At 66.9% G+C, this 54269-nt stretch carries 51 protein-coding genes and 2 pseudogenes; 19 read left to right on the top strand and 34 right to left on the bottom strand.

Annotated elements, in window-relative coordinates:
* The 7 genes and pseudogenes from AC1DKQ_RS19695 to AC1DKQ_RS19665 form a co-directional block, all read right to left on the bottom strand.
* Window positions 1–305: pseudogene (locus AC1DKQ_RS19695) on the bottom strand (bifunctional D-altronate/D-mannonate dehydratase); the annotation flags it as partial.
* 116 nt (window positions 306–421) lie between these two features.
* Entirely contained in the window at window positions 422–1444 is a 1023-nt protein-coding gene (locus AC1DKQ_RS19690; RefSeq protein ID WP_476885363.1) for a sugar kinase, read from the bottom strand.
* Window positions 1444–2115 carry a bifunctional 4-hydroxy-2-oxoglutarate aldolase/2-dehydro-3-deoxy-phosphogluconate aldolase gene (locus tag AC1DKQ_RS19685; protein WP_476885362.1) on the bottom strand — a complete coding sequence of 224 codons (672 nt, stop codon included), beginning with the start codon at window positions 2113–2115 and terminating at the stop codon, window positions 1444–1446. Before AC1DKQ_RS19685 ends, AC1DKQ_RS19690 begins: the two co-directional genes overlap by 1 nt.
* A gap of 53 nt (window positions 2116–2168) precedes the next feature.
* Window positions 2169–3317, bottom strand: a complete 1149-nt coding sequence (gene dgoD / locus AC1DKQ_RS19680; protein WP_476885361.1) for a galactonate dehydratase — start codon at window positions 3315–3317, stop codon at window positions 2169–2171.
* A 7-nt stretch (window positions 3318–3324) separates the two neighbouring features.
* Complete coding sequence (locus AC1DKQ_RS19675) at window positions 3325–4233, bottom strand: carbohydrate ABC transporter permease (protein ID WP_476885360.1); 909 nt, start codon at window positions 4231–4233, stop codon at window positions 3325–3327.
* Window positions 4230–5183 carry a carbohydrate ABC transporter permease gene (locus AC1DKQ_RS19670; RefSeq protein WP_476885359.1) on the bottom strand — a complete coding sequence of 318 codons (954 nt, stop codon included), beginning with the start codon at window positions 5181–5183 and terminating at the stop codon, window positions 4230–4232. Before AC1DKQ_RS19670 ends, AC1DKQ_RS19675 begins: the two co-directional genes overlap by 4 nt.
* 126 nt (window positions 5184–5309) lie before the next feature.
* Window positions 5310–6605 (bottom strand): ABC transporter substrate-binding protein, encoded by a 1296-nt coding sequence (locus AC1DKQ_RS19665; protein WP_476885358.1) that lies wholly within the window; start codon window positions 6603–6605, stop codon window positions 5310–5312.
* Window positions 6606–6744: 139 nt separating this feature from the next.
* Here AC1DKQ_RS19665 and AC1DKQ_RS19660 point away from each other — a divergent pair, with 139 nt between their 5' ends.
* A complete protein-coding gene (locus tag AC1DKQ_RS19660; protein ID WP_476885357.1) occupies window positions 6745–7509 on the top strand; it encodes a FadR/GntR family transcriptional regulator in 765 nt (254 codons plus the stop codon).
* Between the two features lie 84 nt (window positions 7510–7593).
* Here the strand turns inward: AC1DKQ_RS19660 and AC1DKQ_RS19655 are convergent, their stop codons facing one another.
* Both AC1DKQ_RS19655 and AC1DKQ_RS19650 read right to left on the bottom strand, forming a co-directional pair.
* Window positions 7594–8625, bottom strand: a complete 1032-nt coding sequence (locus tag AC1DKQ_RS19655; RefSeq protein ID WP_476885356.1) for an aldo/keto reductase — start codon at window positions 8623–8625, stop codon at window positions 7594–7596.
* A 22-nt stretch (window positions 8626–8647) separates the two neighbouring features.
* Window positions 8648–9520, bottom strand: a complete 873-nt coding sequence (locus tag AC1DKQ_RS19650; RefSeq protein ID WP_476885355.1) for an NAD-dependent epimerase/dehydratase family protein — start codon at window positions 9518–9520, stop codon at window positions 8648–8650.
* 234 nt (window positions 9521–9754) lie between these two features.
* Between AC1DKQ_RS19650 and AC1DKQ_RS19645 the strand changes: the two genes are divergently transcribed.
* The gene (locus AC1DKQ_RS19645; protein WP_476885354.1) at window positions 9755–10471 is read left to right on the top strand and encodes an SRPBCC family protein; all 717 of its coding nucleotides are present in this window, start codon (window positions 9755–9757) and stop codon (window positions 10469–10471) included.
* Window positions 10472–10571: 100 nt separating this feature from the next.
* Here the strand turns inward: AC1DKQ_RS19645 and AC1DKQ_RS19640 are convergent, their stop codons facing one another.
* The gene (locus AC1DKQ_RS19640; RefSeq protein WP_476885353.1) at window positions 10572–11936 is read right to left on the bottom strand and encodes a phosphoribosyltransferase family protein; all 1365 of its coding nucleotides are present in this window, start codon (window positions 11934–11936) and stop codon (window positions 10572–10574) included.
* 352 nt (window positions 11937–12288) lie between these two features.
* Here AC1DKQ_RS19640 and AC1DKQ_RS19635 point away from each other — a divergent pair, with 352 nt between their 5' ends.
* A complete protein-coding gene (locus AC1DKQ_RS19635) occupies window positions 12289–13023 on the top strand; it encodes a GAF and ANTAR domain-containing protein (protein ID WP_476885352.1) in 735 nt (244 codons plus the stop codon).
* On the opposite strand, the gene AC1DKQ_RS19630 is transcribed toward AC1DKQ_RS19635, so the two are convergent.
* The 4 genes from AC1DKQ_RS19630 to AC1DKQ_RS19615 all read right to left on the bottom strand — a co-directional run bounded on the left by AC1DKQ_RS19630 (window position 12931) and on the right by AC1DKQ_RS19615 (window position 15543).
* A complete protein-coding gene (locus tag AC1DKQ_RS19630; protein ID WP_476919911.1) occupies window positions 12931–13854 on the bottom strand; it encodes an alpha/beta fold hydrolase in 924 nt (307 codons plus the stop codon). The genes AC1DKQ_RS19635 and AC1DKQ_RS19630 overlap by 93 nt on opposite strands.
* A 171-nt stretch (window positions 13855–14025) precedes the next feature.
* Window positions 14026–14235, bottom strand: a complete 210-nt coding sequence (locus tag AC1DKQ_RS19625) for a hypothetical protein (RefSeq protein ID WP_476885350.1) — start codon at window positions 14233–14235, stop codon at window positions 14026–14028.
* A gap of 100 nt (window positions 14236–14335) precedes the next feature.
* On the bottom strand, window positions 14336–14749 hold the full coding sequence (locus AC1DKQ_RS19620) for a VOC family protein (protein WP_476885349.1): 414 nt from the start codon (window positions 14747–14749) through the stop codon (window positions 14336–14338).
* Between the two features lie 227 nt (window positions 14750–14976).
* Window positions 14977–15543 (bottom strand): type 1 glutamine amidotransferase domain-containing protein, encoded by a 567-nt coding sequence (locus AC1DKQ_RS19615; protein ID WP_476885348.1) that lies wholly within the window; start codon window positions 15541–15543, stop codon window positions 14977–14979.
* 174 nt (window positions 15544–15717) lie between these two features.
* Between AC1DKQ_RS19615 and AC1DKQ_RS19610 the strand changes: the two genes are divergently transcribed.
* From AC1DKQ_RS19610 to AC1DKQ_RS19575, 8 genes and pseudogenes are all read left to right on the top strand, one after another.
* A complete protein-coding gene (locus tag AC1DKQ_RS19610) occupies window positions 15718–17592 on the top strand; it encodes a Na+/H+ antiporter (protein ID WP_476919910.1) in 1875 nt (624 codons plus the stop codon).
* A 195-nt stretch (window positions 17593–17787) separates the two neighbouring features.
* Window positions 17788–18030 (top strand): DUF2630 family protein, encoded by a 243-nt coding sequence (locus AC1DKQ_RS19605; RefSeq protein ID WP_277527951.1) that lies wholly within the window; start codon window positions 17788–17790, stop codon window positions 18028–18030.
* A gap of 32 nt (window positions 18031–18062) precedes the next feature.
* Complete coding sequence (locus AC1DKQ_RS19600; protein WP_476919909.1) at window positions 18063–19076, top strand: CapA family protein; 1014 nt, start codon at window positions 18063–18065, stop codon at window positions 19074–19076.
* A gap of 207 nt (window positions 19077–19283) precedes the next feature.
* Complete coding sequence (locus tag AC1DKQ_RS19595) at window positions 19284–20633, top strand: ammonium transporter (protein WP_476919913.1); 1350 nt, start codon at window positions 19284–19286, stop codon at window positions 20631–20633.
* Window positions 20634–20874: 241 nt separating this feature from the next.
* A complete protein-coding gene (locus AC1DKQ_RS19590; protein WP_476919908.1) occupies window positions 20875–22200 on the top strand; it encodes a S8 family peptidase in 1326 nt (441 codons plus the stop codon).
* A gap of 42 nt (window positions 22201–22242) precedes the next feature.
* Window positions 22243–22508 (top strand): annotated as a pseudogene (locus AC1DKQ_RS19585) (LssY C-terminal domain-containing protein); the annotation flags it as partial.
* A gap of 364 nt (window positions 22509–22872) precedes the next feature.
* A complete protein-coding gene (locus tag AC1DKQ_RS19580; RefSeq protein WP_476885344.1) occupies window positions 22873–23058 on the top strand; it encodes a hypothetical protein in 186 nt (61 codons plus the stop codon).
* 184 nt (window positions 23059–23242) lie between these two features.
* Window positions 23243–23884 (top strand): NADPH-dependent F420 reductase, encoded by a 642-nt coding sequence (locus tag AC1DKQ_RS19575; protein WP_476885343.1) that lies wholly within the window; start codon window positions 23243–23245, stop codon window positions 23882–23884.
* 175 nt (window positions 23885–24059) lie between these two features.
* On the opposite strand, the gene AC1DKQ_RS19570 is transcribed toward AC1DKQ_RS19575, so the two are convergent.
* The 6 genes from AC1DKQ_RS19570 to AC1DKQ_RS19545 form a co-directional block, all read right to left on the bottom strand.
* Window positions 24060–24920: a phosphogluconate dehydrogenase C-terminal domain-containing protein gene (locus AC1DKQ_RS19570; protein WP_476919907.1), complete on the bottom strand. Its 861-nt coding sequence runs from the start codon at window positions 24918–24920 to the stop codon at window positions 24060–24062.
* Window position 24921: 1 nt separating this feature from the next.
* Window positions 24922–25767, bottom strand: coding sequence for a sugar phosphate isomerase/epimerase family protein (locus tag AC1DKQ_RS19565; RefSeq protein ID WP_476885341.1), 846 nt, complete (start codon window positions 25765–25767; stop codon window positions 24922–24924).
* Window positions 25764–26582, bottom strand: coding sequence for a triose-phosphate isomerase family protein (locus AC1DKQ_RS19560; protein ID WP_476919906.1), 819 nt, complete (start codon window positions 26580–26582; stop codon window positions 25764–25766). Before AC1DKQ_RS19560 ends, AC1DKQ_RS19565 begins: the two co-directional genes overlap by 4 nt.
* A complete protein-coding gene (locus AC1DKQ_RS19555) occupies window positions 26566–27036 on the bottom strand; it encodes a ribose-5-phosphate isomerase (protein WP_277527939.1) in 471 nt (156 codons plus the stop codon). The genes AC1DKQ_RS19560 and AC1DKQ_RS19555 overlap by 17 nt, the downstream gene beginning before the upstream one ends.
* Window positions 27033–28778 (bottom strand): dihydroxyacetone kinase family protein, encoded by a 1746-nt coding sequence (locus tag AC1DKQ_RS19550; RefSeq protein ID WP_476885339.1) that lies wholly within the window; start codon window positions 28776–28778, stop codon window positions 27033–27035. Before AC1DKQ_RS19550 ends, AC1DKQ_RS19555 begins: the two co-directional genes overlap by 4 nt.
* A 152-nt stretch (window positions 28779–28930) precedes the next feature.
* Window positions 28931–30295 (bottom strand): MFS transporter, encoded by a 1365-nt coding sequence (locus AC1DKQ_RS19545; RefSeq protein WP_476919905.1) that lies wholly within the window; start codon window positions 30293–30295, stop codon window positions 28931–28933.
* Window positions 30296–30508: 213 nt separating this feature from the next.
* On the opposite strand from AC1DKQ_RS19545, the gene AC1DKQ_RS19540 reads away from it, so the two are divergent.
* Complete coding sequence (locus AC1DKQ_RS19540) at window positions 30509–31264, top strand: FadR/GntR family transcriptional regulator (RefSeq protein WP_476885337.1); 756 nt, start codon at window positions 30509–30511, stop codon at window positions 31262–31264.
* A 190-nt stretch (window positions 31265–31454) separates the two neighbouring features.
* Here the strand turns inward: AC1DKQ_RS19540 and AC1DKQ_RS19535 are convergent, their stop codons facing one another.
* From AC1DKQ_RS19535 to AC1DKQ_RS19500, 8 genes are all read right to left on the bottom strand, one after another.
* Window positions 31455–32936, bottom strand: a complete 1482-nt coding sequence (locus tag AC1DKQ_RS19535) for a purine-cytosine permease family protein (protein ID WP_476885336.1) — start codon at window positions 32934–32936, stop codon at window positions 31455–31457.
* 227 nt (window positions 32937–33163) lie between these two features.
* The gene (locus AC1DKQ_RS19530; RefSeq protein ID WP_476885335.1) at window positions 33164–34276 is read right to left on the bottom strand and encodes a Gfo/Idh/MocA family protein; all 1113 of its coding nucleotides are present in this window, start codon (window positions 34274–34276) and stop codon (window positions 33164–33166) included.
* Window positions 34261–34962 carry a ThuA domain-containing protein gene (locus AC1DKQ_RS19525; protein ID WP_476885334.1) on the bottom strand — a complete coding sequence of 234 codons (702 nt, stop codon included), beginning with the start codon at window positions 34960–34962 and terminating at the stop codon, window positions 34261–34263. Before AC1DKQ_RS19525 ends, AC1DKQ_RS19530 begins: the two co-directional genes overlap by 16 nt.
* A gap of 40 nt (window positions 34963–35002) precedes the next feature.
* Window positions 35003–36007: a sugar phosphate isomerase/epimerase family protein gene (locus tag AC1DKQ_RS19520; protein ID WP_476885333.1), complete on the bottom strand. Its 1005-nt coding sequence runs from the start codon at window positions 36005–36007 to the stop codon at window positions 35003–35005.
* Window positions 36008–36018: 11 nt separating this feature from the next.
* Window positions 36019–37224 (bottom strand): Gfo/Idh/MocA family protein, encoded by a 1206-nt coding sequence (locus AC1DKQ_RS19515; protein ID WP_476885332.1) that lies wholly within the window; start codon window positions 37222–37224, stop codon window positions 36019–36021.
* Between the two features lie 58 nt (window positions 37225–37282).
* Complete coding sequence (locus tag AC1DKQ_RS19510) at window positions 37283–38185, bottom strand: carbohydrate ABC transporter permease (RefSeq protein WP_476885331.1); 903 nt, start codon at window positions 38183–38185, stop codon at window positions 37283–37285.
* A complete protein-coding gene (locus AC1DKQ_RS19505) occupies window positions 38185–39087 on the bottom strand; it encodes a carbohydrate ABC transporter permease (protein WP_476885330.1) in 903 nt (300 codons plus the stop codon). The genes AC1DKQ_RS19510 and AC1DKQ_RS19505 overlap by 1 nt, the downstream gene beginning before the upstream one ends.
* A gap of 4 nt (window positions 39088–39091) precedes the next feature.
* The gene (locus AC1DKQ_RS19500; protein WP_476919904.1) at window positions 39092–40411 is read right to left on the bottom strand and encodes an extracellular solute-binding protein; all 1320 of its coding nucleotides are present in this window, start codon (window positions 40409–40411) and stop codon (window positions 39092–39094) included.
* Between the two features lie 281 nt (window positions 40412–40692).
* Here AC1DKQ_RS19500 and AC1DKQ_RS19495 point away from each other — a divergent pair, with 281 nt between their 5' ends.
* A complete protein-coding gene (locus tag AC1DKQ_RS19495) occupies window positions 40693–41760 on the top strand; it encodes a LacI family DNA-binding transcriptional regulator (protein WP_476885328.1) in 1068 nt (355 codons plus the stop codon).
* Window positions 41761–41864: 104 nt separating this feature from the next.
* Here AC1DKQ_RS19495 and AC1DKQ_RS19490 read toward each other — a convergent pair whose 3' ends face one another.
* Together AC1DKQ_RS19490 and xylA are read right to left on the bottom strand one after the other, a co-directional pair.
* Window positions 41865–43394 carry a xylulokinase gene (locus AC1DKQ_RS19490; protein ID WP_476885327.1) on the bottom strand — a complete coding sequence of 510 codons (1530 nt, stop codon included), beginning with the start codon at window positions 43392–43394 and terminating at the stop codon, window positions 41865–41867.
* Window positions 43395–43413: 19 nt separating this feature from the next.
* Entirely contained in the window at window positions 43414–44604 is a 1191-nt protein-coding gene (xylA, locus tag AC1DKQ_RS19485) for a xylose isomerase (RefSeq protein WP_476885326.1), read from the bottom strand.
* A 278-nt stretch (window positions 44605–44882) separates the two neighbouring features.
* On the opposite strand from xylA, the gene AC1DKQ_RS19480 reads away from it, so the two are divergent.
* From AC1DKQ_RS19480 to AC1DKQ_RS19470, 3 genes are read left to right on the top strand one after another with little or no spacing between them, the layout of a single operon-like run.
* Window positions 44883–46142 (top strand): FAD-binding protein, encoded by a 1260-nt coding sequence (locus AC1DKQ_RS19480; protein ID WP_476919912.1) that lies wholly within the window; start codon window positions 44883–44885, stop codon window positions 46140–46142.
* Window positions 46143–46185: 43 nt separating this feature from the next.
* Entirely contained in the window at window positions 46186–47385 is a 1200-nt protein-coding gene (locus AC1DKQ_RS19475; protein ID WP_476919903.1) for an ROK family protein, read from the top strand.
* 2 nt (window positions 47386–47387) lie between these two features.
* Window positions 47388–48347 (top strand): aldose 1-epimerase family protein, encoded by a 960-nt coding sequence (locus tag AC1DKQ_RS19470; protein ID WP_476919902.1) that lies wholly within the window; start codon window positions 47388–47390, stop codon window positions 48345–48347.
* 95 nt (window positions 48348–48442) lie between these two features.
* Here the strand turns inward: AC1DKQ_RS19470 and AC1DKQ_RS19465 are convergent, their stop codons facing one another.
* The 3 genes from AC1DKQ_RS19465 to AC1DKQ_RS19455 form a co-directional block, all read right to left on the bottom strand.
* Complete coding sequence (locus AC1DKQ_RS19465; protein WP_476919901.1) at window positions 48443–49219, bottom strand: hypothetical protein; 777 nt, start codon at window positions 49217–49219, stop codon at window positions 48443–48445.
* Window positions 49220–49513: 294 nt separating this feature from the next.
* Window positions 49514–50410, bottom strand: a complete 897-nt coding sequence (locus AC1DKQ_RS19460) for an SDR family oxidoreductase (RefSeq protein ID WP_476919900.1) — start codon at window positions 50408–50410, stop codon at window positions 49514–49516.
* Between the two features lie 38 nt (window positions 50411–50448).
* Window positions 50449–51054: a DnaJ family domain-containing protein gene (locus AC1DKQ_RS19455; RefSeq protein WP_476919899.1), complete on the bottom strand. Its 606-nt coding sequence runs from the start codon at window positions 51052–51054 to the stop codon at window positions 50449–50451.
* A gap of 257 nt (window positions 51055–51311) precedes the next feature.
* On the opposite strand from AC1DKQ_RS19455, the gene AC1DKQ_RS19450 reads away from it, so the two are divergent.
* The gene (locus AC1DKQ_RS19450) at window positions 51312–51545 is read left to right on the top strand and encodes a hypothetical protein (RefSeq protein WP_476919898.1); all 234 of its coding nucleotides are present in this window, start codon (window positions 51312–51314) and stop codon (window positions 51543–51545) included.
* A gap of 142 nt (window positions 51546–51687) precedes the next feature.
* Here AC1DKQ_RS19450 and AC1DKQ_RS19445 read toward each other — a convergent pair whose 3' ends face one another.
* Window positions 51688–52716 (bottom strand): MBL fold metallo-hydrolase, encoded by a 1029-nt coding sequence (locus tag AC1DKQ_RS19445; RefSeq protein ID WP_476919897.1) that lies wholly within the window; start codon window positions 52714–52716, stop codon window positions 51688–51690.
* Between the two features lie 449 nt (window positions 52717–53165).
* Between AC1DKQ_RS19445 and AC1DKQ_RS19440 the strand changes: the two genes are divergently transcribed.
* Both AC1DKQ_RS19440 and AC1DKQ_RS19435 read left to right on the top strand, forming a co-directional pair.
* On the top strand, window positions 53166–53369 hold the full coding sequence (locus AC1DKQ_RS19440; RefSeq protein ID WP_476885318.1) for a hypothetical protein: 204 nt from the start codon (window positions 53166–53168) through the stop codon (window positions 53367–53369).
* Window positions 53370–53475: 106 nt separating this feature from the next.
* Entirely contained in the window at window positions 53476–54144 is a 669-nt protein-coding gene (locus AC1DKQ_RS19435; RefSeq protein ID WP_476919896.1) for a DeoR/GlpR family DNA-binding transcription regulator, read from the top strand.
* The last annotated feature ends 125 nt before the right edge of the window (window positions 54145–54269 follow it).

Here is a 54269-nt window from a genome sequence, read left to right as displayed (position 1 = left end):
CCGGCCAGCTTGCCCTTGATGTCCCACAGCGCCATGTCCACCGCGGCGATCGCGGCCATCGTCACCGGGCCCCGGCGCCAGTACGAGGACCGGTACAGGAACTGCCAGGTGTCCTCGATCCGGTGCGGGTCCTTCCCGATCAGCAGCTGAGCGACGTGCTCCTTCAAATACGCGGCCACCGCGAGCTCACGCCCGTTCAGCGTCGCGTCCCCGATCCCGGTCACCCCGTCCTCCGTGGTGATCCGCAGGGTCACGAAGTTCCGGGAGGGGCTGGTCACGAAGACTTCAGCGGCAATGATTTTCACAACAGGTCCTTATCTGCTCTTACGGGGTGTCGTAGTTACGGGGCGCCAGCGGCGCGGGTGGTTTCCCCGGGCGGCCCGGGTCAGCCGCCAGGGGTGAGTCAGCCGCCCGGGGTGGGTCAGCGCTGCGTGGTGCCGCCCGGGGTGCTGGCGAGCAGTGCCAGTTCCGCGCGGCCCGGCAGTCCTTCCCAGTCCCCAGCGGTGCTGACGGCAAAGGCTCCGGCCAGGGCGCCGCGCTGCAGGCGGCCGGCCACGTCGGCGCCGTCGAGCAGGGCGGAAAGGTAGCCGGCGGTGAAGGCGTCCCCGGCCCCTACGGTATCGATGCTGGTCACGGGCACGGCGGGTGCCTCCCAGCGCCCGTCCGCGGTGTACACGCCGGCGCCGGCGGCGCCGCGCTTGACCACGACCTCACGGACTCCGCGGTCCAGCAGTTCGGCGGCCATGGCCGTCTCGGCGGCGTCGGCACCGGAGTCGGGGTCCCAAGTTCCGGCCGGCCCTGCCCCGGGAGCAGCCGCGACCAGCCCGAGTTCGTCGTCGGAGGCGATCACGATGCTGGCGTGCCGGACCAGCGGTGTGAGCACAGCGCGGGCCTCCTCCCGGGACCAGAGCTTGCTGCGGTAATTAACGTCGAGGGAGACCTCCATGCCGTCGGCGGCAGCGCGCTCAGCCGCGTACTCCACGGCCTTCCGGGCGTCGGGGCCGAGGGCGGCGGTGATGCCGGTCAGATGCAGGATCCGGGCACCGGCGCTTAGGGCATGGTCCAGGTCCTCCCGGCCGAGGGTGGACCCGGCGGAACCGGCGCGGTAATAGAAGGCCCGGGTGACATCCGCCGTGCGTTGTTCGAGGAACATCACCCCGGTGTTCCGGGCGGCATCAATCCGGTGCCGCAGCCCGATGCCCTCGGCGCGCAGCTGCCGCAGGATGTACTCGCCATGCGGGTCCGCGCCGACCACCCCGGCCCAGGTGACGCTGTGCCCGAGCCGGGCAACCCCGACGGCTACGTTCGATTCCGCCCCGGCCACGTGCATGCCCAGGGTGCCTCCGGCGGACAGCGGCCCGGTGGAGCGCAGCGAGACCATGGACTCGCCAAAGGTCAGCAGATCAACGGCCTGCGGTGCGGAAGCGTTGGGGACGGCGGCCATCACCGCAGGCTCTCCGCGCGCGGCCGGCTGAATTCGGTGGCCAGGGCCACGAACCCGCGGGCCCGTTCCCGCATCGGGGCGAGGCCGCCGCCGGAGCCGGCGTCGCCGAACAGCGGTCCGCCGAGCCCGACGGCGATGGCGCCGGCTTCCCAGTAGCCTGCTGCCTCATCCAGCCCCACGCCGCCGACGGCGATGAACGGGATCTCCGGGAAGGGATCGCGGAGCGCCTTGAGGTACCGCGGTCCGCCGATCGAGGCAGGGAAAAGCTTCACCGCGGTGGCGCCCCGGTTCATGGCCGCATAGGCCTCGCTGGGGGTCAGCGCACCTGCCAGCACGGGCAGTCCCAGCCGGGCAGATTCGGCGATCGACTCTGCCAGCGACGGGGTCACCATGAACTGGCCACCCGTCTCGGCAACCCGGTGAACGTCCTGGGCCGTCAGCACGGTTCCCGCCCCGACGAAGCAGCCCTCCGGGGCGGCAGCGCGGACCTCGCGGATCGCCTCCAGCGCCCCAGGTGTGGTGAGTGCAATCTCGACGTACCGGAAGCCCTCCTCCATCGCCGCGAGGGCTGCCTTCGCCGCCGCTGCCCCGTCCGTGCCGCGGACAATTGCCACCAGCCGGGCCGCCCGGATGCCGGCCAGCAGTGATTCGGGCGTCAGGGTGTTCTCCATGTCAGGGTTCTCCTTCGTCGGGGCGTTCAGATCCGGGCTCGGCACGGGCGCGTTCACCACTCGGCGAACGCGCCGTCGGGATGCCGCCAGACGGGACCGCGCCAGCCGTGCCCGCGCTTGTCCGCGGCACGGACCACCGCCTCATCGATCTCGATGCCCAGTCCCGGACCGGTAAGCCGTTCGATGTGTCCGTCTACGAACTTCAGCGGGGACTTGTCCACCACATAGTCCAGGACTTCGGCGCCCTGGTTGTAGTGGATGCCGATGCTTTGTTCCTGGATCAGGAAGTTGGGTGTCGCAAAGCCCACCTGCAGGCAGGCGGCCAGCGCCAGCGGGCCCAGCGGGCAGTGAGGGGCGAGCTGGACCTCGTAGATTTCGGCGAGCGAGGCGATCTTGCGGACCTCGGTGATGCCGCCGGCATGGGAGAGGTCCGGCTGGGCGACGGCAATGCCGGCCTGCAGCGCGGGCAGGAATTCTTGCCGGCTGTACAGCCGCTCGCCGGTGGAGACCGGCGTCGTGGTGGAGGAGGTGAACTCGCGCAGCAGGTGGGTGTTTTCCGGGACCACCGGTTCTTCGAGGAAGAAGGGCCGGTACGGCTCCAGCAGCGGCGCCACCCGGCGGGCGTTGGCGAGGCTGAAGCGGCCATGGAAGTCCACGGCCACGTCACGGTGGTCGCCGAGGACTTCACGGGCCGCGGCCACCCTCCGGACGACGCCGTCGAGCTCGGCCACGGAGGCGATGGGGCTCATCCGGCCGCTGGCGTTCATCTTGACGGCAGTGAGCCCGACCTCCAGCTGTGCGCTGATCTGGTCGGCCACCTCGTTGGGCTCATCCCCGCCCACCCATCCGTACATCCGGATCCGGTCCCGGACGTGGCCGCCGAGCAGCTGGTGCACGGGGGTGTTGAAGTGCTTGCCAGCGATGTCCCAGAGGGCCTGGTCGAGGCCGGACACGGCGCTGGCCAGGATGGGCCCGCCGCGGTAGAAGGACCCCTTGGTCATGACCTGCCAGTGGTCCTCGATCCGGAGCGCATCGTTGCCGATGAGCAGCTCGGAGAGCTGGTCGACGGCGGTGCGCACGGTTTCGCTGCGGCCTTCGCAGCTCGCCTCGCCCCAGCCGACGATCCCGCTGTCCGTCTCGATCCGGACGAAGAGCCAGCGCGGCGCGACGAGGAATGTTTCAATCCTGCTGATGAGTGTCATCTGCTGCCTAGCCCTTGGTCGCGCCGGCGGTCATGCCAGAGACGATGTACTTCTGCGTGAAGAGCGCAATGATCATGATCGGGATGGTGACCACGGTGGCGGCCGCCATGAGTCCGCCCCAGTCGATGCTGGCGTAGGAGACGAAGTCGAAGATCGCCACCGGCAGGGTCTTGGTCTTGGAGCCGGAGAGCACCAGGGCGAACATGAAGTTGTTCCACGAGAAGATGAAGGACAGGATGCCGGCGGTGGCCATGCCGGCGACGGAGAGCGGCAGGGTGATGCGGCGAAAGGCGCCAATCGGAGTGAGGCCGTCCACCTGGGCCGATTCTTCCAGCTCCAGCGGCAGGGAATCGAAGTAGCTCATCATGATGTACACGATCAGCGGCAGCGCGACGAACATGTGGCTGAGGATCAGGACCTCGAAGCCGCCCACCATCTTTAGGTTGGAGAAGACGTAGTACCAGGGCACCAGCAGGGAGACTCCGGGGATGACGCGGGCCATCAGGACCACAAGGGCCGAGCGGTGCATCGTGAACCGGCTCATGGCGTAGGCTGCGGGCACGCCCAGGACCAGCGACAGGGCCGTGGAGACGAAGGCCACCCAGAAGCTGTTGAAGATGAAGACCAGGTAGTTGTTCCGCTGCAGCACGTTGGCGTAGTTCTCGAACGTGGGGGTGAACAAGAACGACTTTCCGGTGTCGTAGATGTCCACGTTGGTCTTGAGGGAGGCCAGCAGCATCCAGAACAACGGGGCGATCAGGAACAGCACCACGGCCACCAGCGCGGCGACGCGGAACACCTTGTACGCGCGGGTGCCCAGCGGCTTCCGGAGCCGCGGCGCCGTCTTGGCCGCCTCGGCGGGGGCGGTTTGGGGTTCCGTGTTTTCAGCGTTTTCGGTGGTGGACAGTACGGTCATTTGCTTACCGCTTTCTTGCGCATGGTCAGCAGCCACATGGAGCCGATGATGATCATGAAGAACAGGATCAGCACCGCGGAGGAGAGCCCGTACTGGTTGTAGTCGAAGCTCAGCCCGTAGGCGTAGACGTTCAGCGTCTCCACTTCGTGGAAGGATCCGCCGCCTTTGCCCTTGGTGGCGTAGAGGATGTCGAAGGTCTTCAGGGCGTCGATGCCCCGGAGCAGGATGGCGACGATCACGGTCGGCATCATGAGGGGCAGCGTGATGAAGAAGAAGCGCTGGAAGGCGTTGGCGCCGTCCATCCGGGCCGCCTCGTCGGGCTCCTCGGAGAGGGAGGTCAGCCCGGCCAGCAGGATCAGGACCACCATGGGGGTCCACTGCCACACGTCCATGAAGATGGTGGTGCCGAGCGCCGTGTCCTGGCCGGAGAGCCAGGGCTGGGCGGGAATGCCGACCATGCCGAGCAGCTGGTTAACGAAGCCGATGTTGGGGTCGAAGATCAGCCGCCACATCATGCCGACCGCCACGGGGGTGGCGACGAGCGGGAGCAGGATGGCCACGCGGACCCACTTTTCGCCGCGGAACGGGCGCCACAGCAGCAGCGCGATGCACATGCCGAGCACCACCTCGCAGACGAGGGCAACGCCGGTGAAGCTGAGCGTGCGGCCGACGGCGGGCCAGAAGCGTTCGACGTCGGACAGGACCGTGAGGTAGTTCTGCAGGCCGACGAACTCGGAGGCGGCCCTTACCGAGCCCTGCGAATCAGTCAGGCTCAGGTACAGGGTCCAGCCCAGGGGGAAGACGATCAGGACGCCGACGAAGATCATGGCGGGGGCGGCGAAGAGCCACTTCCGGTGCCGGTTGGCCCAGCCCGAGAAGTTCTCGCGTGCGCTGGGTGGGCGGGCGGCCTTCCGGGATGGCGCACTGCGGGGAGGGGTCAAAACAGACATGGTTCACCTAAGGAGTTGGGGGTGAAGTGAAGAACTGGCCGCGGCGGGACGGCAGCGGACTGCCGTCCCGCCGGGCTCGGTGGTGCATCGCGGGCAATGCAGCAGGCGCGTAGTGCGCCGGCCGCGCTACTTCTTTTCGGTGTCCAGGAACTTCTGGAAGGCGTCGTGCGCCGTGTCGGCTGCGGCGGAACCGTCAGAGCCGGTGATGGTGGCGACGATCGGGCCGCCCACGATTTCGCGGGCCTTGCCTACGGTGAGAACCTGGGGACGGTCGTGTCCGACGCCGTTCTTGGCGCTGGCGGTGATGGCCTCGGCGAGGTCCTTCGGGTAGGTGGAAGTTCCGGCCGGGTCAGCCCAGACCGAGGCGCGCGGTCCTGGGACGCCGGCCTTCTGGGCTTCGAGGGTGCGTTCCTTGCTGGTGGCCCACTGGATGAACTTCCAGGCGTTGTCCTGGTTGCTTGATGCCTGGTTGATGGCGAGGCCCCAGGACGGGATGTTGTACGGCTTGGAACCTGCAGGGCCGGCAGGCAGTGCGGCGAAGCCTACCGTGTCGGCGACCTTGGACTTGGCCGGGTCGGTGGCGTTCTTGTAGAGCGAGTCGGCCTCGGTGTAGAACGCAGCCTTGCCCTGCGTGAAGATTGCCATCGCCTCGGGCCAGCTCATGTCCGTGCTGACGTTGGCAGGGCCGTAGTTCTTGATCAGGCCGCCGTAGAACGCATAGGCCTTCTTCGCGGCGTCGGAGTTGACGGCTGACTTGCCGCTGGCGTCGGTGAAGTCGCCGCCAAAGCTGTACAGGAAGCTGGAGAACTGGGTGACGGCGGCGGACTTGCCGGTGCGGGCCACGAAGCCGGCCGTGTCCGGGGAGGAAGCCTTGATGGCCTTGGCCGCAGCCTCGAGCTCGTCCATGGTCTTGGGAACCGCCAGGCCGGCGGCCTTCAGCAGGTCCTTGCGGTAGTAGAGGACTTCGCGCTCGGTGATGATCGGGACGCCGACCACCTTGCCGTCAGCGGTGGTGGCCTTGACGGGGCCCTCCTGGTAGTCCTTCCAGTCCCATGCGGCGTCCGAGGAGACCTTGGACGTCAGGTCCGCGAGGTAGCCGTTCTTCGCGAACGCCTTGCCTTCCTGAAGCGGGCGGTACATCATCACGTCGATCTCGTCGCTGCCGGCGTTGAGCTTGACGTTGTACTGGTCCGAGAGCTGGTCCTCGCCCAGTTGGGTCAGTTCGACCTTGAGTCCGCTGGACTTCTCGAATTCCGGAATGGCCGCCTTGATGCCTTCGGTCCAGACATGGTTTGCGAGGGTGACACGGACGGTGCCGGAGGTCTTGGCATCGGTGCTGCCGCTGGCGCCGCCGCAGGCGGTCAGCCCCAGGGACAGGACCGCGGCGACAGCCGCGTACTTCGCAATTGAACGTCGCTTCATTACGACTTCCTTTGGTTTTCAGGGCTGGCGAGAACGTCCAGCCGGCTGCAAATGCATCTTTACATCTGCTCTGGAAGCGATCATAGAGAAATAAAGCAGACTTAAACAAGACCCTTGCATCCACCCGTATGATTTATTTATGAAAACTCCAAAGGCGGAGCCACCAGCAGACCTGCATTCCGTGCTGGTCCAGAACCTCGGGCTGGCCATCGCCGAAGGGACGCTGGCGCCACACTCGGTCCTGCGCCTGGACGAGCTTGAGGCCCAGCACAACGTCTCCCGCTCCGTGGTTCGGGAAGCCGCCCGCGTGCTGTCCTCGAAGGGAATGCTGGAGTCGCGGCGGCGGCTGGGGACAGTGGTGCAGCCGGAGGAATCGTGGAACGCGTACGACCCCCAAGTGATCCGCTGGCGGCTTGCCTCCTCAAAGCGGCTCGAGCAATTGCAGGCCCTGAACGAGCTCCGCGGGGCAATCGAACCGCAGGCTGCCCGCCTCGCCGCTGAGAGGGCATCCTGGGATGCCGGCAGCGACCTCGTCTCCCTGGCCGCACGGCTGTGGGCCGCCGGCCAGCGCGGGGACCAAGACGAGTTCCTCCAGCTCGACATTGACTTCCATGCGGCAGTGTTGCGGGCCTCCGGCAACGCCATGTTTACGCAGCTGCACAATCTGGTCACCGAGGTGCTGACGGGTCGCACCGAGCACGGCCTCATGCCGCACTTGCCACACCACGAGGCCCTGCAGCTGCACGTGGATGTGGCCAGCGCCATTCAGCGCGGCGAGGCGGACGCCGCGCATGCTGCCATGAGCAGGATCGTGGAGCAGTCCACCGAGGAAATGGGCGATATCTGGTCCAGTTATCACGCCGGCTCCCCCGCATCACCGGAGGGGCAGCGCTCGCCTGAATGACAACGCGGGGTCACCTGGCGCCCATCCCCGCCCCCTGGACCGGCGCTAAGTGACCCCGCGTTGCTCTGTTGGCGCGTTGAGGGGTTAGCGGCCGCCCTCGAGCTTCCGGCTGCGCTGCTCCTGGGCCATGGGCCCGTACGGATAGACGCCGACGCGCGGCCGGCTGGCCTCGGTCAACCGCTCCGTCTCGCCCGCGGTGAGCCGGAGATCCGCTGCCGCGAGATTGTCCGCCAGTTGCGCGGTGGTGCGGGCACCCAGGATCACCGAGGTGACCGCCGGCCGGTCCGCCAGCCATGCCAGCGCCACCTGGGCCGCGCTTACGCCGTGGCGCCCGGCGGTTTCCTCCACCTCGGCCATCACGTCCCAGGTGCGTGGATCGGCGTTGCGGGCCTCCCAGGCCTCCATTCCCCGTTTCGGATTTTCGCCGAGCCGGGTGGCCCCGGCCGGCGGCTGGTCGCGCTTGTACTTGCCGGAGAGCCACCCGCCACCGAGCGGCGACCATGGCAGCAGCCCGATCCCGGCGTCGAGCGAGGCCGGGACAATTTCCGACTCGATGTCGCGGACCAGGAGGCTGTACTGCGGCTGCAGCGTCACCGGCGCACTCCAGCCATGGGCCTTGGCCACATGGACGGCTTTGGTCAACTGCCAGCCCAGGAAGTTGGAGAAGCCGTAGTAGGCGATCTTGCCGCTGGTGGCGGCGTCGTGCAGGAACCGGAGAGTCTCCTCGAGGGGAGTGACCGGATCCCACGCGTGCAGCTGGTACAGATCGATCTGCTCTACGCCCAGCCGGCGCAGCGAGTCATCCAGCGCCCGGCCCAGGTGCCGGCGGGAGGTCCCGACGTCGTTGGGCGCCTGGCCCATCGGGAAGCGGCCCTTTGTGGCCACCACCACCCGGTCCCGGACGTCCGGCCGGTCCGCCAGCCACCGGCCGATGATTTCCTCCGACACCCCCGAGCTGTAGACGTCCGCGGTGTCGACGAAGTTGCCGCCCGCCGCGAAGTAGTCATCCAGGATGGCGCGGGACTGTTCCTCGGTGGCCTCGGCGCCAAAAGTCATGGTGCCCAGCGCGTAGTTGGAGACGACGGCGCCGCTGTTGCCCAGAGTGCGGTATTGCATGGAACTCCTCGAGTCGGGGGGGTCAGTCTTCCGTGGGGGTGGTGCGCAGCGAGTGGTACGTCCGCCAGGTGTGCTCGGGGGCGTAGCCCAGCAGCCGTTTGGCCTTGTCGATCGACAGCATGGTCTCGTGCTCGCCCAGTTCCTTGACCACTTTCACGTTCGGAAACACCTCGGCGGCGAGGCTGGCGCTGGAGCGGCTCATCACGGTGTCCTCGTTGGCGATGATGAAGGCCTCGAAGCCGGGTTTACCGTGCTCCAGGGCGCGGGCCACTGCCTGCGCGCCGTCCCGGCCGTCAATGTAGCCCCAGAGATTCCACTTGCGCAACCTCGCGTCGTGGTCGAAGGCGGGGAACACGTCATAGTCCTCAGGGTCCATCACATTGGAGAACCGCAGGCCGGTGATGCTCAGGTCCGGGTCCCAGCGGGTCAGCTGGACGGCCATCTGCTCCTCAAGATGTTTGACCAGCGAGTACGTGCTTTCCGGCCTGGCCGGGTAGTCCTCGTCCACCGGGATGTAGGGAGGGTCGACGTCGAACGGCAGCCCGAGCACGGTCTCACTGGAGGCGTAGACGATCTTCTTGATCCCGGCCCGGCGTGCGGCCTGGAACACGTTGTAGGTGGACTGCATGTTGTTCTCGAACGTGGCGGCGTCAGGGGCATGGCCCGGTGCGGGAATCGCGGCCAGGTGCACCACCGCGTCAAAGCCGGCATGGCGGTCCTCCAAGCCAAGGAACACATCCACCACCTGGCCGTAGTTGCGCAGGTCCACTTCCGTGAACCCGGGGCTGCGGGCGCCCGTCCGGTCCAGGTTGGTCACCTCGTGCCCGTCATCATTGAGCCGCCGCACGACGCTTCGGCCCAGCTTTCCGCTTCCTCCGGTTACAGCAACTCTCATCAGGAACTCCTCGGGTGGCAGGCGTTGCGGACCGTCATGGTCCGGCACGTGGACCGGCACCTGCTCCGGCGCCGGCGGTCACCGTTCCACCCTAAGCGGAGGCGGCCACTGTGCCCAGCCCGCGTGACCTTCGGCCCTAGGCAGTCCCGGGGCCCGGCGGCAGGCTGGGGCAATGAACCGTGACCAGCGCGTTGCCGTGCGCGCGGACGCCCATCGGGCCCACCGGACCATCGAATGAACCACCCCGAACCCCCGCCGGAAAGGCGGCCGGCGACGCGCGCTCCCGGCCGGTTGCGCGGACCGCTCGCGGCGCTGGCCGCGGCATCGGCCGGCGCCGCCTACGTCCTGGCTGTCCGGCCCCGGCTCCTGCGCTGGGGGGCAAGCACCCAGGAGGCCGCCGGGCCGCTCGCCGGCGACGAGATCGTGACGGCCCCGCGCCTGCAAAGCACCCGCGCGGTGACTATTGCGGCCCCGGTCTCGGAGGTGTGGCCCTGGCTTGTCCAGTTGGGCGCCGGCCGGGGTGGCTTTTACTCCTACGACTGGCTCGAAAAAACCACGGGTCTGGGCAACCGAAGTGCAGACAGGATCCTCCCGGAACTTCAGCACCTGGAGGTAGGGGACGTCGTTCCCCTCTCCCCCGACGGCGGCCTGCCGGTCAGGCTGCTCGAGCCGGGGGCTGTGCTGGGGCTGGGTGGATCCATCGACCTGCGCACGGGGAAGATGTCGCCGGCCGGCGTCCGTCCCACCGGGCGCCGGTTGGACATCGGCTGGACGTTGGTGTTGCGGCCTGCGGGTCCCCAGGCCACCAGGCTCCTGTCCCGCACCCGGTACGACTACTCGCCCCTGGCTGAGGGGCTGGCCCTGCGCACGCTGGTGGAACCCCTGCAGTTCCTGATGGAGCGGCGGATGCTCCTGGGGATCCGGTCCAGGGCGGAAGGCCGCGGGAACTAGCGTCCGAAAAGCGTTTCCCCGGCGTTCCCGCGGTTCACGGGTCCTCCCGCGGTTCACGCGGTTTATCCGGGCTGGCCGCCCTCAGATGCCCGGGGCCGCCTCAGACCCCCGCGGCCCGCGGACTGGCACCGTCCGGAGCCAACAGGTAGTCGACAAACCAGTCCCTGGCCAGGATGGCCGCCGCCGCGAGCGTGCCGGGTTCTTCGAACAAGTGCGTCGCCCCTTGCACGATGGCGAGCTGGCTGGGGCAGCGCATCATGGCCTTGGCCCGGCGGTTAAGCTCCAGGACCTCGTGGTCCAAACTGCCCACAATAAGGAGCGTGGGCGCTGACACGGCGGACAACCGCGGCCCGGCGAGATCCGGGCGGCCACCGCGGGACACCACAGCCGAGATCCGCGCCGACGGCTCCGATGCCGCCCACAGCGCTGCCCCCGCGCCCGTGCTCGCCCCGAAGTAGCCCACAGCGCAGGCGGCCGTGTCTGCCCGGGTGGAAAGCCAGTCCGTGGCTGAGGACAGCCTGCGGGCCAGGAGTTCGATGTCAAAAACGTTGGCGCGGCTGCGCTCCTCGGCGGTGGTCAGCAGGTCCAGCAGCAGCGTACCCAGGCCAGCCTGCTGCAGGAGCCCGGCCACGTAGCGGTTCCGGGGGCTGTGCCGGCTGCTGCCGCTGCCGTGGGCGAACAGCACCACGGCCCGGGCCGGCACCGGAAGGTGGAGCTGCGCCTGGATCCGCACGGCGCGGGACGGGATCTCTACTTCCTCGTCGACGTCGGCGGCGTTGTCGGCGCGGGCCGCCGCCGAGGCCCAGAAGGGCGGCGGCGTGGTCTCGACGCGTTTGGCCGCAAGATCGAGCAGGCGCAGCACCTCGTCGTCGTCCGTGGGCGAGAAGTCCCGGTAGTGGTATCCGACGGCGGTGAACTGGCGCGGCGTCGCCAGGCAGACCACTTCGTCCGGTTCCGTCAGGTTGGCAAGCGTTTCCGCGGGGGCAACAGGAACGGCCAGAATCACGCGTGCCGCGCCCTGTTTGCGGGCCACCCGGCAGGCCACCCGGGCGGTGGAGCCGGTGGCAATCCCGTCGTCGACGATCACCGCGATGCGTCCGGTCAGGTCTTGCCGGGTCCGGCCCTTCCGGAACAGGACGAGCCGGTTTTCCAACGCGGCGCGTTCGTGCTCTTCAACGACCTGCAGTTCGTCGCCGCCGACCCGTGAATGGGCCAGGACCTGCTCGTCCAGGACCTTGGCCCCGCCTTCACCGATCGCCCCCATGGCGAGCTCGGGCTGGTAGGGAAGCCCGAGTTTCCGCACCACAATCACATCCAGGGGAGCATCCAGGGCGGCGGCGACTTCGAAGGCTACGGGCACGCCGCCGCGCGGCAGGCCCAGAACCACAATGTCCTGGCCACGCAATTCCGCCAGACGCCGGCCGAGCTGCCTTCCGGCGTCGACCCTGTCTTCAAAAATGCTCATGGGATATGGCTTTCAGGTCGAAACGTGGACCATCGGCCATCAGTCGTGTGCTGCTGAAACTGGTGCGCTCCTGCGGGTTCCCCCAAACCCGAAATGGACCCGGTGGCCGCTGCATCCAACTATCCGCCCGCGGCCGAAGCCCGGTGAGGGCCTTTGTGCCCGATTTTGGGCCAGCGTGCCGACCCGCCCCGCGGCTGACGAGCAGTGGTTCGGACGTATATACTCTCTCGGTACGGTTTTGCAGCGAGCCGTTGGATTGTTCTTCGATCCGGCCGCTGCCGTACCCGCCCCCTGCCGTGGTGGGAAGCACAGCCGGGTCGTCTTGACCTGAGTGAAACGGCACAGCAGACAAGTGGTCATCGAGTCAACCGCAAATTCAATAAACCAGCAGCTGCATGAACTGGTGCTCAGCAGCTCCGACGTCGAGGACTTCCTCGGCGGCGTCGCCCGGGTGTCCGCGCGCAGCCTGTCCGAGCCCGGGGATGAGATCCTGTGCGGCATCACGCTCCTGCGGCAAAGGAAGGCGGCCACCGTCGCCAGCAGCAGTCCCGCCGCGCAGGCCATGGACGAAATCCAGTACACCTTCGGCGACGGCCCGTGCATGACGGCTTCCCGGGAGCAGGAAACCGTCCACGTTGAGGACCTGGATATCGATGGCAGATGGCCGCAGTACGCCGCGACCGTGCGCGGACACGGCTTCCGGTCCATCCTGGCGCTGCCGTTCGTGCTCGAAGGCGAAACCCGGGCCGCATTGAACCTGTATTCGCACCGTCCGGGCCGGTTCGATGACCGTGCCACGGAACTGGCCCGGGATTTCGTCCACCAGACATCCATGGCGCTGCGGCTCGCGGTCCGGTTCGCGCACAGCAGCGATACGGCCGCCGACCTCAAGGCCACCCTGGAAACGCGGACCGTGATCGACGTCGCCGTCGGCATCATCATGGCGCAGAACCGCTGCAGCCAGGTCGAGGCGTTCGAGCTCCTGAAATCGGCATCAAGCGCCCGGAACGTCAAGCTCCACGTCGTCGCGTCCGGGGTGGTTGAGTCGCTGGGCCAGGGCTCCACCCGGACCCACTTCGAGGTCTAGCCCGCCGCTGGCGCAGCCTGAACCCTCACGCCGGGTTCCCGGCAACGGCTCGCCCGCAGCCGCGCCAAGACCGGCGAATGCCAGAATCCCGTCCCGGACTTCGAGGGCCCGGTTGTGCTGGACCACGTGCCCGGTTCCCTGCACCAGCTGCAGCTGCCCCCGGCGGGCGAGCCCGGCCAGCCGGCGGCTCCAGTCCGCATCCGCGACGGGGTCGTTGGCGCCGCGCACCACAAGCACCGGCGCGCTGACACCGGTGATCCTCTGCTCCAGGGGGTACTCCATCATGAGCCGCAGGTTCTTGAGGTACCAGACGGGGCCGCAACGCAGGTAGTCGGTGAAAACCAGGGCGTTCGAGGAGGGGCTTTCGTGCAATAGGCAGTCGCGGCCCAGCGCCAGCGCCTGCTGCACCACGGTGCCACGCTTGGGGTCCACCACGGGACCCATGAGCACCAAATTCGAGACCCGTCCGGGCGCCTGGAGGGCCGCTTCCGTGGCGAATTGTGTTCCCATCGAATGCCCCACGAGCACGAATTCCGGTACGCCCAGCTGTTCCATGGCACCGAGGATGTAGCGGGCCTGGGCGGCAATGGAGAGCGTGTTCGCGGGCCTGGGAGTGGCGCCAAATCCCGGCAGGTCAATGGAGTAGGTGTCCGCCGACACGGCCAGGAGCCGGTGCAGCCGGCGCAGGTAGCGGTGTGACGCGCCAATTCCGTGGATGAGGACGACGGCGGGCCCAGACACGGACACGGACCTGCATGCCCTTTCGCGCGAGGCGAAGACGTGGCCGGCGTGGCCCGCCACCGAAATCTCCAGGCGGACCGGTTCCCTCATGCTGTGCGTGACCGCAGCACGCGGCACGGGTGCGGGAGGGACCGCGTGGCAGCAGCCGGGGTCATGGAGGGCTCGTTTCTTTGCAGGGTGGTCGGCCCAGTCTAGTAAGCCTGCTGGCTAGATTCCGGACGCCGTGCCCAACAGCCGATCGCCGGGATGATGCCGGCGGGATCAGCTGTCCCGTTTGTCCCGTTCTTCGAACTCCTCATCGAGGTCGTAGTGCCGGAATTCCGTCTCCGGGTTCGGCTCCCCCTCCGACACGTACTCATAGTCCAGCTGGCGTTGGACTTGGCTGTCGAGGACTTGAAGATCCTTGTCCTCGACTTTGGTGAGGTCCTCGGGGAATTCATCGTCCGGACTGAGGTGCAGCTTCTCGGTCATTTCATGCCTCTCTGCGCCAGGAGGACGGACTCGAGTCTGCACTGTCCTGGCTGCATTCAGGATAGCGGTATCTGGCGGTCGGGTCGCCGGCGTCGGCTTCCTAAGCGGGCTCGGAACCGACGTTCACCAGCCAGTCCACGCCGAACCTGTCCTTGCACATGCCGAAGATGTCGCCCCAGGGTGCCTTTTCGAGGGGCATCGCGATGGTGCCGCCCTCGGCCAGCTTGTCGAAATAGCCGCGAAGCTCGGTTTCGTCGGACCCGCTGAGGGACACGGAAAAGTTGTTGCCAGGGGTGTAGTCCATGCTGTTGGGCGTGTCCGCTCCCATGAGCACCATGCCGGCGTCGGTCCTCAGTTGGGCATGCATGATCTTGTCCTGCTCCGCAGGGTCTTCGCTGGCATGGTATTCGGCGAAGGTACTCATAGTCAGTTCCCCGCCGAACACCGACTGGTAGAACGTCATGGCGTCCTTGGCGTTGTCGCGGAAACCGAGGTAGGGGTTGAGCGTGGTCATGTCCGAAACTCCTTGCTGCTGGGGGAGGCTGCTGGGGCGTCGGCCTGGTCGGCAACGACGACGGTGCACGTTACAGGGGATATCCTGCCGCAAAACCGCCAGTGTGGGTAGGTACCTGGAAGACAGGGCAGCGGAAGATCAAAGCAGCAGGACAAAAAGCAGCAAAGCGAGCCGGAAGCGTCCGACGGCGGCCTGCGCCGCCGTCGGACACTGGAGCGGGACGGCTGCTAGGCGGTCTGGCCCGCGTGCTCGCCCTCGGCTATTTCCTCAACGAGTTTGGCGTTGAAGGCCGGGAGGTCGCGGGGGCTGCGGCTGGTCACCAGGCCCTGGTCCACCACCACTTGCTCGTCGGTCCAGTTCGCGCCGGCGTTCTTGAGGTCCGTCTGGAGCGTGTGATAGGAGGTCACGTTCCTGCCGCTGACCACGCCGGCATCGATCAACAGCCACGGACCGTGACAGATGGAGGCGACGGGCTTGTGCTGCTCGAAGAAGGCCCGGGTGAACGCTTGGGCGTCTTTGTCGACGCGGAGGTGATCGGCGTTGACGACGCCGCCGGGAATAACCAGGGCGTGGAAGTCGGCGGCGTCGGCCTGCGCCACGGCGAGATCGACGGCGAACGTCTCGCCTTTTTCAGTGCCGTCGTAGCCCTGCAGCTTTCCGCTCTTCGGCGAGACCAAGGTGGGCACGCCGCCGGCTTCCTTCACGGCATTCCACGGGCTGGTCAGTTCCACTTGCTCCACACCATCTGTGAGCAAGAATGCGACTTTCTTACCCGAAATATTGTGCTCTGACATGTGTCCTCCTCGTGCCGGGGCTGGCGCCGGGAAGCGTTCGTCCGTGCCCGGCGCCAGCGCGTCATCTCACTTGGCTTGCAGTTTCAACTCTAGGAACCCGCCAAGTCATAAGCAAGCTGATGATGTACGGCGGGACCCTGCCTGCACCGGGCGCGAAGCTGAGAGAATAGGCCAATGGAAGTCGCTCTCGGGCTGCTGGCCCTCGTCGCCATTGTCTGCGCCTGCAGCGCGCTGGGCCACAAGATCAACGTCTCCGTCCCTTTCCTGCTGGTGCTGGCCGGCGTGGCGTGTTCGTTCCTCCCATTTGTCCCCACCATCGAACTGAACCCCGAACTCGTCCTGGTCGGGCTGTTGCCGCCGCTGCTCTACGCAGCGGCGCTGCAGACCTCGCTGTTCGATTTCGGTTCCAACCGCCGCTCCATCGGCCTGCTTTCGGTGGGTTACGTCATCTTCGGCACCGTCGGCGTCGGGCTGGTGGTCGCCTGGCTGTTCCCCGAGATCCCGCTGGCCGCCGCCATGGCCCTGGGCGCCGTCGTCGCACCGCCCGACGCCGTTGCCGCGACCGCCATTGCGCGGAAGGTGGGCATGCCCCGCCGGATTGTCACCATCCTGGAGGGCGAATCGCTGGTCAATGACGCCACGGCGCTGGTCTGCCTGCGCGCCGCCATCGCCGCGATCGCCGGAACCGTTTCCGCGGCGGAGATCGCCGGCGGCTTCGTCCTTGCGGCCGGCGGCGGCCTGGTGGTGGGCATTGCCGCGGCCTTCGTGCTCACCGCGCTCCGGAAACGGGTCCGCAACGTGTCCATCAACACCTCCATCTCCCTGATCGCCCCGCTCGTGGCCTACCTCCCCGCGGAAGCAATCCACGCGTCAGGCGTACTGGCCGTCGTCGTCACTGGGCTGATCATGGGAACCAAAGCGCCGTCCATGCCGAACGGGGCCGCGCGGCTGAGCCAACGCAGCAACTGGCACACGGTCCAGTTCCTGCTGGAGAACTCCGTGTTCCTCCTCATCGGGTTGCAGGTCCGGACCATCATCGAGGGCGTCCGGGATGACTCGCTGGGGCCGGAACGGATCTGGCTCGGCTGCGCCGCGGTGCTGCTGGCCGTGCTGGTCCTGCGCCCGGTCTGGGTCTTCCCCGCAACGTACCTGCCGCGGCTCATTCCCGCGGTCGGCCGCAAGGATCCCGCGCCGTCCTGGCGAGTTCCGGTGATCGTCTCCTGGGCAGGCATGCGCGGCGTGGTGTCTCTTGCCGCCGTCCTGGTCCTGCCGGCAGGGCTGGAGCACCGGTCCGTCCTGATCCTGATGGCCCTCGTGGTGGTGGCCGGCACGCTGACCCTGCAGGGCCTGACGCTCCCGGCCCTGGTCCGGCGGCTGCACCTTCGGGGACCGGACGCGCGCGAGGACGCGCTCAACGAGGCATCGCTGATGCAGATGGCGACGGCGGCGGGCGTGCAGCGGCTTCAGGAACTGCGCTCGGACGCCGACCCGCCGGAAGTCGTGGCCATGCTCAAACGGCGAACGCAGGAGCGCGGGCTGGCCGCATGGGAGCGGCTGGGACGGCCGTCCGCGGAAGCCGTCACCCCCAGCCAGCGCTACGCCCAGCTGCGGCTGGCGATGCTGGAAGCCGAGCGCGCCAAGGTCCTCGAGCTGCGGCGCGGCGGCGGGTACGCGCACGAGGTCCTGCTCGACGTCCTTGACCGTCTCGACGTCGAAGAGTCCATGCTGGACGCCACGCTGGAAGAACCCGACGCGGACGGGGGCCGTGGAGGCGAGGGCATTGCCCGGCCCCGCGGCGTGTGCGACCACTTGGAGTCCGCCCTGGATACGGCCGTCCCGTCCGGGCCCTTCTGCGCCGCGTGCGTACGGGAAGGGACGACGACGGTTCACCTGCGGATGTGCCTGCAGTGCGGGAACGTGGCCTGCTGCGATTCTTCCCCGGGAACCCATGCTTACAAACACTTCCAGCTCAGCGGCCACCCCGTCATGCGCAGCGTCGAGCCGGGCGAGGACTGGCGCTGGTGCTACCCGGACGAGCTCCTGGGCTAGGGCCCAGGCCCCATACCTGTCGCCGTGCCCCGTCGCCGTGCCACGTGCATTGGCTGCGTGCCGCGCCTGCATGCTGTGACTGCGGATCCGGGCCCTGTTCAGGGCCTCTTCTCCTCCGTAGGCTGGAAGGGACCCGCTGAAAAGGGACCCGCCAAGAGAAGGGGACCCGCCGCCGTCGGACGAAAAGAGGACACTGTGGACAACCAAGACATCCTGGAGCGCATCAAAGCCCTGGTGGAGGAAGAACACGGCCTCCGCGAAGGCTCGCAGGCCGCCGGGGCCGGAGCCCCGGACATTCTCAGGCTGCAGCAGGTGGAAGAACAGCTGGATCAGTGCTGGGATCTGCTCCGCCAGCGGCGCGCCAAAAAGGACTACGGTGAGAACCCCGACGAGGCGGAGGTGCGGCCGGTCAGCGAGGTTGAGGGCTACCAGAGCTAGCCCCTGGCCATGACCTGACGGACCGGCTGGCCGTGCAGATTGCGTTGCTGGGAGACGTCATGCTGGGCCGCCTGGTGAACCAGCACCTGGCCACGGTTCGGCCGGCCTATCCGTGGGGCGACACGCTGGAGCTACTGCGGCAGGCGGATGTCCGCATCGCCAACCTCGAGTGCGTCCTGGCGTCCGGCGGCGAGCCCGAGCCCGGCAAGGTCTTCCACTTCCGCTCGGACCCGAAGAACGTGGCCAGCCTCCTCGCCGCCGGGATCGACGTCGTCTCGCTCGCCAACAACCACGTCCTGGATTTTGGCCAGGACGCGTTCCGGGAAATGCTGCCTGCGCTGGACGGCCGCGGCGTCCTGCATGCCGGCGCCGGCCCGGACCTGGACGCAGCCCGCCGGCCGGCAGTGCGGCGCGTGGGCAGCACCGCCGTCGGATTCATTGCCTTCACGGACAACGAGCCCGGCTGGGAGGCCGGCGCCGCGACTCCCGGGGTCTACTACGTTCCGGTGGACGACGACGGCGGCCGGCCCGGCGGGGCAGGACCGGACGGCCGTGTGGACGGCCTGTTGGGCCTGGTCGGCAGGACGAAGGCCCGCGTCCAGTGCCTCATCGTGTCAGCCCATTGGGGCGGCAATTGGGGCCACGACGCCCCGGCCCGGCATCAGGACCTCGCCCGGGACCTCATCGAGGCCGGAGCCGACCTCGTGTTCGGCCACTCGCCGCACATTTTCCGCGGCGTCGGGATCCACCGGAACCGCCCCGTCATCTACAGCGCCGGGGACTTCATTGACGACTATGCGGTGGACCCCGTCGAGCGCAATGACCAGTCATTCTTGTTCATGCTCGACACTGACGGTGGCACACCGCGCACGCTTCGGCTGTACCCCACCATCATCGCCGGATGTCAGGCACGGCTTGCCCGGGAATCGGCGCCCGATATTGCCGCCCGGATGCAGCGGCTGAGCGGCCACCTGGGCACTCTGAGCAGCTGGAACGCATCCGGCCGTTGCCTGGAGATACCGCTCGACAAACCGGCCGGAGTTTGAGGCCCCGTTTACATTCCTGAAACATGCCGGTCACGCGAACTTCACGCCGCCGCGAATCCCGTAACGTGCCCGCAACTTTTCGCCCCACTGCCGGAAACATGGCTCCGCGACCATTGAACACGGACCGGGGGGCCGGCGGCGACGTGTCCCGGTACGGAAGACTGACGAGAAGGGACCCCGGTGGAACTCACTGCTGGAAGCGTCTGGATGATTATTTCGGCGGCGCTCGTTCTGCTGATGACCCCTGCACTGGGCCTCTTTTACGGCGGCATGACGCGGGCCAAGGCCTCGCTCAACATGATGATGATGAGCTTCGTCTCCATCGGGATTGTCGGCGTGGTGTGGGTTCTCTGGGGCTACTCGATGAGCACCGGGCAGGGCGTCCTCGGCGTGTTCGGCAACCCGTTCGCCAACTTCGGCCTGAGCGGCCTCATCGGTTCGCCCGACTTGATCAAGGCCGGCTACAGCGCCACATTTGCCATCCTCACCGTGGCCCTCATCAGCGGCGCCATCGCGGACCGCGCTAAATTCACCTCCTGGGCCCTGTTCGTGCCCATCTGGATCACCCTCGTCTATTGCCCGTTGGCCTTCATGGTCTGGGGCGGCGGCCTTATGAGTGCCGGCGGTGCCGTGAGTGCCGTCTTTGGCCAGGTCATCGACTTCGCCGGCGGCACCGTGGTGGAAATCGTGTCCGGAACCGCGGCCCTGGTTTTGGTCCTGATCCTGGGCAACCGGCACGGCTTCGGCAAGGACCCCAGCCACCGCCCCCACAACATTCCCTTCATCATGCTCGGCGCGGGCATCCTGTGGTTTGGCTGGTTCGGCTTCAACGCCGGCGCCGCCACTACCGTGGAGCAGGCCGGCCTGATCTGGGTAAACACCCTGGCCGCCCCCGCGGCGGCCATGATCAGCTGGCTGGTCGTGGAGAAGATCCGCCACGGCCACCACACCTCCCTGGGCGCCGCGTCGGGCGCCGTTGCCGGCCTCGTGGCGATCACGCCGTCGTGCGCCAACATCAGCCCCCTCGCCGCACTGGGCCTCGGCTTCGTGGCCGGTGCGGCTTGTGTGGTGTTCGTGGATCTGAAGTTCAAGTTTGGCTTCGACGACTCGCTCGACGTCGTGGGCGTCCACCTTGGCGGCGGCCTCATCGGCACGCTCGCCCTGGGCTTCATTGCCCTTCCGGTGGACGGTGCAGGGGGCGGGCTGTTTTACGGCGGAGGGCTCCACCAGCTCATCGCGCAGACCGTGGCCGTCCTCATCACCGTGGCGGTGTCCGGTCTGGGGACCGCGGTGATCGGACTCGCCATCCACAAGACGCTCGGGTTCCGGGTCAGCCGTGAGGACGAGCTCGCCGGCGTCGACCGGTCCGAGCACGCCGAGACCGCGTATGCCTTCGCCGAACTCGGTTTCAGCCGGTTCAGCCCGTTCGGCCACCATGTCCGCCCGGCGCAAGCCGTCCGCACAGCAACGGCAGCCCACGCGGCCGCCCGGGCGCCGGAGAACGCACCCGCACCTGAACGTGCACCCGCACCTGCAAAGGAAGACAGCCTGGTCTGAGGCATCGGCCAAAAGCCCGGCGCAAGTTTTTCCAAAGGGCCCGGGTGTAAGACGCGGCCGGAGGCCTAAGATATGGGCGGGGGGCACTCGAATTAGCGAACTCGCTTAATGGGAGGCCACGATGTTCAGCCAAGCCAGCCGCAAGGCATCAGACCCGCAGCTACCATCGGTGGCGCGGGTCCCGCGCAGACACCGGCGCAGTGCTTATCCCAGACCTGACCGGCTTCGGTTCCGGCGGGCGATGGCCTCGCTGACAGTGGTTGCGCTGGTCTCGTGCTTCGGTCTGGCGACCGCGGCCCCCTCCTCTGCGGCCCAGAAGGCGCAAAACTACATTGTGGTGCTCAAGGACGGGGTCGTGAACGCTGGAGCCGCGGCGGCCGCCCAGCAAAGCGCCTACGGATTCACGGCGTCGAAGCTCTACCTCAGCGCCGTGAAGGGCTACTCGGCGACCATGACGGCGTCCCAGGCGCAACGCCTCCAGACCGACCCCAACGTTGACTTCGTCACTCCGGGCCGCACATTCCAGCAACCGCGGGATCTTGGGTCCGCGGCCACCCAGAAGACGCCGTTTTGGCGCGAGCGGATCGCCGGAACCGACTCGGACGTCCGGAAGGCCCTCGACAAGGGGCCTGCCAAGATCGATGTCAACGTCGCCGTGATCGACAGCGGCATCGATGCGACCCATCCGGACCTGAACGTCAAGGGCGGCGTTGACTGCCAGTCCGGCTCGCCCGTGGATGTGACCCCCGTGGACGTTTTGGGGCACGGGACATTTGTGGCGGGTGTAATCGGCGCCCGGAACAACCAACAAGGTGTCATCGGGACCGCCCCGGGCACGCCGCTGTGGTCCGTCCGTGTGGTCGACAACAACGGCCTGATCTCCGAGCAGAGCCTGATCTGCGCCATTGACTGGGTGACCTCGACGCGCACGGACGATAACGAGGACAACGACATCGCCGTGGCCAACATCAGCATCGCCGGCGGCGCTCCGGATACGCCCAACTGCGGCAAGGGCACTGACCCGATGCACTACGCCATCTGCCGTTCTGTCGAGGCCGGCGTCACCTACGCTGTCGCGGCCGGCAACGAGGGCATGGACTTCGCCAACACAGTGCCGGCCACGTACGACCAGGTGCTGACCGCCACCGCCATGGGCGACTTCGACGGAAAGGCCGGCGGCAAAGCAGCCCCCAGCTGCGGCGCCGACGACTTCTCGAAGTACGGGCAAAAGGATGACCAGCCGGCATTCTTCTCCAACTTCGCCACCACGAAAGCTGACGAGGCCCACACGGTCTCCGGGCCCGGAATGTGCATGCTTTCCACCTGGCCCGGCGGCTACAACGTCAGCAACGGCACCAGCTTCGCCAGCCCGGCCGTGGCAGGGTCCGTTGCCCTGTGCATCAGCCAGAACGAATGCACGGGTTCAGCCGAGCAGGTCATGGCGGATTATCTGCACGCGACGAAGTCTTACACGAAGCGGCACAACGACTACGGTTACGGCGGCGATCCTGTCCACCCGATCGGGTCGCGGTATTACGGCTATCTGACGCAGACGACGAGCTTCTGACGGAACGGGCATGAGGTCGCTGGCCGGGATGTTGCCGGTCCCAGGCGGCGGGCCTCCTCCACCCTCCTGCGCCGCAGCTATCTCCAGGCCCCGGTCAGTCCCTTGTTCCTGTTCGGCCGCCAGCAGGATTTTGCCTACCAGCAGGGAGTCGACGGCACCCCGGGCAAGCGGCACCACGTCCGTTTCTGGCGCTGCCCGGCCGGCTGGCTGGTGCCCGGCGGAGTGGCCGTCGACTGGCTGGCGCCGGCACCTATGACCGCAGCGTCGGGCTGTCCCTGTTTACCCTGCAGATCACCCACAAGATCGACTAGAACACCGACGCCGAACGCGACCACGTGGTCGGCGCCATCACCGGAGCCGACACCGCATCAGCACGGCCGCCATCTGCGCCCAGGCCGTCGATGTCTTCCACGGCGGTCCGGACATCACGCTGCAGTCCAACCTGCCCGGCCTGACCCTGGACATCCTGTTGCTTCTGGCGCTCTCCAGCAAACGGTCCCGCGACTATGCCCTGCACCCCAGCAAAGAACCCAAACGGGATTCGAGCCGTCCCTGCGGCCGGGCACCGTTCTGAATCTCCAAGCATCCGGCAGGTCTTGACAGCCCTCTTGGTGCGGGAGCTAGATGTTCAAGAGCCGACAACCATTCCAGCATTGCAGCAGAGGAGCGGACATGAGGGAAGACTCAGAGGCGCCGGAGCGCGCCCACAGCGAGACCCCCGCCGAGGGCGATGCAACGGCTGAACCCTTTGACGACCGGGCCCATTCCCAGGACGCGGCAGAGGGCCCGGACATCGACGACGAACCGGGCACCGGAGCCCAGGGCAACGCCGTGCCAGGCGGCAGAACCGGGCCGTAGCTTCCCCGACGCGCCATTGACGGCCCCGAGGCGCGACTTCGCCGGAAACCTACGAGTTCGCCGGAACTTTCCGGCGAGTGGGCGCGTTTCCGGCGACCTCGGCGGGTCTGGCCCCTGACAGTCCCGGCAAGACACAACCGGTAACGAGCGAAATATCTTCGCATGCCTGCGTGTTGGCCCGGACATGACAACAATCGGAATCATCGGTGCAGGACACATCGGCGGCCAGATCGCCCGCAAGGCCGTCGAACTCGGCTACGACGTCGTGATCAGCAACTCGCGGGGTCCGGAAACCCTCGCGGACCTCATCGCGGAGCTGGGGCCCAAAGCCCGGGCCGCAACCCCGGCCGAAACTGCAGCAGCGGGCGACTTCGCCGTCGTCTCCGTGCCGCTTAAGAGCATCCCGGACGTGCCCGTGGAACCGCTAGCGGGCAAGATCGTCCTGGACACCAATAACTACTACTGGGAACGCGACGGGCATGTGCCGGCTTTGGATGCCGGCAAGGCCACCACTTCCGGCCTACTGCAGGAGCACCTGCCCCAGTCCAAGGTAGCGAAGGCCTTCAACCACATCGGGTACTCCCAGATCACCAAGGACGGCACACCGGCCGGCACACCCAACCGCCGGGCCCTGGCCACGGCGAGCGATTTCCCGGAAGCGGCTGAGCTTGTCACCAGGCTCTATGACGAATTCGGCTTCGACACCGTCAGCATGGGTCCGCTGTCCGAAAGCTGGCGCACTGAACGGGACCGCCCCGCCTACGTGATCCGGCAGAACGCAGCCGAGCTGGCCGAGAACCTGGCCAAGGCCCCGCGCACCATCTGACACTCCCGGATCCGACGCGCGATCGGTCCGTGCCCCGCGCGCTCCCGGGCCCCCGGATCCCACGCGCGAATTCGCCGGAAGCCCACGAGTTCGCCGGAACGTTCCGGCGAACGGACAGGTTTCCGGCGAACTGGGCCGGGAGCGGGCCGCCCCGCGCAGTGGTGCGTCGGACGACTCAGCGCTTGACGGCGTCGAGCCTGAGCATCTTGGCGATCACGTAGTCGAGCTCGGAGTCGTCGAAGATCTTCTTCCAGTCGTCCTTGATGATGGTGTCCTTGCCGTACTGGATGGCGATTTCGCAGGCCTCGGAGAACGGGTTGGAACCGCGCAGGGCGTTGGTCAGGGCGATCTGGACGTGCCCGAACAGCATGGCCTTGGCGGCTTCCTCGGGGACGCCGGCGGTGTGCACGGTCTCGTGCAGGGCTTCCTTGAGCAGGGTGCCGATCATGCAGGCCACCGTCTCCACGAGGGTGGGTTCGAGGATGGCGAGCTGCTTCACGGTGACCCAGTGGACGTCGATCACGGGGGCGTAGATAACCTTGATGGTCGCCTCGGCGGCGGCGCGGGCGGCCCCGGAGGCGTCCTCGTCGATCGCGGCCACGACGTTCTGCGGGGCGCCCTGTCCGCCGAAGGTGTCGGCCCATTCCTCCTTGGTGGTGCGTTCCAGGAACACAGACGGGTGGCACGGGTGCGCCACGGCCTGGACCACGTCGTCGCGCTTGGCCAAGAGGCCGGCGTAGGCGGCGGCCGGGTCCAGGGTGAGCAGGATGGCGCCCGACTTCAACTGCGGGACGACACCCTGGGAAACGACGCCCAGTACGGTGTCCGGGACGGCGAGGATCACGACATCGGCGTCCTTGATCGCATCCGCTGTGCTGCTGATTTCCCGTCCTTCGGCGCGGACGCGCTCCTGTCCGGCAGGCGAGTTCTCGCTGTAGAAGACGGTGTGGGCGCTCTTCTGGAGGTTGGCTGAAACACGCAGCCCCATTTTGCCTCCGGCCCCGATGACGGCGACGGTCAATTTTTCTGCTGACATTTCACTTGCTCCTTAGGAAATCGAGGCTTTGCTGGGTCCACTGGTTTTCGCGGCGGATGGTCTCTTCTTCGGAGTCCTGCCACGGCAGCCAGTGCTCGACAATTTGGTTGATGTTTCTTTCTTTGGGCTGAAGCTTTCCGGCCATGTAGTCATAGTCGAGAAGTCCCTCGCCGAGGGGGGCGCCGGAGTATGTGAACCCGACCCACCCCTCCTTGCGGCTGAACGCAAAGTCTTTGATGTGCATGTTCAGGACATAGGGCGCGACGGCGTCAATCACCTCACGCGGGAACTCCAGCGCCGCCACGGTGTTGGCGGGATCGCTGCAGATGCCCAGGGAGGGGCTGCCGACGCGGCGGATGACCTCCAGGATCCGGGCCGTGGGAACTTGCTCGTAGGTTTCCACCGCGATTTTCACCCCGGCGGCCTCGAACTCCGGCAGCACGTCCTTGAAGATCGCCACGGCTTCGTCCGGTGTCGGGGTGTGGCCCGGGACGTTGAACATGGTCCGCAAAAGCGGCGCGCCCAGGATCCCGGCGATTCGCAGGAACTTCCGGAGGTGTTCCGGCCGGATGCCCTTGGTGCCCAGTTCCAGCGCGATCCCCAGCGAGTCAGCCGTGGCCCGGATGTCTTTCAGTTCCGCTTCGCCCATGGCTTCGAGCGGTGCGTAGTCGCAGATCTGAAAGAGGTCCACGCCGAGGGCCGCTGTGCGCTCCAGCGCCTCGCGGAGGCTGAGCGGCTCCGAAACCTTCTCCGAGAGCTGCCAGAAGAAGGCGTAGCTGCTCAATCCAATTCTTGAACCAGATCCGATCCTTGAACCGTTTCCAGATCCCTGGCCGATGGTGCTCATGCTGCCGCCCTTCCGCTCAGCAGGCCCAGCCGTTCGGCGGTCTCGTCCAGGATGGTCTTCAGGGCCTTAGGGTCGTGGGCGAAGCGGCCCAGGAACAGCCCGGCGACGGCTTCATCGAGCCGTCCGATCAGGCCCGGGCCGGCGCTTCCGCCGTAGATGACCCGGCTGTCGGCCTGCCCCGGCAGGGAGCGCAGGTGCGCGTCCAGGCCGGCGCTGACGGCGCTGATGTACTCCGGCGTGGCCGGTTCCGGGGCGCCGATGGCCCATTGCGGTTCGTAGGCCACAATGGTCCGCGCTGCCGGTCCCAGGGACCGGGCCCGGTTGAGCGCGGCGTCGATGTCCGCTGAGCAAGTCCGGATGGCTTCCTCCACGGAACCGGGCTGAAGCTCGCCGACGCAGAGTACCGGGGTGAGCCGGTTGCGGTAGGCGGCGGCGGTCTTGAGGCCGATGATCCTGTCATCCTCGCCGAAGATCCGGCGCCTTTCTGCGTGGCCCACCTCTGTGTAGCGGCCGCCGAGTTCAGCAACGGTCTTGCCGCCTATCTCCCCGGTGTAGGGTCCTTCGTCCTCCCAGAAGATGTCCTGGGCTCCGGCCGCTGCCCCGGCGGTTCCGAGGATGCGGGCCGCTTCGGGCAGTACAGGCAAGGTGGGCAGCACGAACAGTTCGATGTCGCCGCTCTGGACCGCCGGATGCGCGAAAGCGATGGTGGCCACCTCGCGGCAGTATTCGAGCGTGCGTTCGTAGCCGAAGTACATCTTCAGGCTGACGCCGATGATTGCCTTCGGTTTTGTTGCTGTCTTAGCAGGAAGTGACACCCTCGTAGTCCTTAATTAGTGTGACTTTTTCGGCCGAGGCGGAGGTTTCGTCGAAGGTGTAGGTGAGCCATTCGCGGGCGAGCCGGCGGGCGAGCTCCAGGCCGACGACGCGCTGGCCGAAGGTGAGCACCTGGGCGTTGTTGCTCAGGATCGAACGCTCCACGGAGTAGCTGTCGTGGGCCGTGACGGCCCGGATCCCGGGGACCTTGTTTGCGGCGATCGCGACGCCGAGCCCGGTGCCGCAGACCAGGAGGGCGCGGTCCGCCTTGCCGGCGGCGATGAGTTCGGCAGCCGCGATGGCCACGGATGGGTAGGGAGTGTGGCTGGTGGCATCCACGCCCACGTCGTGGACCGATTCGACGAGGTCACTGGCCTCGAGATCGGCTTTGAGGGCCTCCTTGTAGTCGAATCCAGCGTCGTCGGCTCCGATGACCAGGCGCAGTTTGGCGCTCATGCGTTCTCCTTGGTGAGGGTGTTGTGAATGGCTCGTACGATCAGCGCCATGGAGACGGCGCCGGCATCGGGGGTGCCGAGGCTCTTATCGGCGTGAGGGCGGGCGCGTCCCATGAGCGGCAGCAGCTGGGCGGTGTTTTCGGCCGCCTGTTCGGCAACCCCTGCCGCCGTCCCCCAGGCCTGTGTGAGGGACCCTCCGGTGCTGACACCGGCGCTGAGGGCGTCACGGAACGGGACCAGGACGTCCACCAGGGTCTTGTCCCCTGGCTTGGCCTTGCCGAAGTCCATGATCGCGGCGGCGGCGGCGGCCACGCCGTCGGCGACAGCGGCGGCGTCGGGAGCCTTGGAGTCGCCCAGTGCGTCTGCGACGGCGTGCAGGGCCATGCCCCACAGGGCGCCGGAGGTGCCGCCGGCTTTGTCGGCCCAGGCGTCACCTGCGAGGCGGAGGGTGGTGGCGGCTCCCGCGCCGCGGGCGACGGCGTCCGCTGCGGCAGTGACAGCCGCCCCGACTCCGCGTTCCATGCCGATGCCGTGGTCGCCATCGCCGGCGATGGCGTCAATCCTGCCGAGCTCCTCGGCGTTGGCGTCCACCACGTCCTTGGCGGCGCCGAGCGCTGCCAGTACCCGGAGGGCCCCGGCACGGGATTCGTCGGAAGCTGCCGGGATCGGCGCTTCGACCTCGGCGAGGTCGGCGAATTCGGTGGCCTCAAGGGCCTCGGCGGTCACGGCACCGCGGCGGAAGGCCGGGGCGTCGGCGGGCGCGTGCCAGAGGGATTCGAGTTCGTCGTCGAGCCAGAACAGGGTCAGGGAGGTGCCGGCCATGTCGAAGCTGGTGACCAGTTCGCCCACCTGCGGGTCCACGGCGTCCAGGCCGGCCTCGGCGAGGAGCCGGGCGACGCGGCGGTAGACCACGAAGAGTTCCTCGTACTTGACGCTGCCCAGGCCGTTGAGGATGGGGACGACGCGCCGTGCTCCACCGGGAGCGGCACCGTCCTCGACGCCGTCCGGAACTTCTGCCAGGAGGCTGCTGACCAGCAGCTCGGCGAGTTCGTCCGCCGTCGGGATGTCCGTTTCCCCGATGCCGGGTTCGCCGTGGATGCCCATCCCTACGGCCATGCGGCCTTCCGGGACGGAGAAGAGCGGGTGGTCGGCGCCGGGCAGGGTGCACCCGCTGAAGGCAACGCCGAAGGAGCGGGTCCGGTGGTTGGCGCGTTCGGCGATCTCCAGCGTGGCGTCCATGGAGTAGCCGGCTTCCGCTGCCGCGGCGGCGACCTTGAAGACCGTCAGGTCACCGGCGATGCCCCTGCGCTTGGCGCGTTCGGCCGGCGGTGCGGAGGAGACGTCATCCGTAACAGCGATGCTCCGGCAGTCGATTCCCTCCTTGCGGAGCCGGTCCTGGGCCTGGTTGAAGTGCAGGACGTCACCGGCGTAGTTGCCGTAACCGAGCAGCACACCGCCGCCGTTGCTGGCGGCTTTCGCCACGTTGTAGATCTGCTGCGCGGACGGGGAAGCGAACAGGTTGCCCATCGCGGCACCATGGGCGAGGCCCTGGCCCACGAGCCCGGCAAAGGCCGGGTAGTGTCCGGAGCCGCCGCCGATCACCAGGGCAGCGGTGCCGGGTGCGCTGCGGGTGTTGCGGACGACACCTCCGGTAACGCGCTTGACCCAGCGACTGTGGGAGGCAACGAAGCCCTCGATCATCTCGTCAGCGAAGGCTGAAGGTTCATTGAACAGGCGGGTCATGCGGTGTCTCCCGGAATATTTAGAGGCTAGCTGGGGGAAATTGTTCTTGGGACGCCGGCTGGTGGTGGCGGACGTGCCTGCGGCGGGTAAGCGTGCGCCGGCGCGGATTGGTGCGGGGACGTCCCCGGGTGAGGGGGACGCCCCCGGGTCTGTTACGGCTCGGCGTGGTGTCCGGCCCCGGTGGGATCCAGGGCTTCAGCGGGTACGCCTTCGCTGATCTTGCCGGAGCGGCTGAGCACCACCATGAGGACGCCGGAAAGGAGCAGGAAGCCGCCGACGACGAACATCGGGACGGTGTAGCCGCCGGTCCAGTCCTTGAGCCAGCCGGTAACGAAGCCGGCGCTGAAGCCGGCCAGGTTGCCCACCGTGTTGATCAGGGCGATGCCGGCTGCGGCCGCCGCTCCGGTGAGGAACTGGGTGGGAACGGTCCAGAAGTTGGGCAGTGCGGCAAAGATGGCCATGGCCGTGACGGTGATGACGGCGATGGTCGCGGCCGGCGAGCCGGCAAACAGGGCCAGCGGGACGCTCAGGCCGCCGATGAGGGCGGGCAAGGCGATGTGCCAGGTCTTGACGCCGCGTTTAGTGGCGTCCTTGGACCAGAAGTAGAGGGCAAGGGCCGCGAACACGTACGGGATGGCCGTGATGAGGCCCTTTTGGAGCACATCGAACTTGCTGCCGTATTGGCTTTCGAAGCCGGCGATGATGGTGGGCAGGAAGAACGCCAGCGCATAGAGGCCGTAGATGAAGCCGAAGTAGATGGCGGACAGCATCCAGACCCTGCCGTTGGAGAAGACAGTGCGGGCGCTGACGTGCTTGTGGCTCGCCGTTGTTTCCTTCTTTTCCGTCTCCAGGGCGTTGGTCAGCCACGTCTTTTCGTCCGGGTTGAGCCACCTGGCCTTGGCCGGGGAATCGGCGAGGTAGAACCAGGCGATGATGCCGACGACGATGGCCGGAATCGATACGCCGAGGTACATCACGCGCCAGCCGTCGAGTCCGAAGAGGCCCTCCTGCTGAATGAGCCAACCGGCAAGTGGTGCACCGATGACCGTGGTCAGCGGCTGGGCCAAGTAGAACAGGGCCAGGATCTTGCTGCGGTGACGGGACGGGACCCACAGGCTCAGGAAGAGAATGGCGCCGGGAAAGAAGCCGGCTTCGGCCACACCCAGAGCGAAGCGCAGAATATAGAGCCCCTCCACGCTGCTGACCCAGACGAACAGCAGGGAGACGATGCCCCAGCTGACCATAATGCGGGACAGCCAGCGGCGGGCGCCGAACCTGTGCAGGGCCAGATTGCTGGGGATTTCCAGCAGGATGTAGCCGATGAAGAAGACCCCGGACGCGAAGCCGAACTGGGCGGCCGAGAGGCCCAGATCGGCGTTCATGCCGTTGGGGCCGGCAAAGGCGATAGCCGTCCGATCGAGGTAATTGATGAAGAACATCAGAGCGACAAACGGCACCAGCCGATATGCCACCTTCTTGATTGCAGATCTTTCGACCACCGATTGTGTGGTGTCCACATTGACTCCTAGATGTTGGTCTCCCAACGGCGGCCTGCGGTGGATGCCTTGGGATGTGTCTCGGTGCCTAGTTCGGGAAAGCTGGCGGGCCGGTACTAAGCGTGTGATTAACACCATAAAGGGCAGACCCCAAATTGGTCAACCGGTTGACATGTTTATGTCTGAAGGTAAAGTCTGCGCGGCTGCGCCTGCCCTGGTTGTTACGCTGGGAAGGTGTCCGTTAATTCCGCCGCTTCCACGGCCAAAATCAGTGCCGCGCTCGGTTCCATGGAGCAAGGATCGGTTGTCTCCGAAGTCGCCGAACGGCTTCTGGGCTACTTCACGAGCGGCGAGATCGCCGTCGGAACCCGCCTGCCAGCCGAGCGCCAGCTCGCCGCATCGCTGGGGGTCGGGCGCTCCGCGGTCCGCGAGGCCCTCGCCGCGTTGGAGATCCTCGGGATTGTGATCGTACGTCCGGGTTCCGGGACCTACCTGCGCGACGGCATTTCCGAGCTCCTCCCCCGCACGCTGAGCTGGGGCCTCATGCTGGGCGCGCCCCGGACGCGGGAACTCGTCGAACTGCGCGGCGGACTCGAGGTTCAGGCCGGCCAGCTCGCGGCCCAGCGGATTACCGACGACGCCCTGGACCGGATGCGCGAAAATCTGGCCACCATGGAGCACAGCCTCGATGACCTCGCAACGTTCGTGGAGGCCGACGCCGCCTTCCACCGCGAAATTGCCGCCGCCTCCGGCAACCAGGTCCTGCAGGAACTGCTGCAGAGCATCCGCTCGCTGCTGCGCATCTGGGTAGACCGCGCCTTGACGGATGAGGGGCACGCGGCGGCCGCCCTGGCCGAGCACCGGGAGATCTTCCACGCCCTGGAATCGCGGGACGAGGCTGCCGTGACGGCGGCCATGCGCTCCCACATGGACACGGCCTCGCGGCGCCTCCTGGCCGGGTTCGACGCCGACCAGGCCGCCACAGACTGACGCCCCGCGCCGGCCTCGGCACGGCCGCCCCAGCACGCCCCCGTCACGCGAAATCGCCGGAAGCCTGCGGGCTCGCCGGAACGTTCCGGCGAGTTCGCAGCTTTCCGGCGACTTCGGCAGGGTGCGCACTCCGGGAACGTGACCGGGCGGTCGTTCGCGTGCGTCCTCTGACCATTCAGCGCGTTCCGGTTCAGGACACCGGGCTGCTCTGAAGCGCTTCGCTGGCCGAGGCAGCGGCAAGCGGGCCGGCGTCGGCCGGATAGATCATGTGCGCCGGTGCGTTCGAGTTTCGCTTGGCCAGCGGGTAAAACACGAGGGCGGTAACCACCAGGCCCACCAGCCAGGAGATGTCGGCGCCACCCAGCAGCTTGGTCATCGGTCCGGTGTAGAGAGTCTGGGCCAGGAACGGAATCTGGACGAGAATGCCGAGGGCATAGGAAAGCAGCGCGGTCTTGTTCCACCGCCCGTACCGGCCGTCAGGATCGTACAGCGCCGGGATGTCCACCTTTTCCTTCGAGACGAGGTAGTAGTCCACGAGGTTGATCGAGCTCCACGGGATGAAAACCATGAGCAGGAGCAGGACGAAGTTCTTGAAGTTGGCGATGAAGTCCGGCGAAGCCAGTACCGCGATGAGGACGGAAAGCCCGATGAAGGCGACCACGTAGACCAGCCGGGTCCGTGACGGTGCCGTCGATTTGCGCGTGAACGCTGTTACGGAGGTCAGCATTGTCATGTATCCGCCGTAGGCGTTGAGGGTGTTGACGGTCAGTTTTCCGGTCACGATCACCAGGTAAATGACGACGGCGATCAGGCCGCCGCCGCTGAGGTTGCCGAGGAAGGCCACCTGACCGTCGAGGAACCGCTGGCCCTTGGGCAACGCCAGGGCTGCGAACAGGGCGCCGAGGGTCATTGACCACTGCGATCCAAGCACCGTGCCAAAGAATGCGGCCAGGAAAGTTCGTCGCGGCGCGGTGTCCGAGGGCAGGTAGCGGGAGTAGTCGGCGACGTACGGGCCGTAGGTCAGCTGCCAACCGGCACCGAGGGAGACGGCCAGGAGGAAGGTGGGAAATTCGAAGCTGCCGGAGCTGAGCAGTGCGCCGACGTCCTGGCTGGTGAGGAGCCTGATGCCAAGGTAGGTGAAGCCTAGGACGCCGACGACGGTCGAAATCCGGCCCATCAGGTGGATGTACTTGTAGCCCAGGGTCGCCACCAGCACGGTCAAGGCCCCGAAGATGACCATGCCCACGGCCGGCGTCCCGGTGTGCGTGATCTGCTCGACGGCCTGCCCCGCCAGGACAGTTCCGGTGGCCGCGAAGCCGAGATACATGATGATGACCAACACCAGGGGGATCACGGCGCCAAGGACACCAAACTGCGCACGGCTGGAGATCATCTGCGGGAGACCCAGCTTGGGTCCCTGGGCCGCGTGCAGTGCCATGACGGCTCCGCCAAGGATGTTGCCGATCAGCAGTCCGAGGATCGCCCACAGGGCATCGGCGCCGAACAGCACCGCCAGCGCTCCGTCCACGATTGCCGTGATCTGCATGTTCGCGCCGAACCATAGGGTGAATTGCTGCGCCGGCGATCCGTGGCGTTCGTGTTCAGGGACGAAATCGATCGAGCGGCGCTCTACGCGCGGCTCTGCTGTTCCCGTTCGTGTGGTGGCCTGCATGAGTGTTCCTCACATTGAGAATGGATCCTGACGAAGTCGTGAGTACATCTGAACATGGCGCGTGAGCTGCATCACGGCGAAGTTTGATTCTCCGTCCGGGATTTCAGATACCGCCCGTTCGCGCGAATTCGCCGGAAGCCCGCGGGGTCGCCGGAACGTTCCGGCGAGCTGGCAGGTTTCCGGCGAATTCGGCCGGGCACGGCTGGGAGGGCGCGGCTGAACGGGCGCTACGAGGTGACCGCCACGGGAGCGTCAGCGATGGCGTCCAGCTCGACCGGTTCGGGGCGCGACACTGTGCTGCCAATCCGGACAGGCGTGCCCGTATGCGCCGACTCCAGCACGGACTCCATCACTTCCAGGGCGTGGAAAGCCAGGACACCTCCGGCCCGTGGCTCCTGGCCGGCCGGCGTGCGGACGAGGTCCGCGACGCCGAAGCCGCGCCCCGCGTCCGTGTAACCGGCCGAGACCGGAAGGGTCTCCCAGTCCTCCGCGCCGAGGGCGAAGAGCTGCACATCGCCGTCGAAGTGGTTCGGGTCCGGGACCACGAGGGAACCGTGCTCGCCATGGATTTCGATGTTGGGGCTCCGGGTCTTCACTGCGTCGAAGCTCATCACCAGTGTGGACAAGGCCCCCGAGGCATGGATTAGGACGCCAGTGACATGGGTATCGATTGCCACGGGGACCCTCTGGCCCTCACGCGGACCCGAGCCGATGGTCCGCTCGTCGCGCGTGTGGCTGGCAGCGCCGATCACCGAGACCACCGGTCCGAGCAACGTGACCAGGGCCGAGACGTAGTACGGTCCCATGTCCAGCAGCGGACCGCCGCCTGGCTGGTAATAGAAGTCCGGGTTCGGGTGCCAGCGCTCATGACCGGGCGTGGCCATGGTGGCAGCGGCGGAGATCGGCGTGCCGATCAGCCCGTCGTCGATTGCCTTCCGGGCGGTCTGGATCCCGGTGCCGAGCACGGTGTCAGGGGCGCAGCCAACCGCGACTCCGGCCTTCCGCGCAGCGTCCAGCACTTGCCGGGCCTCCGCCGTCGTGGCCGCGAGGGGCTTTTCACCGTACACGGATTTGCCGGCGGCAATCGCGCGCAGCGCCACCTCGGCGTGGGCTGCCGGGATGGTCAGGTTCAGGACGAGCTCGACGTCGTCGGCGGCCAGGAGCGCGTCGACCGTGAGCGCCCGGACGCCGTCGTATGAGTCGGCGACTGCCTGCGCCCGGGCGGGGTCCAGGTCAGCGACAGCGACGAGGTTGATGTCCTGGAGCCGGCGGAAGTTCGCCAGGTACTGGGCGATGATGGCTCCACAGCCGATGATTCCAACGTTTACCGGCTTGCCCACAGCAGGCCCCTTTCGATGATGGTGCGGACATTGTTGTCCTGGAGGATTTCGACCCGGTGTCCCGGGGTGCAAACGAAGATCTTGCCTTTTCCCCATTGCCGGGTCCAGATGGCCGGCGAGGTGACTTCCCGTTGCCAGGGGTCCCATGCCCGGACTTTCTGGGTGGTGGTGGCCAGGACGTCGATGTAGTCGTCGGCGAGGACCCAGTACTGTTCGGTGACGAGGTCGAAGTCGCCGAGGCCGGCAGTGATTGGGTGCTCCGCGGCCGCCGGGAGCATATTGACCGTGTAGGGGACGTAGTTGTCGGGTTGCTCGCCTGTCCGTTCATCCGGGTGTTTGCCCGGGTGGCAGGCAAACTGGCCGCCGATCAGGTGCAGGTAGTCGGAGGTGTTGCGGTAGGAATCCGCGATGCCGCCGTGCCAGCCGGCGAGGCCAGTGCCGTTCTCGACGGCGGCGCGAAGCCCCTCGAACTCATCCTTTTCGATGGTGGACATGGTCATGCACTGCATGATCAGGTCCACCCCGGCCAGGTATTCGGCGTCGGCGTAGATCTTGGGCGATTCCTCCACCCGGACCTCGTAGCCGTTGGCTTTCAGGTACGGGATGAATTCCTCGGTGGCCTCAACGGGCTGGTGCCCGTCCCAGCCGCCGCGCACCACGAGCGCGGTTTTCTGATTGTTTGTCATGGGGTTCCTCTGTTGTTGGTTTGTTATGGCCGCGGCCGGCTCAGCGGGCGGCGAAGGCGGAGTCGAATGCCGCTGCGGGGGGTGTGATCGCGGCCAGTTCCTTGACCAGTGCGAGGGCCTGCGGTGCACCGACCAGGCGATCCATGCCGGCGTCCTCCCACTCCACGCTCGTGGGCCCCTGGTATCCGATGGCGTTCAAGGTCCGGAAGATCGGTTCCCAGTGGACGTCGCCGTGGCCGGCCGTGACGAAGTCCCATCCGCGGCGCGGGTCAGCCCACGGCAGGTGGGAGCCGAGCCGGCCGTTGCGGCCGTTGAGCTGGCGGACGGATTCCTTGACATGAACGTGGAAGATCTTGTCCGCGAAGTCCTGCAGGAACATGACAGGATCCAGGTCCTGCCACAGGAAGTGGGACGGGTCGAAGTTCAGGCCGAAGTTCTCCCGGTATCCGATTGCCTCGAGGGTGCGTTTGGCGGTCCAGTAGTCGTAGGCGATTTCGGACGGGTGGACCTCAAGGGCGAAACGGACCCCTTCCTCGTCGAAGACGTCGAGGATCGGGTTCCACCGGTCCGCGAAGTCCTGGTAGCCGCGTTCGATCATGGCGTCCGAGGCAGGCGGGAACATGGCGACGCATTTCCAGATCGAGGATCCCGTGAAGCCGGTGACGGTCTGCACGCCCAGCCTTGCAGCTGCGCGGGCAGTGGTCTTCATGGCCTCGGCGGCGCGGGTGCGGACCCCTTCGGCGTCGCCGTCGCCCCAGACGTGGGCGGGAAGGATACCCTCGTGGCGTTCGTCGATCGGGTCGTCGCAGACGGCCTGTCCGGTCAGGTGGTTGGCGATCGCGTGGACCTTGAGTTGGTGTTTGTCCAGGATGTCCAGCCGGCCTTGGAGGTAGGTGTCGTCCTCGACGGCGCGCTGCGGGTCCAGGTGGTCGCCCCAGCAGGCGATCTCCAGGCCGTCGAAGCCCCACTCGCCGGCGAGCCGCGCCACCTCTTCGAAGGGCAAGTCGGCCCACTGGCCGGTGAAGAGCGTGATGGGTCGTGTCATGGTGATTCCTCTCAGACGTGGTGCCAGTGGCTGTCGGCCTCAGCGCTGGATTCGATGGCGGCGAGGACTTTTTGGACCTGGAGGGCGTCGGCGAAGGATGGTGCCGGGGGCTGGTGGGCGGCGATGGCGTTGATGAGGTCGACCGCTTGGTGGGTGAAGAGGTGTTCGTAGCCGATCGGGTGTCCGGTGGGCCACCAGTTCGCGGTGTAGGGGTGTTCGGGTTCGGTGACCTGGATCTTGCGGAAGCCGGCGTCGGGGCCATCGGCGGCGTCGTAGAAGGACAGTGCGTTCATGTCTTCGAAGTCGAAGGCCAGCGATCCCGTGGTGCCGTTGAGTTCCAGGCGCATGGCGTTCTTGCGGCCCAGCGCGAAGCGGGTGGCCTCGAACACCCCGATGGGTCCGGCACCGTTTCCGTTGCCGGGTCCGTCGCCGGCGAAGCGGGCGCTGAAGATGGCGGCGTCGTCCACGGTCACCGGCCCGCGCACGGCTTCGGCGCCAGTGGTGCCGTGCCCGCCCAGGCCAACGAGCTCGCCGGCGACGGGGCGGTCTTTGACGAAGGTCTCCAGCAGGGCCGAGACGCCGGTGATGTTTCGTCCGGTGATCCACTGGGCGGCGTCGATGCTGTGGGCTCCGATGTCCCCGAGCGAGCCGGAACCGGACTTGGACTTGTCCAGCCGCCAGGTCAGGGGCGCGTCGGCGTCGGAGAGCCAGTCCTGCAGGTACTGGGCCCGCACGTGCCGGATCTGCCCGAGCCGGCCCTCTGCGACCATCCGCCGGGCCAGGGCCAGGGCCGGTGTGCGGCGGTAGCTGAAGCCGCACATGGAGTACACGCCCCGGGCCGCCGCGGCCTCGGCGGCGTCAGCCATCCGTTCGGCCTCGGCGACGGAGTTGGCCAGCGGCTTCTCGCACAGGACATGCTTGCCGGCCTCAAGCGCGGCGATCGCGATCTCGGCGTGGGTGTTGCCCGGGGTGCAGATGTCGATCAGGTCGATGTCGTCCCGCTCGATTAGAGCCCGCCAGTCCGTCTCATGGGACTCCCAGCCCATCTTCGCCGCCGCGGCCCGCACGCCGTCGGCGTTCCGTCCCGCGACCGCGGTCAGTTCCGGCCGCAGCGGCAGGTCAAAGAACCGCGGCGCGGTCCGCCAGGCGTGGGAATGGGCGGCCCCCATGAACGCGTAGCCCACCATGCCCACGCGCAGGCTCGTAGCGTCAGTCATCGGTAAACCTTTCGGAAAGGGTGGAATTCGGAGCCGTGCTCTGGCAAAGGGCCCCGCACTATTTGCTGAAGCCTGCGGTGAGGCCGCTGAGCAGCTGGCGCCGGGCGATGACGTAGACCACCAGCAGCGGCAGCGTCGCGAGCACGACGGCGGCCAGGACGGCCGGGATGTTGACGCTGAATTCGCCCTGGAACGTCCACAGTGACAGCGGCAGCACCCGGGTCTCAGGGCTCTGCGTCAGGATCAGCGGGAACAGGAAGCCGTTCCACACTCCGAGCGCGTTGTAGATGCCGACGGTCACCACAGCAGGCCGCGTCATGGGCAGCGCCAGACGCCACATCATGGCCCAGTCGGAGCATCCATCCAACCGCATGGACTCGAAGAGTTCGTTCGGCACGTCCCGCATGAAGTTGGACAGGATCAGCACGGAGATCGGGATGGCGAAGGCGACGGAGGGCAGGATCAGGGCCAGCAGGGTGTCGTACATATGGGCGCGCGTGATCATCCAGTAGATAGGGATGATCGTGGCGTGCAGCGGGATGGCCAGGCCCAGCAGAAAAAGGCTGTTTGTCCAGTTCAGGAACCGGCTCTTGCCGCGGACGATCGCGTAGGCAGCCATGAAGGACACGAACAGCGCCGGGATGGTGCTGCCCACCGTGACGATAAGGCTGTTGGCAAAGTACCGGACGAAGTCGTTCTCCACCACCAGTTTGTAGTTGTCCAGGGTCGGCTCAGTGGGCGGCATCATCGGGTTGGACGTGAAGAACCCCGCCTGATTTTTCAGGCTCGTCACCACCACGTAATAGATCGGGACGATGATGATGGCCAGCCAGAGCCACCCGCCCAGACCGCCCAGGAAGTTGGGGCGGGTCCGGCCCGGTCCCTTGGTCCGGGGACGGGGACTGGCTTCGGGACGGACGGGCGCGGTGGACGGGACGGGGAGCTGGGTTAGGGAAGCCATCAGGCACCTTCCAATTGGCTTGCGTTGCGGTTCTTTCCGCCCAGTCTCTGCAGCACCAGGGCAAGAGCCAGGCCGATCACGACCAGGATGACGCCGAGGGCACTCGCGGCGCCCATGTCATTGGCCTTGAACCCGGTGAGGTACATGTGCAGCGGGAGAAGCCGGGTGGCGTAGCCGGGACCGCCGCCGGTGAGGACGAAGACGAGGTCAAAATACGCCAGCGATCCGACCACCATGAGCGTGGAGGAGGTGATGATGGTGTATTTCAGTTGGGGCAGGGTGATGTTGAAGAACTGCTGGACCCGTCCGGCACCGTCGATCTGCGCCGCCTCGTAGAGCGACGTGGGGATCTGGCGCACTCCGCCTTGGTAGATCAGGGTGTGGAACGGCACGAACTGCCAAGCAATGACGAAGACGACGACGAACAGGACCAGGTCCGAATTGCCCAGCCAGTCTTGGGATAGAGCCGGTATGCCGAGCCCGGCGCCGAAGCCGAAGTTCGGGTCCAGAAGGGCCTTGAACGCGATGGCGACGGCGGCAGAGGACAGCAGCAGCGGCACGAAATACAGGACGGCCAAGGCCGCGCGGTACTTCTGTCCCCCGGCGGTGAAGACGCCCAGGAGCAGGCTGATCGGCGCCTGGACGATGAACGAGAAGAACATGATCTTCGCCGTCACCAGCAGGGCGTTGCCGGTAACGGGGTCGGTCAAGACTGTGGTCCAGCTGCTCAGCCCGTCCAGCTTGATCTCGCCCAGACCGTCCCAGGACGTGAAGCTCAGGAACAAGACGCCGATCAGCGGAATGATGGCGAACAGCAGGAAGAAAGCAAGGGCCGGCGCGGCCAGCCACCCCGACGGGCCCGGCTGAAGGGCCCGTCGGGAGGAACCGGATGTGGTGGACACTGGATTACTTACCGATCGTCGCGTTCATTGTGGTGACGAACTGCTCCGGGGTGATCTTCTTCAGGAAAATCTGGTCGAGGTTGGCCAGCATGGCATCACCCTGCGCCGGGCTGAGAGCCTGGTCCCAGGAGAGCGTGAAGCTCGGGGCGTTCTTTGCCATGCCGTACACATAGGACAGGAAGTCCTTGTCCGGGGACGCGGCGAGCTTGCTCTCGATGCCCTTGACCACCGGCACGGCCCCCGAATCGATCAGGCCCTGGATGTTGCTGTCGGAGAACATGCCGTCCTTGACATACCCGAGGGCGGCCTTCTTCTGTCCATCACTGGCTTTCGAGGAGACGGACCAGAAGTTGGAGGGGTTGCCTACTACGTTGGCCGGGTCTCCCTTACCGCCGGAAACCGTGGGGAAGGTGGTGAAGCCGAGCTTGCCGTTCTTGACGAAGTCGCCGGCGTCCTTCTTCATGCTTTGGTAGATCCAGCCGCCCTGCAGGATCATGGCCGCCTTGCCGGTGTACATCAGTGCCTGGTCGGCGTTGCTGTCCGCCGCGATGGACGAGAACCCGTTGGCGAATCCGCCAGCGTCCACGAGCTGCTGGATCTTGGTCAGCGCTTCGGTGACCGCGGGGTCTGACCACGCGTCCGGCTTGTTGGCCGCGATGTTGGCGAAGACCTCCGGGCCGCCGATGCGCTCCACGAGGTATTCCAGCCACATCAGATCCGGCCACCTGGACTGGCCGCCGAGTGAGAACGGGGCAATGCCGGCATCCTTGAATTTCGGCACCAGTGCCATCAGCTCATCCCACGTCTTGGGAGGTTCGGCGCCGACCTTGGCGAATACATCCTTGTTGAAGTACAGCACCACGGGCTGAACGTTGTTGTTGGGCAGGGCGTACGTTTTGCCGTCGATCACGCCGTTCTTCAGTACCGCCGGAAGGTAGCGGTCCTTGACGGCGGGGTTGTCCTTTAGGAACCCGGAGAGGTCATCCACCTGTCCGGCGTCCACGTAGGACTTCAGCACGCCGCCGCCCCAGCCGTAGATGAAGGTCGGGCCCTGGCCGGCACCGACGGCGGTGCGGACTTTGGTCTTGTAGGCGTCATTCGCGAAGAAATCCAGCTTGATGGTCGAATCCGGGTGCGCGGAGTTCCAGTCCGTGATGGACTTCTGCAAAACCGGCTGGTTTCCGCCGGTCAGGCCCCACATTGAGGCCGAGTCGGCATTTGCGGCGCTGCCGGCCGGACCGCTGGAACCGCAGGCGGCTAGGCTGATCGAAACTGCGGCGGCCGAGACGGCCAGCGCGGCACTGCGGAACGTACGAGTTTTCATCTGGGATTCCATTCGTCCTCCGGGTTCTTCATTGATGGCCCGGTTGTGAGGGCGGCAGACGCGCTTCCAAAAGGAAGCGTGCTGCCGTTACTGGGGGAAAAGCTGATTTCCGAAAAGTTTCGTAAAAGTTTGCGACTTCTGAAACTAAGGTAGTGGTGACAACGGTCACAGTCAATAGGGATCGCGAAAGACATCGTGCTGCGAGCAGCGGGGGCTTGACGCCTGCGGCAAATAACGCGAGACTTTTGGTATCGAAATATTTCGAAAGTACAGGAGTCCACGTGTCAATAGTCCAGGGTCACGGCAAGCCAACGCTTGCCGCCGTCGCCCGGGAGGCCGGCGTCTCCTCCCCCACTGTCTCCAAGGTCATCAATGGGCGGGAGGATGTTGCCGAGAGCACCCGCATCAAGGTCCTGGCGGCACTTGAAGAACTGGGCTACCAATCCCCGCAGCAGCGCAAGCATGCCGGGGGCCGGACGGCAATCGTGGAAGTGGTGTTCGACTCGCTGCACTCCGCCTACGCCGTCGAGGTCCTTAATGGAGTGCTGGAGCAGGGCGCCTCGGTTGACGTCGAGATCCTGGTTGATGTGACAGGGCACGCACCCGCCATGACACTCAGCCCGGAGCGGCGTGCCCAGCGCATCTTGGATGACGGCCGGCTCGGTCTGATCGTGGTGACCTCCGGCTTCAGCACGGCCCAGTTGAGTGCCTTCCGCCGCAGGCATATTCCCGTGGTGGTGATCGATCCGCTCAACCCGCCGCCGCCGGAGGTTGTCAGCGTGGGTGCCACCAACTGGGCGGGCGGGAAGGAAGCTACGGAACACCTACTCGGCCTCGGCCACCGGCGGATCGCGTTCATTGGCGGACCGGAATCGGCGGAATGCAATCAGGCGCGTCTCCATGGCTACATGGCGGCACTCATGGCCGACGGTGTCCAGGTGCGGCCCGACTACATCCTGCTGGACAAGTTCCGCCCGGAACACGGAATTCGCGGCCTCCAGATTCTTATGGCCCTGCACGAGCCGCCGACGGCCATATTCGCGGGAAGTGACAGCATCGGGCTCGGCGTCCTGGCCGAAGCCCGGAGGCACGGGCTGCGGATCCCCGAAGACTTGAGCCTGGTTGGCTTCGATGGCACGTACCAGGCGGAGCAGTCCATCCCTGCCTTGACCACGGTGACGCAGCCACTGCAGGAGATGGGCCGCGCCGCCCTGCGCGCAGTCCTCCGGCAGGCCAACGGCGAGGAGCTCGATTCGCGCCGCGTGGAACTCGCCACCCACCTTGTGGTCCGGGAATCGACGGCGCCTCCGGCCACGGGCGACCCGGAACCGGGAGCGCCGCGGCAGTAGTCCCCGCCGCATTCGAGGCCGGCTCGACAGCAGCCAGGATTCCCGGAAACGCGGAGCAGATCCCGTGACCTGAGACAAGCGACGGAGTTCCGGCCAGCAGGGGTTCAGTCACCGGGGTCAATGTGGCGGCTCGCCCTCAGGTAGTTCTGCCCAATGTCAGGCTGGAAGTCCGGGGCCGGTGCGGCGTCCACCGCGACGGGCCAGGCCGGGCGGTTGCCGCCGAGCGCCCAGGCTGCCTGCACGGCAGCGCCCCGGGCGACGTACTCCCCGGGGCGGGGGATCACGACCGGCAGGTCGAAGACCTGGGCCGCGACGGCCTGCACCGCCGGGTTCTGCACGGCGCCGCCGATCAGGAGGAGACGGGTTGCGGCGCCCCCTTGCCCGCGCAGGGCATCCAGTCCGCCGGACAGTCCGCACAGCATGCCTTCGATGGCGGCCCGGGCAAGGTTGCTCCGGGTGCTGGAGGCGATGCTGAGTCCATGGAGGCTCGCTTTGGCGTGCGGCAGGTTGGGCGTGCGCTCACCTTCGAAGTACGGCACCAGCACCACTCCCCCGGCACCTGGTTCGGCTTCGAGGGCAAGACGCGACAGTTCGTCGAAATCCACGCCCAGGATGTCTGCCACCGAGCTGAGCACCCGCGCCGCGTTCAAGGTTACGGCGATGGGCAGGTACTCGCCGCTGGCGTCCGCGAAACCTGCCACCGTTCCGCTGGGATCGGCGACGGCCTGGGAGGCCACCGAGAATACCGTGCCGCTGGTGCCCACCGACACCACGACGTCTCCGGGCTCCGCGCCCAGTCCCAGGGCGGCGGCCGCGTTGTCCCCGGCGCCGGCGCCGAGCAGGATCCGGTGCCCTGACGCCACCGTGCCAGAGCCAGCAGCGCCGGCCAGTTCCGCCGTGCCGGGTCCGAAGCAGTTTGGGTGGATCGCTCCGGGGGTGTCGCCGGGGCCGAGAACCCGCGGCAGAACCACGGTTCCGGCTTCTCCTGGCCCGGCGTTCCCGGTGGCTTCCCTGGCGTCCCGGCCGAAGGCAGCCTTGAACAGTCCAAGGTCGTACTCACCGGCCGAGGGGCTCCAGTAGCCGGTTCCGCTGGCGTCCGAGCGGTCCGTGGTGAGCTGTTCCAGGTCCGGGCCCAGCGGGCTGGAGGATGCCGGGCCGTAGCCGCGGAGCCGCCACGTCAGCCAGTCGTGCGGCAGCGCGACAGCCGCCACCCGGTCCGCCAGTTCCGGCTCGTGGTCCCGGACCCAGCGGACCTTCGTAATGGTGAAGGAGGCCACCGGGACCAGCCCGGTCCGTCGGACAAAGTCCTCCGCGCCCACTTCGTCTGTGAGTGCGGCCGCGGCCCCGGCCGAGCGGGTGTCATTCCACAGCAGGGCCGGCCGCACCACCTCACCGGCGTGATCCAGCAGCACCATGCCGTGCTGCTGGCCCGCCACCGACAGCGAACTGACGTCCGCCAGCCCGCCGGCGTCGTCGAACGCTGCGGACAAAGCCCGCCACCAGTGGTCCGGGTGCACTTCCGTGCCGTCCGGGTGGGCCGCGCGGCCCTCGCGGACCAGGGTGCCGCTGCCGGCGTCGAGGACCACCACCTTGCAGCTTTGGGTGGAGGAGTCGACGCCGGCAACAAGGGTCATGGGAGCAGCCGCCACGGGATCAGCGGGCGCCGAGCAGGTGCTCGATGAACAGCTGCTGCAGCTTCACGAAGCCGAAGCCCTTGCCGCCGAAGTAGGCGTCGGCGTCGAAGTCCTCGTAGGAGGCGCGGTCCGCGCGGAGCTGTTCGTAGCCCTCGCCCGGGTTGAGTGTGGGCTCGTTGATTTCTGCGACGCGCGAGGCCTGCAGCGCCGCCTGGACCTCGGGGTCGGCGCGGAAGGCCTTGGCGCGTTCCTTGAGCAGCAGGTAGGTCTGCATGTTGGCGGCCGCGGAGTCCCACACGCCGTCGATGTCCTCGGTGCGGCTGGGCTTGTAGTCGAAGTGGCGCGGACCGTTGTAGGCGGGGCCGCCGTCGGGGCCGCCGTTTTCGAGCAGGTCCACTAGGGAGAACGCGTTCTGCAAATCGCCGTGGCCGAACACCAGGTCCTGGTCGAACTTGATGCTGCGCTGGCCGTTGAGGTCGATGTGGAAGAGCTTGCCCTGGTAGAGCGCCTGGGCGATCCCGTGGGTGAAGTTCAGGCCGGCCATCTGCTCGTGCCCGGTTTCGGGGTTGATGCCCACCAGTTCGGGGCGCTCGAGCGTTTCGATGAACGCCAAGGCGTGGCCCAGGGTGGGGAGGAGGATGTCGCCGCGGGGTTCGTTGGGCTTGGGCTCGATGGCGAACCGGATGTTGTAGCCCTTGTCCGTGACGTAGTCGCCCAGCAGGTTCACGGCCTCGCGGTAGCGTTCCAGGGCGCCGCGGATGTCCTTGGCGGCGTCGTATTCGCTGCCTTCGCGCCCGCCCCACATGACGAAGGTTTCGGCACCGAGCTCGGCGGCGAGGTCGATGTTGTCCAGCACCTTGCGCAGGGCGAAGCGCCGGACGCCGCGGTCGTTGCTGGTGAAGCCGCCGTCTTTGAAGACGGGGTGGCTGAACAGGTTGGTGGTGACCATCGGGACGATCATCCCGGTGGACTTCAGCGCGCCCGTCAGCCGGTCGATTTCGCGCTGGCGGTCAGCGGCGGAGCAGCCGAAGGGAAAGAGGTCGTTGTCGTGGAAGGTGATGCCGTAGGCGCCGAGGTCGCTGAGCCTGTTGACGGCCTCAACCGTGTCCAGCGGCGGGCGGGTGGCGGAACCGAACTGGTCCTGGGCCTCCCAGCCCACCGTCCAGAGGCCGAAGGAAAACTTGTCATCACGGGTGGGCTGAATCGTCATTGAATGCTCCGAGGGGTAGATGTGACTGTTTGCGGGCTCAGAATGAATTGTTCTAGAGACAAACATATTATAGATTTCTGTGGTGTCAACCACATGCTTGTCGTTAGATTCGAACTGATCCGCTGTACTGTAGCGGTTCTTAGGGGCACGTGTTATGTTGTGATTAACAGCAAATTGACAGCAAGTACGGCAGCCATCGAGGCAGCCGACAACGCAGCCCATCCACAACCGATACGCAAAGAGGCCCCGGAGTGAAGGATTCAACCGTGATCGATCAGATGGTGACCGGGCGCAACTGGGCGGGGAACTACTGCTACCGGGCCCCGCGGATAGCCAATCCGGCCAGCGTGGCGGAACTTCAGGAATTGGTCGCCGGCGCCGGGAAAATCCGCGCGCTGGGGTCCCGTCACTCCTTCAACGACATCGCCGACACCTCAGGGACCCTGGTGGTGCTGGATGGGCTCGACGCCGGCATCAGCATCGACGAGCAGGACATGACCGTTACCGTCGGCGGCGGCACGCGCTACGGGACGCTCGCGGCCGAGCTCCAGCACCACGGCTTCGCCCTCCACAACCTCGCCTCGTTGCCGCACATCTCGGTGGCGGGAGCTGTTGCCACCGCCACGCATGGCTCCGGCGATGGCAATGGCAATCTCGCCACGGCTGTGGCGGCGCTTGAGCTGATCACCGCCGATGGCACCGTGCTCACGGCCCGCCGCGGCGACGCAGACTTTGCCGGCATGGTGGTGGGGCTTGGGGCCCTGGGCATCGTGAGCCGCCTGACCCTGGACATCGAGCCCAGCTTCGAGATTGCGCAGAGTGTCTTTGAAGACTTGGACTGGGAACAGGTCTTGGCGAGCTTCGACGACGTCACGTCCTCGGCTTACAGCGTGAGCCTGTTCACCGACTGGAGCGGGGGCACCGTGGGCCAGGCGTGGCTCAAGAACCGCACAGACCAGGCGGCGCTACCCGCCGGATTGCCGGAATTTTTCGCCGGCACCCCGGCCTCCCAGGCGCGGCACCCGCTGCCCGGGGTGACGGGAAGCAACTGCACCCAGCAGCTCGGCGTTCCCGGTCCGTGGTCCGACAGGCTCGCCCACTTCAGGATGGAGTTCACGCCCAGCAAGGGCGACGAGCTGCAGAGCGAATACCTGATCCCCCGGGAGCATGCCGTGGCGGCCATCCGCACTATGCGGAGACTCTCCGACGTCGTCACTCCCCTGCTCCTGGTAGGGGAAATCCGCACCATCGCGGCAGACGATCTGTGGCTCAGCCCAAACTACGGCCGGGACGGGATCGGCCTGCACTTCACCTGGCGCCAGGACGAGCCCGCGGTCGCGGCCATCCTGCCGCTCCTTGAAGCGGAGCTGGCCCCGTTCGCCGCCCGGCCGCATTGGGGCAAACTGTTCCACGCCGGGGCCGCCGGCCTCGCCCCGCTGTACCCCCGTTTTGCAGACTTCACCGCCCTGGCCGGCCGGCTGGATCCGGCCGGAAAGTTCCGCAACGCGTTCCTGGACCGCACCGTGTTCGGCCGCTGATAGTCTCACGATGATGCCTCCACGTACCCATGCTTCCGCGTCTGTGAGCGAGCCGGATCCGTCGCGCCGGAACAATCTGTCGCTGCTGACCTCCCTCGTCCATCACCGTGGCGTCCTCAGCCGCGCCCAGCTGACCCGGCACACGGGGCTTAACCGCTCCACGGTCGGGACGCTGATCGGTCAGCTCGTCTCCCTGGGCGTGGTCTATGAAACGGCGCCCGCCGGCGAGGGTCAGGTGGGCAGGCCCAGCCCGGAGGTCCATCCAAGCCCTTCGGTTGCGGCGCTGGCCGTCAATCCGGAAATCGACGCTGTGACCATCGGCCTGGTCAGCCTCGGCGGGAAGGTGCAAAAGAAAATCCGCTTCGAAACCGAACGGATACCGAGCGCCCGGGAAGCGGTGAACATCGCCTCGGCTGTGATCGCCGGAATGCGCTCCGAACTGGATGCTTCATACCGGATCACCGGCATCGGTGTGGCCGTGCCCGGGCTGGTCAACCGCGACGACGGCGTCGTGCGGCTTGCACCGCACCTGGGCTGGCGCAATGAGCCGGTCGCCCGGATGCTGAGCGAGGCCACCGGCTACCCGTGCCAAGCCGCCAACGACGCCTCCCTGGGCGCCGAAGCCGAGCTGATTTTCGGGGCGGGCGCCGGGCAGGAAAACCTCATCTACCTCAACGGCGGCGCGAGCGGCATTGGCGGCGGGATCATCGCCGACGGACAACTGCTCCGGGGGGCCTCTGGCTATGCCGGGGAACTCGGCCACACCTTCGTCCGCACGGGAGGCAAGACCTGTCATTGCGGTGCCACGGGCTGCCTGGAAACCGAAGTCTCCCAGTCCCGCCTCCTTGAATTGGCTGGCTTGACCCGCGGAGACACCGCGGACCTCGAAAAAGCCCTCGCGGACAGCAGCAGTCCTGAGGTGAACGACGAAGTCAACCGCCAGCTTCTCTATCTGGGCCTAGCCCTGCGCAATGCCGTGAACATTTTTAACCCCGAGGCAATCGTGCTGGACGGGTTCCTGGGGACGCTGCATGCGCTCGCGCCGACGTCGTTGAACGGCACGCTGCTGTCCCAGGCAATGGACGGTCCCGCGGGCCAGGTCAAAATCTACCGGGCGGCGCTGGGTTCCGATCTGATGATGATCGGGGCTGCAGAGCTGGCCTTCACCCAGTTCCTGGCGGATCCCGCGGGTCTCGGCACCGCCACCGGCGCCGTGCCCGCACCCGCCTCACAGACAGGCTGACCGTGCAGAACAAGACGATGCAGAACAAGTCCATGTCACCGATGGGTGAGCAATACGAGCTGCAGGCCGCTCTGGGAGGCCGGCGCCAACGAGCCGTCGTGACGGAAATCGCTGCCAGCCTGCGGGCTCTCGAAATCGACGGCGTCGCCCTCCTGCAGTATTACCCCGCCTGGTCCGCACCGCCGTCGTGCGCTGGCTGGATCCTGGTGCCCTGGCCCAACAGGGTGGCTGGCGGGAAGTGGACCTACGACGGCGTTCCGCAGCAGCTGGAGATCACCGAACCCGGCAACGGCAACGCCCTGCACGGGCTGCTGTCCGGCGCCGCGTACAGCGTTGCGCACCGGACGGAGGACAGCATCACGCTGGCGGCCGGTGTTACCCCCGCACCGGGCTACCCCTTTGAACTCGAGACGGCGGTCCGCTACCAACTCACGGCGGACGGTCTTCTTGTCAGCCACAGCCTGACGAACACCGGCAGCCGGGCCGCCCCGGTCGCCGTCGGGGCGCACCCCTTCCTCAAGCTGGGGACTGTGCCGACGGAGGACCTGACGCTGTTCATCAACGCCGACACCCACATCGAGGTCGACGAACGGCTGAACCCGACCGGCGCCACCGCCGCCGTCAGCGGGACCCGGCACGATTTCCGGGCGGGGCAGCGCGTGGGCGACGTCGCCCTCGACGACGCGTGGAGCGACGTCCGCCGGGAATCGGATGGCAGCTCGCTCCACTATCTGGAGGCCCCGGACGGCAGCCGGGTGCAATTGTTCATGGATGCCTCCTTTGGCTATGTCCAGGCGTTCACCACAAGTGTCTTTCCCACCGACGGCGGCCTCGTCACAGCGGTGGCGGTGGAACCGATGACGGCCCCGGCCGATGCCTTGAACAGCGGTGAGGGGCTGCGCTGGTTGGCGCCCGGCGAGACGTGGCACCTCAGCTGGGGCATCCGCTACCAGCTGCCCTGATAAGCCCGCGACTTCGCCGGAACCCTGCGGTCTCGCCGGAACGTTCCGGCGAACCGGCAGGATTCCGGCGAATTCGGACGGGGGGGCGCGTGCCGCTAGCCGCGTCTCCGGGCGCGGGCCGGCGCGTCCTTCCCGAACCAGGCGCTGACCAGCAGCCACACGGACCACACCAGGATCAAGACAATCCCGGCCAGGATGGGAATGGCGTTCGCCGGGGAGAAGCCTTCGGCTCCGACAACCCAGCCCTGGGCTACATACGCCAGCCCGGAAAGCGCCATGAGATAGCCGATCAGCCCGGAGACGCGGTGTGCCCCGACAACCACGGCACCGGTCAGGAGCAGGGCCGCGCCCAGCACGAAGCTCTGGTAACTGCGCACACCCCACTCGAGCCACCGGATGCCCTCGGCGGTCGCAAACCGGGCGGTTTTCTCCGGTTCCGCGGCGGCAGCCCAGGCGTCCACTGCGTGCTTGAGGGCAACGCCGTCGACAGCCTGGAGCGAGGCATACAGGGCCAGCGCGGCGACCGCCGCCACAACGCCGAACCGTGCCGCCCAGGCCATGACCCCCTCCGGCGCTTTCAGGACCACCAGCAGGACCAGCAGCCCTGAGATGAGAAGCGCCATGCCAGCGAACTGGCCCAGGTGGACCGCTGTCCAGATGCCGCTGCGGGCGTACTCCGCGAACGTGGCCGGGTGGTCGTTCGCGCTGGCAGTGTCGGCGTGGAACAGTCCAGCAATCACCGACACCGCGAAGCCGGCAAACGCCAGCGTGGCGGCAAGGCGCAAAGGTGCGCGCAGTCCTGAATGCTGGTCCGGTCCAGCTGACGCGGCTTGCCGCGGGGTGTTGCTGTCCTGCGTTCCGGACATCCTCATGTGCGCCGCCCGCCTCGTGCCGTGCGCGCGGGCGAAATACCCGCGCCTGCTTTGCTTGCCATATAAACGCGCAGGCTACGCCGATTGCGCGGGCGAAGCCACGGACTTTGGACCTTGGACGGGCACATTGCGGACGCTCCCGAGTCCCGACGCGCCCCCCGTGCACGAATTCGCCGGAGAACTGCGGGTTCGCGGGAACTTTCCGGCGTACTGGCAGGCTTCCGGCGAATTCAACTTTGCCCGGCCACAGCTGCCGGCCACGGCACCGCCGACGATCTGAGCACCGTGCGCCCGTCAGTGGCCAAGCTGGGCAGCGAAGCGCGCAATGGCGTCTTCCGGCGTTGGAGCGGGACCGAAGACTTCTGTCTGGCGGCTCGTGTTGGCCACGTACCGGCCGGTGCCAAACCAGGCCGCCATGGCTCCCATGTCCCTCATACGCGAGCCGGACTTTCCTGAGATCTTGCCTATCCTGAGGAGCAGTCCGGTGGGAAGGGAGAGCACCCCAATTTTCTTGTTTGCCAGCCGTGACGCCAGTTCAGCGCCTTCCTGCATACTGATGGGGCGCGTCCAGCCGATATCGATGCGTTCCCCGTCGGCGATGTCCGCGTCGACGGCTTCGGCGAGGTAGGTCGCGAGGTCGCTGGTCAAGACGAACGTCAGGGGGACGCTCTTGGAGCCGAGCCAGATGATGCGGCCCTTCTCGAACGGGTCACCACCAAGCCGGGCAATCTGGTCGAAAAATGCTCCGGGGCGCAACGCGACGAACGGGACACCGAGTTCTTCGAGCTTGTCCTCGGTGAGCTTCTTGCGCCAGAAATGCGGCACGCCGGGTGTCTGGTCACTCGTGAGGATGCTGGTGAGCACAAAGCGCGGCACCCCGGCCTTGCTCGCGGCGATGGCAAGATTGGCGTTGCCACGGGTGTCGATCTCGTCGGCGTTCTTGTTCTTCCCGGTGTAGCCGGCCGCCGTCGTGATTACCGCCGCGGTGCCGGTCATGGCGATGACGAGGGAATCGAGGTCGAGCATATCGCCGCGGGCTATCTCGACGTCCTTGGCTTCGAGTTTGGCCGCGTCCGAGGTCGGGCGCACAAGGGCGCGCACCTTCTTGCCACGGGCAAGGAGCCGGTCGACCACCTGGCCGCCGAGCCATCCCGTTGCACCAACCACCAGGACAGGTTCCTGTTCAGACATTGTTTGCTCCTAGATTGACAGTTTCCCCTGAGCTGCGCCTAGCCAGCCCCGTTCCAGAGCCGCCGCCACCAGGACCGCGTGGGTTCCGGCTCCGGCGGGGCTATGGCGGCCGCGGCAGCCCGGCGCCCCCGCCAGCGCTCCAGTTCGACGTCGACATCACGCGTCTTGGTGATCACGGGCGGGCCACCCTGGAGCTGCCGCCGGGCATCGATGATTCTGGCGTTGAAGTCCTCCACGATCTCGCGGACCTGCTTTTCGCTGAACTGAGCATCGAGACGGGCATCGAGCTCGGCGTCCTCGGTGCGGAGCAGGATCGCCTTCGGGCCCAGGCCGGCGATGTTCTCCCGCTGGATCAGGCCCTTGACCCACCAGTCGGGGTCATACGCCTCGCCCAGGCCGGGAATGGGTTTGCCGGCGTACTTGAGGTTGTCGAACTTGCCCTGCGCCATGGCGTCCCGGATCAGGTACTCGGCCTTCGCGGCGTCGTCGATCTTTGCGCGCTTTTGCCGGAGCTCTTCCTCGGCGGCGTTGAGTGCGTCGTTCTCCTGGGCGGTGCTGCCCGACGCCCGCACCGCCCGGAGTTCCGCGGCACGCTCCACCCGGCGCCGGAATGCGCTGCCGGAACCGTCTACCCCGCTGCTCATCAGCCACCACCGTCCTCACCTGCCGGAATCGCGGATCTGCTTTCCAGTATGCGGAACAGCCGGGCGGTGGCAAAAGGTCCGTTCGGCGGTATCGCCCCGGGGGGCCGGGCCCGGCCGGGCCGCACGCCCCCGCCGCGGCGGGATCCTTACACGCCCGTAACCCGGTGTTAACCCAGCCGTGCGAAGCTGGGGACTTCTGGTAAAACTAAGCACCCTTCCCATCCCCTCTGCACCGCAGATCTCAAGGAGTTGCAGCCGTGAACAGCCAAAACCGCAGCGTGTCCGGAAACTCCCAACAAACAAGCGTCGAGCAAGCGCCACAGGAACAGAGCAGCACGCACGTCACGCATGTCCGCGAAGACGTGGCCATGGCGGGCCGGTGCGCCAACGTCCACCTGCCCACCGGTCGCACCTGCACGCTGCCCGTGCGCCACCCGGGCTCGTGCAACTTCGTTGGGCCCCAGGACGCGGAGGACGTCGCAGTCCACTAGACGCAGTCGGCTGGACCACAATCACTAGAACACAGGCCCTGGATCAGAAACCCGGCGCCAACGCAGGTTTGCGCAAGGATTACGGCGGACCCAGCCGCGGCGTCGCTGCGGGGGCGTTGAGGGTCACGAGACGGTGGCCGCCTCAGGCCCCTTCGAGGCAGAGGATGAAGCCGGGAAACACGTGCCGGCCGGGGCGTCCGCCCGCCTCGTCGATGGCGCGGCGGATTTCCTGGAGCTGCCCGACGGTCATCTGCAGCGGTGGTTCGTCGGGCTGGTAAGTGGTGAGGACCGGATAGTCGACGCCGGGTTCCCGCGACATTTCGATGTGGCAGCCCAGGACGTGGGTGACGGGGTGAGTGCTGCAGAACCCGATCAGCCGGTCGATGGTGCGGACAAACGCGGGCCAGTCGTGGATGTAGAGCCGGCCCGGGTAGACCGTGTCTCCGGTGAGGAGGAACCCGGTGTGGGGATCGTAGAAGGTGATCGCCGCGTTGTGGTGCCCCGGGCTGGGCCAGCACTGCAGGACGCGCCCGCCCAAATCCACCTGAGCCGGCAAACCGGCGTCGCCGCCAAACCCGCCAAACCCGTCGTCGCCGTTGGCAGTAACGGAAGCGCCGGCGTCGCCGGAAGCGCCGGCGTTACCGGAAGCGCCGGCGTCGCCGGAAGCGCCGGCGTTACCGGAAGCGCCGGCGTCGCCGGAACGGCCGGAAGCGCCGGCGAATCCGAAGAATTCCCACGCGCTGTCCCGGTCCGCGTCCACCACAACGGTGCCGGGGCGGCCGGCGAACTGGGCGTCCCCCGCAACATGGTCCCCGTGCGGATGGGTATGCAGGACAAGGAGTTGGTAGCTGGGGCGGGGATGCGCGGCAAGCCAGGCGTCCACGAGGCCGTCGACCACGCGGCGCAGCGGCAAGAAGCCCGGGGACGCCGTGGCGCCCGTATCGATGAGCACCGCCCGGGCGTTGCCGAACAGCAGGAACATGAACGGCGCTTCATAGTTGACCGCCATGTTCTGGCGCAGGATGAACGTGTGCTCGTCGCAGGCATGGACCTGGATGTCCGGGTCGGTGTTGTGCTTCGCGGATTCTGACCCGTGGATCCAGGAAACGTCCAGATCACCGGCACGGGGTTGGCCTGCGGTGAAGTCGATCAGGTCCGGGGGCGTCTCCATGCGTTCTCCTGTGCGTCGGCGCTGGTGGCGGGGTGCGGCGGCCGCCAGGTCCGCAATGACGCACCAACACTCCATGATGACCGGTTCCGACGGCGCCGGCGACACCCACACGCCGCGGATGGGCAGTTCGCGGCCGGTGCTTACACCGCGACGCTCTGGGCGTCGGCGTCCGGATCGGGAACGGCGGTGTTCGACTTCCGGGTCAGCGGAATGCGGACATCGCGCCTCGGCCCGGCCGGCCACCTCGCGAGAATCCCGGTCGTGGATGCGCCGGGTGGCAGACTAACGCTTCGCGCGGGTCGCAGGAAGGGCCAATAGGCTTTTTCCCAAGCTATTCCCAATGTGCCGTGATTACGTTGTATGGATAACCGGGATTCGGCTCTCGTCTGCCTTTCAAAGGAGCATTGGCGATGGAAAAGGATAGGTCTCACGACGTTGTAGATCTGGGAATGGCACTTCTCACTACGTTTGTTCACAATGACGCACAGGGATACACCGCGATGACCAAGGACCTTCCCGGGGGTGATTCCGAAGCTATTGCCGGGCTCGGCAGGGTAGGCGAACTGCTGGTCGGCATAATCGCCGAGATGCTGGGGGCGTCCAAGGAAGAATCTGTGCACCGGATTGCTGCGGCCCTTGCTGGTGCTGACTGAATCCGTGGGCCGTTGCCCGGATCCTCGCTGATCCCCTGATCTTCTCCGGACTCCACGACATGCGTCGCGGTCTGTTGGCGCCGGTACTCGTCACCGTTGGGGGCCAGTGCCCCGCCCATTTCGTCCGCGTGGCGGCCAAGAACGGGACATCACGGCGCTGGAGGAGCTGGGCCAGGTGGCATCGGTGCCGGGCGGCGTCCGGCTCGCGGATTGGACCAGCCAGGAGCCGCCGCGGGAGCGGGAATTCCGTGCCCAGCTGGAGCTGCCGCGCAAGCAGGCCATCGCGGAGCTCGCGGCACAGTTCGTGGAAGATGACATGGTGGTGTTCCTCGACGCCGGAACCACCTGCCAGTCCGTGGTGCCGCATCTCGCCGGCCGCAAGAACATCACGGTGGTCACCAACGACTTCTATGTGGTGACCAGCCTCTTCGCCTACTCGCAGGTGGAGACCATCCACACCGGCGGCGTGGTGGACCCGGCCAGCGCCTCGAGCTGCGGCCAGATCGCAGCGGACGCGGTCAAGGGCATCAACATTGACCTCTTCTTCCTCAGCACCGGCACGTGGAACATGTCCCGCGGTGTGACCACGCCCTCGATGGACAAGGTGGAGATCAAGCTCGCCGCCTTGGAGGCGTCGTCGTCGTGCTTCCTGCTGGCGGACAGCACCAAGTTCGGCACGGTCCCGAAGTTCCGGGTGGCTCCACTCGGCAAGCTGGATGCCGTGGTCACCGACAGCCAGCTCCCGTTAGAAAGGGACTGCCCCGGCTTTTGTTGACTCGGGGTCTTAGGCCGCTGTGAGCGCGGTCCGGTTGATTGTTTCATATTCGATGGGCGTGAGTTTTCCCAGCCGTCTTTGCCGTCGCCGGCGGTGGTAGGTCCTTTCGATCCAGGTCGTGATTG

The organism is Arthrobacter sp. 05L421 (genome assembly GCF_056397785.1).
This window is presented reverse-complemented; position numbering and strand designations above follow the sequence as displayed.

What these genes read in the sequence shown, in the direction of transcription:
- AC1DKQ_RS19480 (WP_476919912.1), top strand. Translation starts at nt 44,883, where the DNA reads ATGGTGACCGGGCGCAACTGGGCGGGGAACTACTGCTACCGGGCCCCG.
- AC1DKQ_RS19670 (WP_476885359.1), bottom strand. Translation starts at nt 5,183, where the DNA reads ATGTCTGTTTTGACCCCTCCCCGCAGTGCGCCATCCCGGAAGGCCGCC.
- AC1DKQ_RS19500 (WP_476919904.1), bottom strand. Translation starts at nt 40,411, where the DNA reads ATGAAAACTCGTACGTTCCGCAGTGCCGCGCTGGCCGTCTCGGCCGCC.
- AC1DKQ_RS19685 (WP_476885362.1), bottom strand. Translation starts at nt 2,115, where the DNA reads ATGGAGAACACCCTGACGCCCGAATCACTGCTGGCCGGCATCCGGGCG.
- AC1DKQ_RS19655 (WP_476885356.1), bottom strand. Translation starts at nt 8,625, where the DNA reads ATGCAATACCGCACTCTGGGCAACAGCGGCGCCGTCGTCTCCAACTAC.
- xylA (WP_476885326.1), bottom strand. Translation starts at nt 44,604, where the DNA reads ATGACGATTCAGCCCACCCGTGATGACAAGTTTTCCTTCGGCCTCTGG.
- AC1DKQ_RS19620 (WP_476885349.1), bottom strand. Translation starts at nt 14,749, where the DNA reads ATGACCACGCTCAACCCCTACCTCGGTTTCCGCGACAACGCCAAGGAC.
- AC1DKQ_RS19555 (WP_277527939.1), bottom strand. Translation starts at nt 27,036, where the DNA reads ATGAGCGCCAAACTGCGCCTGGTCATCGGAGCCGACGACGCTGGATTC.
- AC1DKQ_RS19510 (WP_476885331.1), bottom strand. Translation starts at nt 38,185, where the DNA reads ATGGCTTCCCTAACCCAGCTCCCCGTCCCGTCCACCGCGCCCGTCCGT.
- AC1DKQ_RS19590 (WP_476919908.1), top strand. Translation starts at nt 20,875, where the DNA reads ATGGCCTCGCTGACAGTGGTTGCGCTGGTCTCGTGCTTCGGTCTGGCG.
- AC1DKQ_RS19645 (WP_476885354.1), top strand. Translation starts at nt 9,755, where the DNA reads ATGAACCACCCCGAACCCCCGCCGGAAAGGCGGCCGGCGACGCGCGCT.
- AC1DKQ_RS19660 (WP_476885357.1), top strand. Translation starts at nt 6,745, where the DNA reads ATGAAAACTCCAAAGGCGGAGCCACCAGCAGACCTGCATTCCGTGCTG.
- AC1DKQ_RS19520 (WP_476885333.1), bottom strand. Translation starts at nt 36,007, where the DNA reads ATGACACGACCCATCACGCTCTTCACCGGCCAGTGGGCCGACTTGCCC.
- AC1DKQ_RS19440 (WP_476885318.1), top strand. Translation starts at nt 53,166, where the DNA reads ATGGCACTTCTCACTACGTTTGTTCACAATGACGCACAGGGATACACC.
- AC1DKQ_RS19550 (WP_476885339.1), bottom strand. Translation starts at nt 28,778, where the DNA reads ATGACCCGCCTGTTCAATGAACCTTCAGCCTTCGCTGACGAGATGATC.
- AC1DKQ_RS19445 (WP_476919897.1), bottom strand. Translation starts at nt 52,716, where the DNA reads ATGGAGACGCCCCCGGACCTGATCGACTTCACCGCAGGCCAACCCCGT.
- AC1DKQ_RS19455 (WP_476919899.1), bottom strand. Translation starts at nt 51,054, where the DNA reads ATGAGCAGCGGGGTAGACGGTTCCGGCAGCGCATTCCGGCGCCGGGTG.
- AC1DKQ_RS19650 (WP_476885355.1), bottom strand. Translation starts at nt 9,520, where the DNA reads ATGAGAGTTGCTGTAACCGGAGGAAGCGGAAAGCTGGGCCGAAGCGTC.
- AC1DKQ_RS19515 (WP_476885332.1), bottom strand. Translation starts at nt 37,224, where the DNA reads ATGACTGACGCTACGAGCCTGCGCGTGGGCATGGTGGGCTACGCGTTC.
- AC1DKQ_RS19665 (WP_476885358.1), bottom strand. Translation starts at nt 6,605, where the DNA reads ATGAAGCGACGTTCAATTGCGAAGTACGCGGCTGTCGCCGCGGTCCTG.
- AC1DKQ_RS19565 (WP_476885341.1), bottom strand. Translation starts at nt 25,767, where the DNA reads ATGAGCACCATCGGCCAGGGATCTGGAAACGGTTCAAGGATCGGATCT.
- AC1DKQ_RS19570 (WP_476919907.1), bottom strand. Translation starts at nt 24,920, where the DNA reads ATGTCAGCAGAAAAATTGACCGTCGCCGTCATCGGGGCCGGAGGCAAA.
- AC1DKQ_RS19630 (WP_476919911.1), bottom strand. Translation starts at nt 13,854, where the DNA reads ATGAGGGAACCGGTCCGCCTGGAGATTTCGGTGGCGGGCCACGCCGGC.
- AC1DKQ_RS19625 (WP_476885350.1), bottom strand. Translation starts at nt 14,235, where the DNA reads ATGACCGAGAAGCTGCACCTCAGTCCGGACGATGAATTCCCCGAGGAC.
- AC1DKQ_RS19490 (WP_476885327.1), bottom strand. Translation starts at nt 43,394, where the DNA reads ATGACCCTTGTTGCCGGCGTCGACTCCTCCACCCAAAGCTGCAAGGTG.
- AC1DKQ_RS19595 (WP_476919913.1), top strand. Translation starts at nt 19,284, where the DNA reads ATGATTATTTCGGCGGCGCTCGTTCTGCTGATGACCCCTGCACTGGGC.
- AC1DKQ_RS19690 (WP_476885363.1), bottom strand. Translation starts at nt 1,444, where the DNA reads ATGGCCGCCGTCCCCAACGCTTCCGCACCGCAGGCCGTTGATCTGCTG.
- AC1DKQ_RS19575 (WP_476885343.1), top strand. Translation starts at nt 23,243, where the DNA reads ATGACAACAATCGGAATCATCGGTGCAGGACACATCGGCGGCCAGATC.
- dgoD (WP_476885361.1), bottom strand. Translation starts at nt 3,317, where the DNA reads ATGACACTCATCAGCAGGATTGAAACATTCCTCGTCGCGCCGCGCTGG.
- AC1DKQ_RS19675 (WP_476885360.1), bottom strand. Translation starts at nt 4,233, where the DNA reads ATGACCGTACTGTCCACCACCGAAAACGCTGAAAACACGGAACCCCAA.
- AC1DKQ_RS19640 (WP_476885353.1), bottom strand. Translation starts at nt 11,936, where the DNA reads ATGAGCATTTTTGAAGACAGGGTCGACGCCGGAAGGCAGCTCGGCCGG.
- AC1DKQ_RS19615 (WP_476885348.1), bottom strand. Translation starts at nt 15,543, where the DNA reads ATGTCAGAGCACAATATTTCGGGTAAGAAAGTCGCATTCTTGCTCACA.
- AC1DKQ_RS19580 (WP_476885344.1), top strand. Translation starts at nt 22,873, where the DNA reads ATGAGGGAAGACTCAGAGGCGCCGGAGCGCGCCCACAGCGAGACCCCC.
- AC1DKQ_RS19525 (WP_476885334.1), bottom strand. Translation starts at nt 34,962, where the DNA reads ATGACAAACAATCAGAAAACCGCGCTCGTGGTGCGCGGCGGCTGGGAC.
- AC1DKQ_RS19460 (WP_476919900.1), bottom strand. Translation starts at nt 50,410, where the DNA reads ATGTCTGAACAGGAACCTGTCCTGGTGGTTGGTGCAACGGGATGGCTC.
- AC1DKQ_RS19465 (WP_476919901.1), bottom strand. Translation starts at nt 49,219, where the DNA reads ATGAGGATGTCCGGAACGCAGGACAGCAACACCCCGCGGCAAGCCGCG.
- AC1DKQ_RS19535 (WP_476885336.1), bottom strand. Translation starts at nt 32,936, where the DNA reads ATGCAGGCCACCACACGAACGGGAACAGCAGAGCCGCGCGTAGAGCGC.
- AC1DKQ_RS19610 (WP_476919910.1), top strand. Translation starts at nt 15,718, where the DNA reads ATGGAAGTCGCTCTCGGGCTGCTGGCCCTCGTCGCCATTGTCTGCGCC.